Source organism: Nocardia sp. NPDC050713, assembly GCF_040654315.1.
In the GTDB taxonomy this organism is placed as follows: domain Bacteria; phylum Actinomycetota; class Actinomycetes; order Mycobacteriales; family Mycobacteriaceae; genus Nocardia.
The window spans coordinates 172125-229029 of the sequence record NZ_JBFAHS010000003.1; the positions used below are offsets into that span (position 1 = coordinate 172125).

The window sequence follows — 56905 nt, forward strand, 5'->3', positions numbered from 1 at the left end:
TAGGTGACGGCCTCGACGGTCACCCGTCCGACCCCCGCCCGGCCGAAGACCTCCTCGATCACCACGGTGCCGGTGAGCAGCCCGCTCACGGCCCATCCGGCCAGGGTCGCGGCCGGTATCAGCGAATGCCGCAGTCCGTGCCGTAGGCGCAGGCGAGTGGCGCCGATCCCCCGGGATCGGGCGGTGAGCGCGAACGGCTGCTCGAGCGCGCGTTCGATACCCTCCCGCATAACCTGCGCCAGTACCGCGGCGATCGGCAGGGCCAGGGTGACGGCGGGAAGTATCGAGCGCTGGAACTCGTTTCCCGCGGTCACCGGCAGCACCTTCAATGTGAAGGCGAAGACCCAGATCAAGATCAGACCGGTCCAGAAGGGCGGCGCCGAGGCCACCACGATCTCCGCGGTGGTGACAGATCGGCTGAACACATCGCGCCTGCCCGCGGTGAGGACGGCCAGCAGCGGCGCGAGCACGGCCGCGATGAGCAAGGCGAATCCGGCGAGCTGGGCACTGGTGCGCAATCGCTCCCCGAACAAGATGTCGGTCACCGGTTCGCCGCGCACATACGAATAGCCGAGGTCGCCGTGCAGCAGCCGCGCGAGATGGTGCCCGTACTGCGCGATCAGCGGGCGGTCCAGCCCCCAGTCCTGTTCGATCCGCGCGCGCAGGGTCGGGTCGCTGGATTCGCCCATGATCGCGGTGACCGGATCTCCCGGGGTGATATGCACCGCGAGGAAAGCCAGCGTGACCGCGGCCCACATCATCGCCACCGCGGACAGGATCACACCCGCGATGCGGCGAAACACGATGTGCCGGTAGGTATTCACGGCTCGGCTCCGTCCTCGATGGGCGCGCCGACCAGGCTGCCCCATTCGGTCCAGGAACCGTCGTAGACGCGGACCCGGTGATCGTCGAGCAGGTCGGTGAACACCAGCCAGCCGAGCGCGGCGCGATGCGACAGCCTGCAGTAGGCGATGACCTCCTCGGCCCGCTCGATGCCGAGTGCCGCGACGCGCTCGCGAATCTCGGCCACCGGCCGCAGCAGACCGTGCTCGTCGAGCAGATCCTGCACCGGAAGACTCAGCGCGCCCGGAATGTGCCCGGCCCGTTCGGCGCCGTGATCGATCGGTTCGGTGAGCGGCGCGACGCGCTGGCCCGAATACTCCTCCGGCGAGCGCAGATCCACGATCGCGATGGGTGATTCGATCGCGGCGCGCACCTCGTCGCGGCCGACGACGAGTTCGTCATGGCGGGGCGGAAGCTGGGGGAGCGGTGCGGCGACGGGCGCATGCGCCCCGGCGACGGCCGCCCGTGGATCGAACTCCGGATCGCTGTCGCGCCAGGCAGGCAAGCCGCCGTCCAAGTACCGCAGATCGCCGCCGACACCGACGGCCGCGGCCACCCAGATCGCGTAGGCGGCGAATTGGGTCGGCTCGCCCGCGAAGACCACCGTCGACGTCGCGTCCGCGCCCAGCGCGTGCAACCGGTCGGCGAGCACCCGCGCCGACGCGAACTCGCGGCGGGAACGATGCCAGAGCAGATCCTTCCAGTACACGGTGCGCGCATCGGCGATGGTGCTCTGGTCCGGCTCGAACCCCGGCGTGTTTGTCACCTCGATGACGACGACGCCCGGATCCGACAGACGGGACCGTAACCATCCGGCGTCGACGATGCGGCTCGTCACGACTCCCACAGCAGCCCTCCCGCTCGAATGCGCCGGGTCCGACGACCCGGCGGGGAAAACATAAAAGCGCCAACACGCTGCCGTGAACACAAAAAGTCACAGAGACTCGAATTATGTGTTCCGAGCGTCGGGATACATATCCTCGGCAGCGCGCTTCACCCGAACCGCCGAAAGGAGCCCGATGTCCGGCCAACGCGCCGCCCATCTCATATCCGCAGGCCGGCTACGTGACGATCCGCCGAAGCGGCTGGTGCTGCTCGACGTGCGGGTCGGCGCGGGCGGACCGGATCGGACCAGTTTCCGGCGCGGGCATCTGCCCGGTGCGCGGTTCGTCGACATCGACGCGGATCTGGCGGGCGCCGCCACCCGGTACTCCGGCGCCCGCCCACTCCCGGACACCGAAACCCTCACCGCCGCACTACGCCGCTGGGGCATCCATTCCGACAGCACGGTCGTGGTCTACGACGACTCCCGTGCGGTGCCCGCCGCCCGAGCCTGGTGGGTGCTGAGGTGGGCCGGACTGCCCGACGTCCGGATCCTGGACGGCGGGTTGCGAGCGTGGCGCGAAGCCGGGGGCGCCCTCGTTTCCGGCGCTGAACCGGCCGCACCGGGGACCGCGACGGCACAACCGGCCGGACTTCCCGTCATCGATACCGCCGCCCTGGCGGCCCTGCCCGAACGCGGCGTGCTCCTGGACGCCCGCCCGCGCGAACACTTTCGAGGCGACGGCGAGTTCGCCGGTCACATTCCCGCTGCCGTCAGCGCACCGGTATTCGACGACTTCGACGAGCGCGGCTTGCTGCGCGACGAGCACAGCCTGCGTACCCGCTATCGGGACCTCGGCCTCACCGCGGGAACGACCGCCGCGACGTACTGCGGCAGCGCCATGGCCGCGGCCCTGCAAGTCTTCGTCCTCGCCACCCTCGGCATCGAGATCGCCTTGTACCCGGGCGGTTTGTCGCAATGGGCCGGTGATCCGGCCCGCCCGCTCGTCCGTGGCGAATCCGCCACGCCGCGACCCATCCCGTCAGCCTGATCACCAGGAGACCGCAATGGCCGACCATCCACGACATGTCATCCTCAACGCCAACCTGATACCCGGCGGTGCGATCGGCAGCCCTTGGCGGCGCGCGGCGGAGCCCGCGGCGCATTTCGTCGGCATCGAGCACTATCTCGACGTGGCGCGCACCGCGGAGCGCGGCCTGCTCGACGCCGTGTTCCTCGCCGATTCGCCGGATCTCCAAGCCAAGGACTGGAATGCGCCGAGCAGGCTGCTCGATCCCTTCGTCGCCCAGGCCGTCATCGCCGCGCACACCAGCCATATCGGTCTGATCGTCACCGCGACGACGTCCTACAACGACCCCTACAATCTGGCCCGCTCATTCGCGGCACTGTCCGCCGTATCGGGCGGACGGGTGGGCTGGAACTACGTCGTCACCGGCGGCGATGCCGCGGCGCTCAACTACTCGATGGATCAGGCGCTGCCGAAATCCGAGCGGTACGCCCGCGCCGCCGAGTTCATCGATGTGGTTACCGCGCTGTGGGATTCGGCGCCCGCCGACGCGATCGCCGGGGACAAGGCGACCGGTCGTTACCTCGATCCGGCGATCGTGCGGCCGATCGATCACGACGGCAAGCTCTTTCGAGTAGCCGGACCGTTGAAAACACCGCCGTTGACCCATGGCAGGCCGGTGCTGATCCAAGCGGGCGCCTCGACGCACGGTGTGGAACTGGGAGCCAGGACCGCCGACGCGGTGTACTCCGCGCACGTCGATCCCGCGTCGGCGGCCCGGCGCCGCGCTGATCTCCGGTCGCGAGCCCAGGCAGCCGGGCGTCACCCCGACAGTGTGAAACTGCTTCCCGGCCTGATCATCGTGCTCGCCGACACCGAAGCCGCGGCCCGGCAACGGGAACGGGAACTCATCGACCTCATTCCCGACGATGTCCAGCTGGTCCAGCTGGCCGATCGGCTCGGTGTCGAACCCGACGTGCTCGAGCTCGACGCACCGTTCCCGTGGGACAAGATTCCCGACGAGAACGCCGACGCGGGCTCGCGCGGGCAGCGCGCGGTGCTGCTCGAATACGTCCGATCCAGCGGAGCCGATACCCGCGGCGCCGCGCGCCTGCTGGCTTCCGGCAGTGTGCACGCGAAGGTCGTCGGCGGACCCGATCAGGTGGCCGGGTTCATCGCGGACTGGTTCGAGTCCGGCGCCTGCGACGGATTCAATCTGATGATCGATGAATTGCCCGGCGGGCTGGCCGATTTCGTCGACCACGTCGTCCCGCTGCTGCGGCGGCGCGGCATCGTCCGCAGCGAGTACGAGACCGCCACGCTGAGAGGACATTACGGGCTGTGACCACTCCCTCGTTGTTCGTGCAGCTGCGCAGCGGCCCACCGGCCGCCGAGGTCTACCGGCGCACCATCGAGATCAGCGTGCGCGCCGAACAACTCGGCTACCACACGATCTGGTTCGCGACTCGCCATTTCGAGGCGCATCACGCCGCCCTGCCCTCGGTGTTCCCTTTCGTGGCCGCGGCCGCCCAGCACACCACCAGGATTCGGCTCGGCACCGGCGTGGTGGCGCTGCCGTTCGAGCATCCGGTGCGCTTGGCCGAGGATGCCGCGGTCACCGACGCGCTGAGCGGCGGACGACTCGAACTCGGCGTCGGCAAGGGGCTCGGGTTCGGGCATTCCGCCACCAGCTACGCCGGATTCGGCGTTCCCGACACCGACCGGGAATCGCTCTACGCCGATCGGGTAGCAGCTCTGCAACGCATACTCGCCGACGGCCGCGTCACCGATGACATCGCCCTCTACCCACCACCGGGAACACTGCGCTCCCGGATCTGGCAGTCCACCGGGAACATCGTTACCGCTCGCCGCGCGGGCGCCGCGGGCGACGGGCTGCTGCCGCACGGGAATTCGCAGGCACGCGCCGGTGGCAGCGTTGGCGAGCTCGTCGACGCCTACCTGGCCGAATGCCGAACCACTCCGAGGATCGGGTCGAGCGTGGCGGTGCTGCCCGCGGACAGCGAAGGCGACGCGCTTGCCTTGCTCGACACCGACATTCGCTCGAGCCCCGCCTTCTATCCGGAACTGCACGGCGAATCCGATCGGCGGCGGTTCTTGGCGGACAACCGGATTCGCTTCGGTACCGCCGGGCAGATCGTCGATCGGCTACGCGCCGACCCCGACCGTGTCGCCGCCTCCGATGTGTTGTTCTACATCCCGCTCGCGGTCGACCATCCCCGCTATCTCGACTGCCTGCACCGCGTCAGCGCCGAGATCGCCCCGCACCTGACCGCGCTGCCGACCTCGTGATCTCTCCCCGGCTCGAGCCGCTGTCGGTCCGGTGATCGCCCCGTCAGTCCAAGAACTCTCGGTTCGCGGCTCCAGCGGCTTCGGCGAGCAGCCGGGCGAGTTCGGCGATGGCGGCGGCGTCATCGGGCAACTGCGGCACCGCCACCCGCACCGCGCCCGGCCGGGGCGGGGTGACATGCGATTTCGCGCCCGACCCGACGACGATCCCGTGCCGCGCCAACCGGAGCAGCGCACCGTGCTCGTCGGCGACCTCCACCCAGACCACCAGGCTGTTGACGCCGGACCGTGCGGTGACGCCGTGCTCGCTCGAGGCCGACAGCAAGCTCGCCCGCCTGGCCGCATAGCGCCGGCGCGCGGTGTCGATCAACGCGGCCGTCTCGCGGTCGTCGATCAAGTGCGCCAACGCGTTCTGCAGGATTCGGCTGTTGGCGGCGATACCGTGCACCCGGGCGCGAATGGCTCGATCGACCAGCGCCGCGCTCCCGCCGATGACGCAGGTCCGGATATCCATTCCGTAGGCCTTGCAATAGCTGCGCACTCGGACGCTGCGCCCGGGAAAGAAACGCCCGAGCGACGGCGCCTGGGTGCGGGCCAGCGGCCCCACCGCGTCGTCCTCGACGATCCACGGCATCGACTTCGCCGCCGACAACACCTCGGCAAGTTCCGCCGCCCTTTCCTCTGACAGCGCCCCGCACGCGGCGTATCCGCCCTCCGGCTGGAGGACCACCACCGATGGTTCCCGCCGAAGCGCCGAGGCCAGCGAATCCGCAAGGGCCCCTTGCTCGTCGGATTCGATGCCGACCACCTCGTATCCGACGTCCGCCAGGGTGTCGAGAAAGCCCGGCATCACCGGCTCTTCGACCGCGACGAGCGAGCCCGCGGGCGCGGCGGCGTCCACGGCGAGAAACAGCCCCTCGGAACCGCCACCCGCCGCGACGAACGCCTCGGCCGCGAAAGGCCAGCCGTCGACCACCGCGTCGCGCAGCCGATCGGTGATGTAGTCGCGTCCGGGACGGTTGAGCCGATCGGTATGCAACCCGGCCAGCATCGCGGGCGCCAGATCCGGTTGCAGAGCGTAATCGGGACTGCCCGTCAGCAGATCCCGGTCCGCGAGCGCCCGGCCCGCGGGTATCTCGTGGCGTGCGGCCACCACCGTGCCACCGCGGCGGTTGGTGGCGATCAGGCCTTCCTTGCGCAACTCGCCCCAGGCGGCGACGACCGTGCGGGTGCTCAGCCCGCAATGCTGCGCGAGCTCCCTGATCGTCGGCAAGCGCGCACCCGCGGCGAGTGCGCCCTCACGGATCAGCTGGGCGGTCACCGCCCGCACCGACTCGGAGGTATGCGACGCGTTCGCCTCCAACGCCCGCACCAGCAGCGCAGAACCCGGCTCCGTCACTGACACTCCACTCGTCGTATTTCCTCAGTATGACGACTATATGTGTTCAGGTGAACGGTTTTGTTCCCGGTAGCTCGATATATGTATCCGCCTAGGTCGGATGGTCACCGTGCGGGCTGGTCTTCGGTCTTTCCCCGATCGCGGGTGACGAGGCCGGGCCCGGTGCAATCGTGTGGTCGCGTGGTCGAGCGTGGTTCTCGCAGGACGGCGGCGAGGATTGCGCAGCCGAGGGTGGCGGTCAGCAGGAGCAGGGTGATCGGCGCGGCGCCGAGGGCGGCGAGCAGGGCGAGCCCGGTGAGCAGAGCGAGTGCGTGTTGGGGGATGTGGTGGAGTGCCATGGGTGTTCGGTGATTCCGCTGCCGCGGTGTCGCTGGAGTATCGACTGCCGCAGGGTGCGGGTCTACGGGCGCGGTGCCGTGGTGCCAGCCGGGGACTCGATGGTGGTGGTGTCAGTAGGCGAGGGGGTATTCGTCTTCATCGGGTAGCGGGATGCGGACGGATTGCTCGATCCGGTCGGTGGTGTCGGCGGCGTCGAAGGCGGCGCGGACGCGTTCGGCGAGCGGATGCAGGGCGCGGGTGTCGAGGCCGATGTGGCGGTCGGCGTCGTGGACGAGGGTGCGCTGATCGGCGTAATCGGCGTCGTCGCGGGCGGGGATCGTGGTCATGGCCAACCTCCTGACGTCGTGTGCGCTCGGACAGAGTGGGACGGGCCCTGGTGATCGCTCCGGGCCCGTCCCGGTGAAGGAAGACGTGACTGTGCGAGAGGTTGGTCCGCGGTCGGCGGTGGCCGTGAGGTCCGGCCTTGCCACGGGTGTGGCGGTGCGCGAATTATCCAGTCGTACGGAGTGTTCGAATGCGCCTGGTCGCCGGAGGATCGACGACATCACCGCCGCGGACCTTTCGGTACTTTGCTATGTCATCACCTCGCTTTCACTGTTCGAGATGAACCGGATGGGTCTGGTCGGGCGCGGAGGGCCGCGTTGGGTCGCGCGCATTCTCGGCGGCGCCCGTCCGGTCAGCCTCGGTGCCCGCCGATCGCGGTCGAGGTCGGTCGGCCGCCGTGGCGCACGGGTGCGCAGCTTCGGCAACACCGGGACCGGTCGTGGCGCGAGTGCTTCGCGCAAGATGTCGTCTACCTCGGCGAACAGCGGTTCGAGGTCGGGGTCGAGTACCGACAGCCGCGTGTCGAGCGGTTCGCGGACGCCGAAGGCTTCCATGGGGTGCATGGCGCTACTCCGATTCGAAGCGAATCCGGTTCGGCGGGTCAGGCGTTGATCGGTCTCGCCGCTGGGTGAGCTGCTGTGCCGAACACCTGCTGCCCCAAGCGGTCCAGATCGAGGAAGGGATCGGTATGCGTCAGCATGATCGTCACCTCCAAACCTCCAACCAACTGTGTTCTCGGTAGTCGGCTGCGGATATCTATGTCAGCGAGTGCAGATTTTTTATAGCACTATCGAAAGTTCTATGCAAGAGACTACGATAGAAAATCTGAGAAGTATGAAGCAGTATCGAGGAGCAGGATGATTCGCCCACCTCAGCAGCCCGATCCCGCGCGCGCGGTGTACGCGATCTCGGTCGCCGCCGATCTGGCAGGCGTCGGTGTGCAGACACTGCGCCTCTACGAACGCCATGGGCTGATCACCCCGGCCCGCAGCGATGGCGGCACCCGCCGCTACAGCGGCGACGACCTCACCCGGCTGCACCGCATCGCCGCGTTGGTCGCCGAAGGCATCAACCTGGCGGGTATCGGCCGCATCCTCGACCTCGAAGACGCCAACGCCGAACTGCACGCGGACAATGACCGCCTGCGCACCGGCGCGCGCCGCGATCCCGGGCGATAACCACCCGGGCACCCGTCGGACGCTCTGATCGCACGACTGGACCTCTTCTTCGGCTCGCCGTGCGCAGCCACCACTCGGCCGACGCCGGACATCGCCGCTGTCCGAGACCCGTGGCGCGCCAACTCGAAACGCCCACCTCGGCTGAGCGACGGTTCTGATCAGCTGTGCGCCAATGGGTTCGCCCACGAGCACTCGGAGACGTAAAGTACCGCCGGGCGGGTGTTCAGCAGCCAGCACCTCGCCGCTCGTCAGCGACCCGCCGTGTGCGGTGTCGCGCGGGTCGGCGTGCCCAGTCGGACCTCATCCGGTCCGAATCGGGACGAAGCGAGGATGGCAATGACGGATACCGCGGCACCGGCCCGCGCCCCGAAGCAGGCTGCTACGGCCACCGAACAAGTCGAGCTGCGCCAACTACTGGCCGGATTGACGGCGGTGCGCGACGGCGATTTCGGCACCCAGTTGCCCACCGACGCCGACGGGCTGCTCGGCGAGATCGCGATGGTGTTCAACGGCATGGTGGACCAGCTCTCGCTGTTCACCTCCGAGGTCACCCGCGTCGCGCGCGAGGTCGGCACGGACGGGCGGCTCGGTGGACAGGCCGAAGTGCCTGGCGTGTCCGGCACCTGGAAGGACCTCACCGACTCGGTGAACGCCATGGCGGGCAACCTGACCAGCCAGGTGCGCGACATCGCCCAGGTCGCCACCGCCGTGGCGCAGGGCGACCTGTCGCAGAAGATCGACGTGGACGCGCGCGGGGAGATCCTCGAGCTGAAGAACACGGTCAACACGATGGTCGACCAGCTGTCCTCCTTCGCCGACGAAGTCACCCGCGTGGCAAGGGAAGTGGGCTCGGAGGGCCAGTTGGGCGGCCAGGCCGAGGTCCCCGGCGTCGGCGGCGTGTGGCGCGACCTCACCGACTCGGTGAACTTCATGGCGGGCAATCTGACCGACCAGGTCCGCAACATCGCGCAAGTGACCACCGCGGTGGCGCGCGGCGACCTGAGTCAGAAGATCACGGTGACCGCCCGCGGGGAGATCCTCGAGCTGAAGAACACCATCAACACGATGGTCGACCAGCTGTCGTCCTTCGCCGACGAGGTCACCCGCGTCTCCCGCGAGGTGGGCACCGAAGGCATCCTCGGCGGTCAGGCCGACGTCAAAGGCGTCTCCGGAACCTGGCGTGACCTCACCGACTCGGTGAACTTCATGGCGGGCAACCTGACCGCGCAGGTGCGTTCGATCGCTCAGGTCGCCACCGCGGTCGCGGGCGGCGACCTCACTCAGAAGATCCGGGTCGACGCGCGCGGGGAGATCCTCGAACTCAAGAACACCATCAACACGATGGTCGACCAGCTGTCGTCCTTCGCCGACGAGGTCACCCGCGTCTCCCGCGAGGTGGGCACCGAGGGACGGTTGGGTGGGCAGGCCGACGTCAAGGGCGTCTCCGGAACCTGGAAGGACCTCACCGAGTCGGTCAACGTCATGGCCGACAACCTCACCGCGCAGGTGCGTTCGATCGCTCAGGTCACCACCGCCGTCGCGGGCGGCGACCTGACCCAGAAGATCCGGGTCGACGCGCGTGGGGAGATCCTCGAGCTCAAGGAGACCATCAACACGATGGTCGATCAGCTCTCCTCGTTCGCCGACGAGGTCACCCGCGTCGCCCGCGAGGTCGGCACCGAGGGCAACCTCGGCGGCCAGGCGACGGTGCGCGGCGCGTCGGGCACCTGGAAGGACCTGACCGACAACGTCAACGTCATGGCCTCCAACCTGACCAACCAGGTGCGCTCGATCGCGCAGGTCGCCACGGCGGTGGCGCGCGGCGACCTGAGCCAGAAGATCACCGTGGAGGCCAAGGGCGAGGTCGCGGCGCTCGCCGGCGTGATCAACACGATGGTCGACACGCTGTCGGCGTTCGCCGACGAGGTCACCCGCGTCGCCCGCGAGGTCGGCACCGAGGGCATGCTCGGCGGTCAGGCTCGCGTGCCGAACGTGGCGGGCACGTGGAAGGACCTGACCGACAACGTCAACTCCATGGCGAACAACCTGACCAACCAGGTCCGCAACATCGCCCAGGTGACCACCGCGGTCGCCCAAGGCGATCTGACCCGCAAGATCGACGTGGACGCGCGCGGGGAGATCCTCGAGCTGAAGACCACGATCAACACGATGGTCGACCAGCTCTCGGCGTTCGCCGCCGAGGTCACCCGCGTCGCCCGCGAGGTCGGGTCGCAGGGCCGGTTGGGTGGACAGGCCGAGGTCGAGGGCGTCTCGGGCACCTGGAAGCGGCTGACCGAGAACGTCAACGAGCTCGCGGGCAACCTGACCCGCCAGGTGCGCGCCATCGCGGAGGTCACCAGCGCCGTCGCGGAGGGCGATCTGACCCGATCCATCACCGTCGAGGCGTCCGGCGAGGTCGCGGAGCTCAAGGACAACATCAACTCGATGGTGGAGTCGCTGCGTGAGACCACCAAGGCCAACCAGGACCAGGACTGGCTCAAGACCAACCTGGCTCGCATCTCCAGCCTCATGCAAGGCCAGCGCGATCTGCACGTGGTGGCCGAGTTGATCATGGACGAGCTCGCGCCGCTGGTCTCGGCGCAGTTCGGCGCGTTCTACCTGGCCGACGACACCGCCGAGCGGCCGGAGCTGCGATTGATCAGCTCCTACGGAAGCCCGGAGGAGCCGGGCGGGGAGACACGGTTCACCTTCGGTCAGTCGCTGGTCGGTCAGGCCGCGCGCAGCCGCCGCACGATCGCGGTCGACGACGTGCCAGGGGACTACGTCACCATCTCCTCCGGGCTGGGGCGGACGGCGCCGGTCAACCTGCTCGTCCTGCCGATCGGGGTGGAGGACCAAGTGCTCGGCGTCATCGAGCTGGCCTCACTGCACCGCTTCACCCGCATCCACCGGGACTTCCTCGACCAGCTGATGGAGACGGTCGGCGTCAACGTCAACACCATCATCGCCAACGCCCGCACCGACGAATTGCTCGTCGAATCCCAGCGCCTGACCACCGAACTGCAAGCCCGTTCGGAAGAGCTGCAGGTCCGTCAGGAAGAACTCCAGTCGTCCAACGCCGAGATGGAGGAGAAGGCGGCGCTGCTGGCCAGGCAGAACCGCGACATCGAGGCAAAGAACCTCGAGATCGAGCAGGCCAGGCAGGAGCTCGAGACCCACGCCCAGCAGCTCGCGCTCGCGTCGAAGTACAAGTCGGAGTTTCTGGCCAATATGAGCCACGAGCTGCGCACGCCGCTGAACAGCCTGCTGATCCTCGCTCAGCTGCTTGCCCAGAACCCGACCCGCAACCTCACGCCCAAGCAGGTCGAGTACGCGGGCATCATTCACTCGGCGGGTTCGGATCTGCTGCAGCTGATCAACGACATCCTCGATCTGTCCAAGGTCGAGGCGGGCAAGATGGACATCACGCCCGAGCGCGTGCCGCTGCGCAAACTGCTGGACTACGTCGAGGCCACCTTCCGGCCGATGACGACGCAGAAGAGTCTCGGGTTCCGCATCACCACCGCGCCCGGCCTGCCCCTCGATTTGGTCACCGACGATTCGCGGTTGCGGCAGGTGCTCGGCAATCTGTTGTCCAACGCGGTGAAGTTCACCGAGACCGGATCGGTCGAGTTGCGCATCGAGCCGTCGGAGGCGCGGGAACTGCCCGCCGCCGTGCGCAGGCACGGCCCGGCCCTCGCGTTCCGGGTGATCGACACCGGCATCGGCATCGCCGCGCACCAACTGGAGTCGATCTTCGGCGCGTTCCAGCAAGCCGACGGGACGACCAGCCGCAAGTACGGCGGCACCGGGCTCGGCCTGTCGATCAGCCGGGAGATCGCCTACCTGCTCGGCGGCGCGATCACCGCGGACAGCGCGCTCGACCAGGGCAGCACGTTCACCCTGTACCTCCCGGTCGCCCGCCCGGACTTCCAGGAGGCGCCCTACCACGACCGCGAGGACACGCGGCAAGACGACAGCCGCTCCGACTACACGCCGAGCGCCGCGACGCCGCAGCAGCAGCGCAGGCTGCTGGTCGTGGAGGAACGCCCGGAGGGCCTGCTGTCGCTGGTCGCGCAGACCGCGGTGGCCGACCTCGCCGCGGGCAACGATCCGCGCGGTCCCGTCCAGATCGTCAGCGCCAACGGCGTGGAGGAAGCGGCGGCGGCGATGGCCGCCGAGGCCTTCCACTGCGTGGTGCTGGAATTGGACATGCCCGACGGCGCCGCGCTGCTGTTCCTGGAGACGATGGACGGAGACGCCGCGCTGAGCAGCGTCCCGGTGCTCGCCCACAACCGCAGGCTCGACGCCGAGCAGGAACGCCTGCTGCACGAACGCATCTCGCGCCAACCGCTGGAGCTGCTGTCCAGCCTCGACGAACTGCGTGAGCGAATCGCGTTGCACGTCAGCGCGGAAGCGCCCGGCGACGTGCTGGCCCTCGTGCGCCGCGAGGAGACACCGGCCGCCGCGCCGCGGCAGCCGGTCGGCGAACTCGCCGGACGCACCGTGCTCATCGTCGACGACGACGCCCGTAACCTGTTCGCGCTCAGCAGCATTCTCGAACTGCACGGCATCGGCGTGCTGCACGCCGAGAACGGGCGCGAGGGCATCGACAAGCTGCTCGCCCACCCCGAGACGGATCTGATCCTGATGGACGTGATGATGCCGGAGATGGACGGCTACACCGCGACCGCGGCGATCCGCGAGATGCCGCAGTACGCGAACCTGCCGATCATCGCGGTGACGGCCAAGGCCATGCTCGGCGATCGGGACAAGAGCCTCGCGTCGGGCGCCAACGACTACGTCACCAAGCCCGTCGACGCGGACGCCTTGCTCGCCCGCATTCAGCACTGGCTGCGTGCCTGATGACCGAATCGGACATCAGCGACTCCGTGATCCAGGACGGTCGTCCGGCCGAGCAGCCCACCGTCACCCGCCTCGCTGCCACCGTGGAGCGGCTGCGCAAGGAGGTCCAGCGGGCCCACGCCACCGCCGACGGTCGGGCGCTGATCGAGATGGCCAAAGGCGTTCTGATCGAACGGCTTCGGTGCGGGCCCGCGCAGGCGGCGCGCCAGCTGGACACCCTGTCCGAACAGGCGGGCGTCACGACACTGGAACTGGCCGCCGACCTGGTCAACCAGGCGGCGCAGGACAAAGTCAGCGCGGCGGTGGGCCAGTTCCTGCTGAGCACCGCCACCCCGAGCGAGCCGACGGCGGCCGTGCGACTGCGCACCGCCGAGAGCGGGTTGCTCGCGGCGGGCGACACCCAGCGCGTGGCGGAGTCGGTGCTCGAGCACGCCGTCGCGCCGCTGGGCGCCACGGCCGTGGCGATCTGGGCTGCCGGGACCGACGCGTCGCTGACGCTGGTGGCTTTCGCCGGGATCGGCCCGCACGAGGCCCAGCGGTGGCGCTATGTGCCGCCCGGTCTGGCCACCCCGGCGCGGCAGGCGCTGGTGAACCGCGCCGCGCAGTGGATCGAGAACCTGAGCGAGGCCGGTCTGCCGTCGATCGGCCACCGCGGCGGCGGGCGGGCGGCGATCCCGGTGGGTGCGGGCGGCAAACTGCTCGGCGTGCTCGAGGTGTGCTGGCCGCAGCCGCTCGAGCCACAGCCGCCCCAGGTGCACCGGCAGCTGGAAGCGCTCGCCGAGTTGTGCGCGCACACTTTGGAATCGGACCTGGCCGCGGTGCACGCGTCGGACCGGCCCGACGTCGCGGATCTGGTGCGGCTGTCCGACGGCCTGTTCGACCCCGCGCTGGTGCTGCTGCCCCACCTCGACGACGACGGCGCGCTCGCCGATTTCCGCGTCCACCACGTCAACACCTGCTTCGTCGACCCGGCCGGTCGCGCCCGCGGCCTGATCAGGGGCACGTTGCTGCTCGAGTCGTACCCGATGGCCGCGAGCGAGGGACGGCTGTTCGAACGGATCGAGCACGTCTTCGCGACCGGCGAGACCTACCGAGCCGAGCGGGTGACGCTGACCGAACTGGTCGACCAGGTACCGCTGACGGTCTCGGCGGCGCTGAGTATCAGCAGGCACGGCGACGCCGTGCTGATGGTCTGGCGGGTGGAGGACGAGGCGGCGCGGCTGGCGGCGCTGTTGCAGCACGCCCAGCGTCTCGGCCGGGTCGGCGGGTTCGAGGAGAACGCGGCCACCGGCGAAATCACCTGGAGCGACCAGCTTTTCGCCCTGCACGGGCTGGCGCCGACGGCGGATCCCATCCCGCTGGCGCAGCTGCCAGGTCACGTCGACGAGGCCGACACCGAAGCGGTGCGACGGTTTCTGCGGACCCTGCTGCGCTATCGCCGTCCGGCTTCCACGGCGTTCCGCCTGATCCGGCCGGACGGTGTGATCCGGCACATCAGGATCATCGCCGAACCGGTGGCCGATGCGGCCGGGCACCTGCTCGCCATTCGCGGCGCCTACCAGGACATCTCGTCGCAACACTGGACCGAGATCGCGCTGTCGGCCACGCGCGATCGGCTCACGCACACCGAGGAGCACGCCGCCGAGCAGAGCCGCCTCGCACGGCAACTCCAGCAGGCGATCATGCCCGACGCGCAGCCGTCCACCGAGGCCTTCGGTCTGCGGATCGCGGTGCGCTACCAGCCGACCGAGCAAGACCACCTGGTCGGCGGCGATTGGTACGACGCGATCGTGTTGCCGTCCAAGAAGATTCTGGTCTCGGTCGGCGACATCACCGGCCACGGCATCGCGGCGGCCACCGGCATGGTGGTGCTGCGCAACGCTCTGCGCGGTCTCGCCGCCACGGGCGCCGGGCCGGGCCAGATGCTGACGTGGCTGAATCTGGTCGCTCACCACCTGACCGACAACATCTTCGCCACCGCCGTCTGCGGCCTCTACGACCCGCAGACACAGGTGCTGCGCTGGGCCCGCGCGGGACACCTCCCGCCGGTGCTCATCCGCGCGGGCCACGCCTCGACCCTGCCCACCATCAAGGGCATGATCCTCGGCGCGGTGGCGGAGGCGGTCTACGAGGAAGCCGAACTCCAGCTGGAACCGGACGACACCCTCCTGCTCTACACCGACGGTCTCATCGAGCGCCGCGACCGGTACTTGGACGACTGCGTGGAACGACTGCTCGCGATCTCGGCGGAGTTCACCGGAACCCTGGACGATCGTCTGGACCACCTGCTCGACGGCAGCGACGCCAACACCGACGACGACACCTGCGTGGTCGGTATCCACGTGAGCCATGGCGCCGGGCGCGACAGCGCCTGATCGTCCTGGGGTATGGGAATGTCTGCCGCCTGACCCACCCGGATACACTGTGCCGCTGGAAGGGTCGTCCTTCCGCTGGTCCTGGCTGCGACGGCCAGCAGGCGGCCGACGGTGTCGAAGGAGTCCGAAGGTGGATGCCCCACTCGCGGTGGGTGACTCCGATGGAGCGCTGTCCGGAACGACGGAGCTGGAAGTGAGCGCGCTACCGGATCGCCCCGGACTACGCGCTTCCGGCGAGATCACCGCGGTCACTTGCTCGTCCTGGGAAGACGCCTTGGCCGAGCTGGCCCGTTGCCACACGGATGTCTCCTATATCGAGCTGTCGGATGTGGCCTACATCGATGTATCCGGGGCGACGGTGCTCGCGGTGACCGCGATGCGCTTGCCCGCCGGGCGGGTGGTGGTGGAATCCCCACCGCCGTCGCTGCCGCGGGTACTGGAGATGTTCTGGCCGAACCTGAACCGAATCGAGGTGACGCCGCGATGAGCGCAGTGGCCGCAAGCGAGGCGTTCGAACATCCTGCCCTGTTCTACCGCACAGAACAGGAGTACACCCAGCAGACGGTGTCGTTCCTGCGGGAGGGCATGGCGGCGGGCGAGCCGATGGCAGTCGCGGTACCCGGCCCCAACCTGGAACTGATCAGGAACGGCTTGGGCGCGGACGCCGAGGGCATCTTGTTCCTGGACATGACCGAGGCCGGTCGCAATCCGGGGCGGATCATTCCCAAGGTGCTCAGGGGCTTCGCCGACGCGCACCCCGAAGGACGGGTGCGCATCATCGGCGAGCCGATCTGGGCCGGACGCAGCGCGGTGGAGTACCCCGCGTGCGCGCAGCACGAGGCGTTGATCAACGCGGCCTTCGAAGGCCGGGCGGTGACGATCCTGTGCCCTTACGACGAGGTCCGGCTGGACGCGGGTGTGCTGGCCGACGCCCGTATCACCCACCCCACCCTCATCAGCGACGGTCGCGAGGCGGCCAGCGATGTCTACGACTGGCAGGCGATCGTGGCCCGCTACAACCAGTCGCTGCCGACCGCGCCGGATGCCGCCGTCTTTCCCTTCGGCGTGGACGAGCTTCGGGCTGTCCGGCACTTCGCCGTCGAGCAGGCCGGGAGGCTGGGCTTGCGGGGCGAGCGGTTGCAGGATGCCGAGCTCGCGGTCGGCGAGCTGACGACCAACAGCGTGGTGCACGGCGGCGGCAGCGGGACCTGTGCGATCTGGGCCGAGCAAGGGCAGCTGGTGTGCGAGGTTCGTGATGGCGGGCGGCTGACCGATCCGCTGGCCGGTCGCAGGCCACCGCAGCCTGGACAGGTCGGCGGCCGGGGGCTGATTCTGGTCCACTACATGGCGGATCTGGTGCGCGTGCACACCGGTGGCGACGGCACGACGATTCGGTTCTATCTCGGTCTCTGACCCCGCGCCTTCCGATCTCATGCGCTGTGTTCGATCGAAATGCGTGACAACGCCGCGGTTCTGGGTACTGCCGCATCCGGCCGGGGGCTGCGGTGCACAGCGACGTGAACGAGCTCGGGACGGCTTGTCGATCGACGAAGGGGAACGCTGATGTCGCTGCTGCCGCTGTTGATGATCGTGGTCGGGCTACCGTTCGCGGCGGTCACCGCCGCGTACTCCGCCATCTTGCTCGCCTGCTGGTGGGAGCTGCGCAGCGCGCCGCATCCGGCGGCGGCGGTTCAGCCGAGTCGATAGGGACACCCTGCATCGCAGTCGTGTGCGGTCGTCAGGAGTCCGGTCCGGCGGGTATCTGCACGGCTATTTCGCCACCCAGTTCGTAGCCGCCACCGAGCTCCAGTCCGTCACCGCTCCAGAACCGTCCGGGGTCGTACCAGTTGGGGCTTCGGTGTTGCGACAGCAGTCCCATCGATTGGTAGGTCGCGGCCACGATCTCCGCGCAGTACGCGCTTTCCAGCTCCTTGGCGGCCGCTCGGTTCGATCGGCGTCGGGGGAGCCGCACTCGGCCGCGTAGCCAGCGTCCGGCGAGACCGGCGGTGGAAGGGAAGGGGGTTCCGTCGAGTCGGGCGATGGTGCGCAGCAAGCTGTCTTCCATCTCTTTGGTCGCCGGAAGGTTCAATTGGCGCAACCAGGCTTGCTGACCGTAGCGGTGCGCCCACACCAGTACCGCGTCGCGCAGGTTGTGCAACTGGACGCCGCGGTGCGCGACGCCGGTCCACATGTCGGGCAGTGATCGGCCCAGCTCGGCGTGCCAGATCAGCGCGGGCAGATCGTCGAGCACGACCGACATGCCGACATGGTTGACCGGGCTGTTCGTCGTCATGCGAATCGCACGGTCGGCTGCCGAATGGCCACGAAACAGCCAGATGTCACCGGTCCTGGTGATCTCGAGCGCTCGATCGAGACTGATGCTCGTCCCCGTCATGGACGTAGCCTATGCGGTATGCGGTGGTGGAAGGCAGTGGGTTTGGCGGGTGCGGCAGGTGTGGTCGCGACCGGTGTGGTGATCGTGCGCGCCGAGCGCCGTCGCCGTGCCTACACTCCGGACCAGGTCCGCGAACGACTGCACATGCGACTCGCGCAGGCGACCGCGGTCGAAACGGCTGCCGAAACCGCCGCGCCAGCACCTCGGGACGCCGTCGGCATCCGCGGGCGCATCCGCCGCTTGTTTCAGTCGAAATCCTGACGGGCGACCACGTCCTCGCCGAGGAACCCACCCGATTGGCGCCGCCACAGCTGCGCGTAGGTTCCTTGCGCGCAGAGCAACTCCTGGTGTGTCCCCTCCTCGACGACTCGCCCGTTGTCGAGCACCACCAGCCGGTCCATCCCGGCCACAGTGCTCAGCCGGTGCGCGACGACCAGTGCCGTCCGTCCTTCCATCAACTCCCAGAGCGTCTGCTGCACAAGCGATTCGCTTTCCGAGTCGAGTGCGCTGGTGGCCTCGTCCAGGAGCAGGATGGGCGCGTCCCGCAGGATGGCCCTAGCCAGCGCGACTCGTTGACGCTGGCCGCCGGACAGTTTCACGCCGCGCTCGCCGATGAGCGTTGCCATACCCTGCGGCAGCGCGTCCGCGAACTCGGTGACGTGCGCGGCCTTCGCGGCCCGCGTGATCTCCTCTTCCGTGGCGTCCGGGCGCGCGAACCGGATGTTCTCGCTCAGGGTCCGGTGAAACATGGCCGGATCCTGTGGCACGTAGGCGATCAGGCTGCGCAGATCCGCCTGCCGTAGCCGGGCGATGTCCTGCCCGCCGATGCGTATCGTTCCGGATTGAATGTCCATCAATCGCAGCAGCAATTGGGTGATGGTGGTCTTGCCACCCCCGGACCGTCCCACCAGGCCTACCTTGGCGCCGCTCGGCACGTGCAGATCCAGTCCGTGAAACAGCTGCCGCGCGCCACCGTGCGTGAAGTCCACACCCTCGAACCGCACGTCGAAGCCCTTGGGCCGCAGTGGTTCCGGATTTTCGATATCGAGTACCTTCGGTTCGTCGAGCAGCAGCTCGGTGAACTGCGCCGCCTCGGTGAGCACGGTCTCCAACCGTCGGTAGATCTGGTTGAACCGGAACATGATCCCGGTGGCGTTGAAGTAGTAGGTGAATGCCACAACAATGGCCTCCACCCCCGCGTTGCCGCGGCTGAGTCCCAACGCGATCAGCAGGCCGATCACATTGGTGAGTACCACCAGCGGCGCCACCAGCGTATCTATCCGCAGGTTCGCGTAATCCCAGGAGCGCACCGTTTTTCGCCGCGACGAGGCCACCCGCCGTCGATGCTCGGCCGCCTCCTGCGGTTCGGCGGCGAAGGCGCGCACCACCTGCATATTGGCCAGGCTGTCGGCCACATGCCCGGAAACCCGCGCGATGGCGGCCTCGCGGTCGTCGACGAGCTTCTGGCGGCGCTGGACCAACGGGATGATGACCAGCACGGTCACCACGATCATTCCCACCAGCACGGCGACCAGCACGGGGTTGTAGCGCCACAACACGATCGAGGCGAACACCAGCGGCACCAGTGCCGCCAGGACCTCGAAAGCGAGGGTGTCCACGAACTGTTCGAACCGAGCCGCGAAGCTGAGCGAGCGCTTCGTCAGCGAACCGGCGAAGTTGTTGTGGAAGAACGCCGCGTCCTTGGCGAGCAGCTCGTCCATGGCGACCACGTGCAGGTGCTCGATACCGTAGGCGTCGACTCGGTTGAGGCAGTGAATTCCGATGCGCCACAGCAGTTCCGCGAGCAGCAGGGTGCCACCGAAGGCGAGGATGTACGGAGCAAGGGCCCCGAAACTCGTATCGCCGGTCGCCGCGACCCGGCCGACAACCATGGCGACGATCAGCGGTGCGACGTACAGGTTGCAGATATTGCCGAGTGCCGGCCCCAGCAACGCCGGAATCGTTATGCCCTTACGAGAGGCCATTTCCCGGCCGTAGAAACGCAGAACCAGCTCGACCGCCGTCGCGCGTGAACTCATGCTCCCCCTCTGGTCTCGTATCGACGAGCGCTGCAGGTGAGTAATGATCCCGTGTCCAGGCGGGTTGTAGCCAGTGGATATCCGCCGAAGGCGAGCCTCCGACATCGCCGCCGACGGCGTCGAGGTGTTGCGCCGACTCACGCCGCGGTGACCGGCGTAGCCGATGCCGGTCGGAACAAGTGGGTTCTCGTCGGGTGTGGCCAACCGGCGATATTCTGGGAAGACGTCATCGAGAGGTGCGCAGTGGTGCATTCGACCTGGCTTGGATCGGATGGATCGGTGTAGGTCGATGGCCGGCGCCGATTCATTCGCGACGCAACGCGACGTGTCCGGTTCGGTCGTGGCGGAGCTGGCCGCGGCCGGGTTCGAGGACGCCGTGGAGATCGGTCGTGGCGGTTTCGGCGCGGTCTATCGGTGCAGGCAGGCCGCGCTCGACCGCGTGGTGGCGGTCAAGGTGCTCACGGCCGATCTCGACGAGGACAATCGGGCGCGGTTCTTCCGCGAGCAGCGGGCGGCGGGCAGGCTGACCGGACATCCCAACATCGTCGATGTCCTCCATGCCGACGCCACCGGCAACGGTCGCCCATTCCTCGTCATGCCGTATTACGCGCACGGTTCCCTGGACGCACGGATTCGCCACAACGGACCACTGGAGCTAGGGGAAGCGCTGCGGCTCGGGGTGAAGATGGCCGGGGCGCTCGAGACGGCGCATCGCTTCGGGATTCTGCACCGCGACGTCAAGCCCGCGAACATCCTTTTCACCGACTACGACGAGCCGACGCTGGTGGACTTCGGAATCGCCCATTTCGCGGGCGGGTTCGTCACCGGCACCGGAATCATCACGGGTACACCGGCTTTCACCGCTCCGGAAGTGATAGCGGGCGAGCCGGTGACGCCTGCCGCGGACGTCTACGGTCTCGGTGCGACATTGTTCGCCGCGATCACCGGCCATGCCGCATTCGAACGCCGAAGCGGCGAGCAGGTGGTGGCTCAATTCGTCAGGATCACCTCCGAGCCGGTGCCCGATCTGCGGGAGCACGGCATCGCGGAAGAGGTCAGCGCCATCATCGAAAGTGCCATGTGCCGCGACCCGGGCAACCGCCCGACCGCCGCGGAACTGGGTGAGCGACTCCGGACATCGCAAGCCCATCATGGTTTTTCGGTCGACGAGATGGCATTGCGCACGCCACCCGACACTGAGAACGACTCTCCGCGAGCCGAACTCGGAAAGCCTCCCTCGGCAATCGTCCGCCGAGTGTCCGCGACCTCGTCGCGTTCGGGCCGGTCGGGTAGGACTCCGTTGGAATTGACCAGTTTCGTGGATCGGCGCACGGAACTGGTCGAAGCGAGCAACGCGTTGTCGACCTCGCGGTTGGTGACGTTGACCGGGATCGGCGGGGTGGGCAAGACGCGGCTGGCGGTTCGGGTCGCCACCCTTGCCGAGGCCGAGTTCACCGACGGCACGACCTTCGTGGATATCGGCGAGGTGCGCGACGGGTCGCTGGTGTGGGGCATCGTGGCGGCGGCGCTGGGGTTGCAGGACCGGTCGGTGCGGCCGCTGCGCGAGGTACTCGTGGAATTCCTTGCCGATCGGGAATCGCTGCTCGTACTCGACAATTGCGAGCAATTGGTGGACGCGGTGGCCGAACTCGCCGACTCGCTGCTTCGGACGTGTCCCGGGTTGCGAATTCTGGCGACGAGTCGCGAGCCGATCGGTCTCGACGGAGAGGCGGTTCTGCCGATTCAGCCGCTGGCGGTCCCCGATCCCGATCGGCTGCCCGAGAACCTGTCGCGCGACGACGCGATGAGGTTGTTCGCCGAGCGTGCTGCCACGGTTGTCGCGGGGTTCGAGATCACCGAGGACAACAAGGTCACGATCGCTCGGATCTGTCGGCGGCTGGACGGTTTGCCGTTGCCGATCGAGCTGGCGACGGCGTGGCTGCGGGTGATGTCGCCGGAGCAGGTGTTGCGGCGGTTGACCGATCGGTTCGCGTTGCTGACTCGTGGGAGCCGCAGCGCCCCACCGCGGCAGCAGACGCTGCGCGTGTGTATCGACTGGAGCCATGACCTGTGCACACCGGCGGAACAACGGGTGTGGGCGCGGTTGTCGGTGTTCGCCGGAAGCTTCGGACTCGAGGCCGCGCAGTACGTCTGTGGTGATCCGGCGGAGGATCTCCTGGATACGGTGGCCTCCCTCGTCGACAAGTCGATCCTGACGAGGGAGGAAGCGGGGACCGAGGTGGGGTTCGGCATGCTCGATACCGTGCGCGACTACGGCCGCGAAAAGGCAAGAGAGACCGGCGAATACCTCGAGATCTGCCGCCGCCACCGCGACTGGTGCGAACGGCTGGCGCTGGATGCGAACGCGGGCTTTTCCAGTACCCGGGCACTCGAGTGGGTCGGCAGGCTGCGTCGGGAGCGACCGAACTTGCGGCAAGCGCTGGAATTCTCCGTGTCGGAGAGTCCTGACGTCGGCATTCGGATCGCCGCGGCTGTGTGGCCCTTCTGGTTTTCCCAAGGCTCGCTGGGCGAAGGGCGACGCTGGCTGGATCGCCTGCTGGCGCTGCGCACCGGAGAACTCACTACCGACCAAGCCGGGGCGTTCTACGCCGCCTGCCTGATGGCCGCGGTGCAGGGTGACCTTGCCGCGGCGGCCGGTTGGGTGCGCCAAGGGCGCGCACTGGTCGAGGAGACGACCGACCCAGGGACCCGCGCTCGCATCGACTTCGCCGAGGGAGTTCTCGCACTGTTCAGCGGGAATCCCTCGGCCGCACGCCCGCACCTCGAGAAGGCCGTCGAGGTGTCTGCGGAAGATGGGGACGTGCTCTTCCAGATCGACGCCCTGACGAACCTCGGGGCCGTCCACGATCTGGGCCACGACACCGAGAAGGCCGTCGAGTGCTACGAGCACGCGCTCGCGCTCACCGACGATCACGGTGAAGCGATGTACCGGCCTTATGTGCTGTGGTCGCTGGCGGTGGCATCGTGGCGGGGAGGAGACCTCGCGCGGGCGACCGGATTGCTCGCGGAGGCACTGCGGGTGAACCGGACGGTGAAAGACCGCACGAACGCGAGCATGTGCTTACGAGCATTGGCGTGGATTGCCACAGAAGAGCAGGAGGCCGAACGGGCGGTCGTGTTGATGGCGGCCGCCGAGCAGATCGGCCGGTCGGTGGGCACTTCGCCGATATGGCTCGCGGACCTGCTCCCAGCCCAAGCAGAGTGGGAGCGCCGAACCCGCCAGGCGATGAGCGAACAGGCATACGCCGCGGCCTGGGGGGAGGGCGCCGCGCTCGGTTTCGACGCCGCGATCGCCTATGCCTTGGGTGGATGCTCGTTGGACAGCTGAATGATGACTGTCCGAGTACGGGCGGCGGCAGCGCGATCGTGGCGAGGGCGCCACCGCCCGCCGCGCGAGAGTTCGGGTGGCCCGACCCCTCCGGACCACCCGCTCACCGAACCGGCCGGCGGCCACGGGGCCGAGGATGAGTGTGGCAGCGGCGATCGCGGACTTGATCTTCATGGGATGGGTTCCTTTCCCGCGCGGCATCTCCGCGCTGAGGACAGAAAACCAAGCCCTCCGTGAGATTTTCATGATGAACGTGCCAGCCGGTGAGGCGGGGTAGTCACTTGTCGAGTCGCTTTCGGTAAGCGCGCTGCTGGCATGCGCGTGAGCAGTAGAGGCGCGGTCGGCCGGAGGTAGGTCGCCGCACCGGCTTCCCGCACATCAGACAGGTTTCATCACGAATTTCATCACGATTGCGGGCGATGAGCATCTCGATACCGTCGAGCACGCGCGCGAGCCCGAACTCGAACGGGGCCTCTGGCTCGTCGTAGCCGCCCGCTTCCCACAGGGCCGTGAGCGTCGGGTAGCGGTCGAGGCGCTGGTAGAGCGTGTCGCGAGCGCCCCACCATTCCCGCTCGCTCACCCCGCTCTGTCGTTCCTGCCGTGCGGTCTCCACCAACGTCTGGGCCTCGGCGTCGACGAACCGGCCGACCAGATTCACCGCGGCGATCACTTCCGCGGGGCGCAGGCCGGATTCGGCGACCGCGCTCAGCATGCGTTCGTAGGAGGCGACGCCGTTGGGGCCGGGCAGGTGACGGCTGCCGCGCACCTCGGCCATCCAGGGGTGGCGCGTGCGCAGCTCCCATTCGCTGCGGGCGCACGACTCCAGTCGCGCCCGCCAGCCGTCTCCGGTGCCGACCGAGGGGTGGACTTCCCCGCGGACGGCATCGAGCATGAGGTCGACGAGCTGGTCGCGTCCGGGCACATGGCGGTAGAGCGACATCGTGGTGAAGCCGAGCCGCTCGGCTACCTTGCGCATCGACAGGCCCTCCAGACCCTCGGCGTCGGCCAGTTCGATGGCGGCGCGCACTATCCTTCCCAGGCTCAGCCCCCGGCGCGGCTCCAGTTCGCGCTCCCGCCACAGCAATTCGACCCCGTGGTCGGGATCCTCCGCTTTGTCGTCGATCATTGGCCTCCCGCCGTCTATGGTGTTATATCTTGTGTACACCATAAACGTACAGAAGGGTTGCTACATGCTGGAGTTCTATGTCGATCCGAATGGTGACGACTCCGGGCCGGGCACCGAGAGCCAGCCGTTCGCTACGGTCGGCCGGGTCGCGCAGGCCGCGGGAGACGACACCGGCACAATCGTCGCCCACCTCAGGGCGGGACGGCACATCCTGCGCGAACCCCTCGCGGTCACCAAGGGGGACATAGTCTTTCAGGCCTACGGTTACGGGACCGCCACGCAGGAGGAAGCCATGATCAGCGGCGGCCGACACATCACCGGCTGGCGTGTACGTGACGGGGTCTGGCTGGCCGATGTGGGCGAGCTGGACACTCGCCAGCTCTATGTCGACGGGCGCAGAGCCGAACGTGCCGCCATCGACACCCTCCCCGGCGCTGTGACCAGCACCGAAGCGGGTTACGTCACGGACGTCACGCTCAATTGGCAGAGCCCGGCCGACGTCGAGTTCGTCTACCGGGGCATCTACCCGTGGACCGAGGCCCGCTGCGCGGTGGCCGAAGCAGTCGTCAGCGAAGGTTCGACGACGATCGCCATGGCGCAGCCTGCTTTCGCCCGAGCCCACGACCTGTACAACTTCGCGTGGGAAGGACAGACTTCGCACGGCCCCGGCTTGCCCACCAGGGTGGAGAACGACCCTGTCTTCCTCACCGAACCGGGCACCTTCGTCCTGGACCGCTCGAGGCCCGGCCAGCACGTCCTGCACTACCTGCCACGTCCCGACGAAGAGCCTGAACGTACCGAGGTGATCGCTCCCGTTCTCGAGGTGCTGCTGCACGTCACGGGCGCGGCCGGCGTCGCTTTCCAGGGGCTGGTCTTCGCCGAGGCCACCTGGCTGCGTCCCCATGCCGAAGGCTTCCTGCACTATCACGGCGGCGGCTACTACGAAGGCGGCCCGGTCGACACGGTCACCATCGTGGAGGGACAGATGTGGGTGACGGTCCCGCGGGAATCCGCCATGATTCCTGCCTGCGTTCGTGTCGACGACAGCACCGACGTCCGTATCGAGGACTGCCGGTTCACCAGGTTGGGCGCCACCGGGCTCGGGCTCACCAACGGCGCGAACCTCACCGTGCGCGGTTGCGACTTCGACACCCTCGCGGCCTCCGGTATCACGGCCACCGGCAGCCGGGACGTACTGATCGAGGACAACCGCGTCCACCAGATCGGTCTGGACTACTCCGGTTCTCCTGGCATCGCGATCAGCGATACCCTCGACTGCACCGTCACGCGCAACCAGGTCACCGACGTGCCGCACTGCGGCATCGTGGCCGGACCCGCGCGCGGCACCCGCCTGCTGCACAACCTCGTCACGGACACTCTCACGACCTTGGCCGACGGCGGCGGCATTTACCTGGCCGGCCCCCAGGGCGACGGCCCCGGCAACGGCGCGCTCGTCCGCGGCAATGTCATCACGGACACCCGCACCCCGTACAACTTCGGCCTCTACACCGACTACGGCGCCTCCTGGGTGACCGTCGAGAACAACGTGGTCATGCGCGCCGACAACACCGCCGTCCTGCAAGTCGTGCCGCCGCTGGAGAACGTCGTCTACCGGGACAACTTCTGGGACGCCGATCCACAAGGCAGCGACGACGTGCCGGCGGGCGTCACCTACGAGGGCAACACCACGATCGCCGAACCACACCACCTGGACAACGCCACCCGCGCCATCCAAGCGCAAGCGGGCCTCGTTCGCCCCCGCTGAACACAGCGGTACACCGGAACTTCACCGGTGTACCGCTCGGCCCCAGACACGGATCGGAGACCGATCTCGGGCGCCGCCCCGGGTTCGGGGTATCCGCGGAGCGTCGACCGGACCTTTCGGGCGGCCGGGCGGAGGTCGGATGAACACCCCGCCCGGTCCGCATGTGAGTTGTACCAGGTCGGGGGCGTCGTGTCGGGGAGATCGGGGTGATCGGCGCCGCTCTCTAGAATGAGACGACCGTGTTCGTCCGCTTCCGGGAGCCGCCGTGACCATTCAGCCCGTTCGCCTGTTCGGCGATCCGATTCTGCGCGCCCGTGCGGCGGAGGTCACCGAATTCGATCGTGAGCTGCGCCAGCTGGTCGCCGACCTGACCGACACCATGCACGACGACGGCGGTGTCGGCATGGCCGCGCCGCAGATCGGCGTCGGGCTGCGGGTGTTCGTCTACGACACCGGCGACGCCGCGGGGCATCTGGTGAACCCGACCTACACGGTGGTCGGCGACGAGGAACAGGTCGGTCCCGAGGGCTGCCTGTCCATTCCCGGGCTGCGCTACGACACCCGTCGCGCACTGCGGGTGCGGGCGTCCGGTGTGAACATGCACGGCGAGCCCGTCGAGTTCGCCGCGGAGAAGCTGCTGGCGCGCTGCGTGCAGCACGAGACCGATCACCTCGACGGTGTGCTGTTCATCGACCGGCTCGACCCGGCGTCTCGCAAGGAGGCGATGCGCACCATTCGGGAATCCGACTGGTTCAACGCCGGCGTCACCGTGCGCGAGTCGCGCGGTGCGGGTCAGGCCGGACCGTTCGGACGGGGCCGCTGATGCGCGTCGTCTTCGCGGGGACTCCCGAACCCGCCGTGCCCTCGCTGCGCAAGCTCATCGAGTCGGAACGCCACGAGGTGGTCGCGGTGGTGACCCGGCCCGACGCGGTCGCCGGTCGCGGTCGCAAGGTGACGCGGTCGCCGATCGCCACGCTGGCCGACGAGCACAACATCCCGGTGCTCACCCCGCGCCGCCCCAGCGAACCCGAATTCATCGAGCAGCTCACCGAATTCGCGCCCGACTGCTGTCCGGTGGTGGCCTACGGCGCGCTGCTGCCGCAGCAAGTGCTCGACATTCCGCGCTTCGGCTGGATCAACCTGCACTTCTCGCTGCTGCCCGCGTGGCGTGGCGCGGCGCCGGTGCAGGCCGCCATCGACGCGGGTGACGAGATCACCGGCGCGTCCACCTTCCAGATCGAGGCGGGTCTGGACACCGGGCCCGTCTTCGGCGTGGTCACCGAGAAGATCGCGGTGACCGACACCGCGGGCACGCTGCTCGCCAAGCTCGCCGAAACCGGCGCCCACCTGCTCGCCACCACCTTGGACGGTGTGGAAGACGGCACCCTGCACGCCGTGCCGCAGCCCACCGACGGCGTCTCGTACGCGCCGAAAGTGGCCGCGGAGGACGGTCACATCCGCTGGGATCTGCCCGCGCTCGCGATCAGCAGGCGGATCCGCGCCGTCACCCCCGCGCCTGGCGCTTGGACGGAGGTGAACGGCACCCGCCTCAAGCTCGGCCCGGTCGAGATGGTGGAGGAGGTGCTGCCCGAACGCGTCATCGAGGTACGCAAGAACGGCGTCTTCGTCGGCACCGCGACCACCGCCGTGCGCCTGAATCAGGTGCAGCCGCAAGGCAAGCGGATGATGGCGGCCCTCGACTGGGCGCGCGGCGCCCGTCTGCAGCCCGGCGCGGTGGTCGAATGAGCCCCGTGGATCGGCCGCGCAAATCCGACGATGTCGACGGCGGGTGGGCCAAACGCGCCGCCCGCAAGCAGGAGGCTCGGCGCGACGCCGCGTCGGGGAAGTCGTCCGATCGTGACTCGGCGTCGGCCGGAAACCGCGGTGGGCAACGGAAGTCGGAGTCAGGCAAGCCCTACCGCTCCGATCGGGACGCGTCGGGCTATCGGGGACAAGCCGACCGTCGTTTCGAGGGCAAACCGCGGCGGACAGAGAAGCCGGGTGATCGCGCGGCGCGCGAATCCGGCTATGGCGCAGGTCGTTCCGAGGCAGGACGGACCGGCTATGGTCGCGCCGACCGGGCGCAGACGCCCGGTGGCAAGGGCGGTCGTGAACGAGCCTGGGACGACAAGCGGGCCGGACGGCCCGAGGGGCGTAGGTCTGGCGCGGACGACTTCGGTCGCCGCGGAACTTCGGAGACCGGCTCGTCGTACGGCGGCCGCCGCTCGAGCGACACCGGGGACCGTTCCAGCGGTGGATACCGGTCCGCCGCCGACGCCTCCGGACGGCGAGAAGTTGAGGCCGGGTCGGCGTCTTATGGCGATCGCAGGTCGGGCGAGCGCGGGTACAAGTCCGGTGCCGACGCCGCTGGTCGCCGTGGGGCCGAGGGCGGCTCGGCGTCTTATGGCGATCGCAGGTCGAGCGATCGCGGGTACAAGTCCGGTGCCGACGCCGCTGGTCGCCGTGGGGCCGAGGATGTCTCGGCGTCCTACGACGAGCGCCGGTCCGGCGGTGCCGAGCGCCGGGCAGACGCCTCCGGCCGCCAGCGGCCGGAGAAGGGCTCGGGGACGTACGGCAAGCGGCGAGCGGACGACGCGGGACGACCCGAGCGAGCCGGGCGGAGCGCGGCGAAACCCGTTGGGGCGGAGAAGGTTACTTCCGGCAAGCGCGCCCGGCGTGCCGGTTCCGTCGACCCCGCGCGCGAGGTCGCGCTCGAGGTGCTGCGCGCGGTCCGGGAGCGCGACGCGTACGCGAATCTCGTGCTGCCCGGCCTGCTTCGCGACCGGCGCGTCTCCGGACGGGACGCCGCGCTGGCGACAGAGCTGGCCTACGGCGCCTGCCGGACCCAGGGTCTGCTCGACGCGGTGATCGCGCACGGTGCGGGCCGGTTGGTCGAGGAGATCGACGGACCGCTGCTCGACGTGCTGCGGCTCGGCGTCTACCAGCTGCTGCGTACCCGCATCGGCGCGCACGCCGCGGTCGACACCTCGGTGGCGCTGGCCAGGGCCGAATTCGGCGCGGGCAAGTCCGGTTTCGTGAACGCCGTGCTGCGACGCGCGGGGGAGAAGACCGCCGAGGAATGGGTCGAGGCGCTGGCGCCGGAGGATCCGGTGGGACGGCTGGCCTTCGAGTACGCGCACCCGACGTGGATCGCTCAGGCGTTCGCCGACGCGCTCGGCGCCCGCGCGGGCGAGTTGGGCGACCTGCTCGCCGCCGACGACGATCGGCCGGTCGTGCACCTGGTCGCCCGGCCCGGCGAGATCACCGCCGAGGAACTGGCGCTGGTCACGGGCGGCGAAGAGGGTCGTTGGTCGCCCTACGCGGTCTACTTGGAGGGCGGTGATCCGGGCAAGCTGGAGCCGGTGCGCGAGGGCATGGCCGCGGTGCAGGACGAAGGCAGCCAGCTGGTCGCGCTGAGCCTGACCCGAGCCCCGCTGGAAGGCCCCGACGGTGGGCGCTGGCTCGATCTGTGCGCGGGTCCGGGCGGCAAGGCCGCGCTGCTCGGCGCGCTCGCGGCGATCGACCGCTTCCAGGTGGACGCCGTCGAACCCGCGGAACACCGCGCCGAACTGGTGCGCAAGGCCACCCGCGACCTGCCCGTGCGGGTGCACGTTGTCGACGGCCGCGACAGCGGACTCGAGCCCGGCTACGACCGCATCCTGGTCGACGCACCGTGCACCGGCCTCGGCGCACTGCGGCGCAGGCCGGAGGCCCGCTGGCGGCGCAGCCCCGCCGACGTGCGCGACCTGGTCGTGCTGCAACGCGAATTGCTCACCGCGGCATGGGATCTGCTCCGCCCCGGTGGCGTGGTGGTGTACTCGACGTGCTCGCCGCACCTGGCCGAGACTGTGTCGATCGTGGCCGACCACGTCCGCCGCACGGGTGCGGTCGAACTCGACACCCGCGACCTGCTCCCCGGCGTCACCGACGTCGGCGACGGCCCCGCCGCCCAGCTGTGGCCGCACCGCCACGGCACCGACGCCATGTTCATGGCGGCGCTGCGCAAACCGAGTTGAGTGTCGGCCGAGCCGGTTGAGCGCACTGCGGCAAACGCAGCCGCGCAACCGGCTCGGCGACGGTGACCGTCCCGCGGCGGAGCGGCAGCCCCGGGCCGAGCCGGGCGGACCTGTTCCATCCGTCCAATCCACCGACCCACGCACCCGCGCACACTGGTTCCATGACCCTGACGTGGCAAGACGTGGTGACGATCGCGACCGAACTCCCGGCGGTCGAGGAGTCGACCTGGTGGCGCAGCCCCGCGCTCAAAGTCGGCGGCAAGGGGTTCGCGCGGCTGCGGTCGGAGGCCGAGGGCGGGCTCGTGCTGCTGTGCGAGATGGTGGAGAAGGAGGCGTTGCTCGCCTCGGGCGATCCCGCCTTCTACACCACGCCGCACTACGACGGGTATCCGTACATCCTCATCGATCTCGACCGGGTCGCAGCGGATCAACTGCGCGAACTGATCGATGCCGCCTGGTGGCTCTCCGCACCCGCGAAGGTCCGCAAACAGCGCGCGGCGGGCTGAACCGTCAGTCCCGGCTCGACAGCTCCCGCAGGCGGGCAAGAGTCTTCGCCAGAATCCGGGAGACGTGCATCTGGGAGATGCCCATCTGCTTGGCGATCTGCGTCTGGGTCATGGATTCGAAGAACCGCATGGTGAGGATCCGGCGTTCGCGTTCCGGCAGTCCGGCGAGCAGCGGCCGGATGGCGACGTACTCCTCGACCCGGTCGAACTGGGACTCCTCCTCGCCGAGCGTGTCCAGCAGCGAGGCCTCGGTGTCACGGCCGAGCGCCGCCGCGTCGATCGAGCTGGGCTGGTACGCGTTGCCCGCGATGACGGCCTGGGTCACCTCGTCGGGATCCACGTCGAGCTCGGCGGCGATCTCCTTGGCGGTGGGGGAGCGGCCGAGGGTCTGCGAGAGGGTGTCGATGGCCGCGCCGATGCGCAGGTGGGTTTCCTTGACCCGGCGCGGCACTCGCATGGCCCAGGTGTTGTCGCGGAAGTAGCGGCGGACCTCGCCCATGATGGTCGGCACCGCGAACGAGAGGAAGTTCGATCCGCGCGAGATGTCGAAGCGGTCCACCGCGTGCACCAGCCCGACTCGCGCGACCTGGGTCAGGTCGTCGAACGGTTCGCCGCGGCCGCTGAACTTGCGCGCGATGTGGTCGGCGAGCGGGATGCAGCGGCTGATCAGCTCGGCGCGCGTCGCGGCGTGGTCGGCGGTGCCCGGCTCGCATCCGGCCAATCGCTCGAACAGCGCGTTCAGATCGTCGTAGCCGGTGACCGACCCCGCTTCGGCGACGGCCTCCGCGTCCTCGGCGGCGTCGGTGGGCTCGGATTCGGCGTTCTCATCACGTTCCTGGTCGAACACGGTGTCCTCGTCCGCCACTACGCCTTCCCCCGGACCCGACGGAACTCCACCGTCGTCGGATATCCGGAGACCGCCGAATCGTACGAATTCTGTGTCGCCTCCACCGCGTCGGTGAGCGTGCGCAGCACATGCCAGCCGAAGCTGCGCTGGTCGGGCATCCCTTCGGACCCGGCGACGCCGGTGACCTCCACCCGCAGTTCGGTCTCCCCGATGGTGAATCGGCAGTCCAGGCTGGTGCCGGGCGCGGCTAGCGCGATCAGGGTCGAGCACACCTCGTCGACGGCCAACCGGATGTCGGCCACTTCGTCGAGGGTGAAATCGCTGAGTAGGACGAGAGTTTCGGCGAGCCCGCGAACGATGGGCAGCTGTGTGACCGATGCGGCCACCCGAATCTCCACCGGGGTGCTGTAGAGCCCCTGTTCCGCCGAAATGTTGATCACTCTGCCCAGGCTACCCACTGGAGGCCGCCGACAATCACCGATTCCCTGGGGTACGGCATGTGATCCGGGCTCGGTACACTGCCGGGCTGTGTCCTCTCCGACGTTTTCCCGCCCTGGCCAGCCGATGATCGCACCGTCCATCCTGTCCGCCGACTTCGCTCATCTCGCGGACGAGGCCCGCCGGGTGGAAGGCTCGGACTGGCTGCACGTCGACGTGATGGACGCCCATTTCGTGCCGAATCTCACGCTGGGCCTTCCGGTGGTGGAGAGCCTGCTGAAGGCGACCGACATCCCGCTGGACTGCCACCTGATGATCGAGGATCCGGGCCGCTGGGCCCCGCCGTACGCGGAGGCGGGCGCGCACAACGTCACCTTCCACGCCGAGGCGACCGACGACCCGATCGCCGTGGCCCGGGACATCCGCGCCGCGGGCGCGAAGGCCGGTCTCTCGGTGAAGCCGAACACGCCGATCGAGCCGTACCTGGAGATTCTGCGGGAGTTCGACACCTTGCTGGTGATGAGCGTCGAGCCGGGCTTCGGCGGCCAGTCGTTCATCGCGCACGTGCTGGACAAGGCGCGCACGGTGCGCAGGCTGGTCGATGCCGGTGAACTGCGGCTGATCGTCGAGATCGACGGCGGCATCAACGCCGACACCATCGAGCAGGCGGCCGAGGCGGGCATCGACTGCTTCGTCGCGGGCTCCGCGGTCTACAACACCGCCGACCCCGGCGCCACGGTGCAGAAGTTGCGGCGGCAGGCGGCCGCTGTCTGGCACTGAGCCATCGGCGCGGCACCCGCATGGCGAGTGCCGCTGGGTCGGATTCGGTTACCGGGCGCGGGTTTTCGGGGCTCCGAGGGCTCGCGTCGCCTCGATGACGATGTTCAGCGGCGGCAGTGTGGTCGCGCTCTCCGGCGGGCGCACCCAGACGCGGTAGCCGGTGCGCTCGTCGTCGGGCGAGGGCAGCACCACCTGGCTTCCGGTGCAGGCGACCGTCGCGTAGAGCCGGAAGAGTTCGGCCGAGACGGCGACGGTGAGCGAATCGGGCCGGGCGGGACCGGTGATGAACGTCCAGCGTCTCGCGCGCGGGTGGTGGACGACCGGTGCGGCGATCTGCGCGCGGGTGAGCTCGAGTTGCACCTGTTCGCCGAGATCGGCGGGCATCGTGATGGCGCCGAAATGGGTGCCTATGTGCAGCAGGATGCGGCGTGACGTGGGATCGATCGATGCGGGCATGTGGAACTCGCGCCGGTACTGCACGCAGCGGACTTCCAGTGTCGAATCGAGAAACGTGGTCACGCGGCACCCCCATCTTTGACGAACTCGTGTTGTCCCACTGTGTTGTTCTGACTTCCTCGAGTGGTGGATTTCCCGGTGTCGAACTCCTCGGGGCGCTACCCGGACGAAGCGGGCGTCGGCCTTGTCGAAGTATTCGACGGCGAACTGCTCGGATCAGAAGTTGAACGGTAGGAATCAGCTACATAACAATATTGCTTCCGTTCCTGCCCCCGCGCAAGAAGTTGGTGTATCCGTGTTTCGAGCTGGGCATCAGGACTGGTTCGAGGTTACGCGGACGGGCCGGAAGCGACCGGGGGATACCCGGAAAGTCTGGCTGAACAATTGTCGTCGACGAGGAAACCGGAAAATTCCGGTATGACCGTACGGAATTGTTTGCGAATAATGCCGGCATGCGGTCGTCGGGTGGACCGGAAAAGTCCACCAGGATGTTTTCGCGGTGTGTCGCAGAATTACGGTTTCGGATGCTGGGAGCAGGTGTGCCTGCCCTGGTGTGGTTCTCTGCGTGAGTACCTGCCAACGGATAAGACCGGGTTGCCCGTGCGCCTGCTACGCACAGGAGCACCCGCCGGGAGACCAACTGCGTCGGGTTCGCGGCGACCGGGCGTCGTTACCCTGGGAGGGCGCCGGGCGCCGGGAATAGCGGCCGGGTCACGGCTGTTCCGCAACCGTACGTACACACGCGACAGGGAGTCACGCATGTTCACAGGCATCGTCGAGGAGCTGGGCGAGATCGTCGCCACCGAGCAGCTGGCCGACGCCGCGCGCCTGACCATCAGGGGCAAGCTCGTCACCTCGGATGCCGGACACGGCGATTCGATCGCCGTCAACGGCGTGTGCCTCACCGTGGTCGAGGTCGTCGACGGCGACTCCTTCACCGTCGACGTCATGCAGGAGACGCTGGACCGCTCCTCGATCGGCGGGCTCGGCGCGGGCTCGCGCGTCAATCTGGAACGAGCCGCCGCGCTGAACAGCCGTCTCGGCGGACATCTGGTGCAGGGCCACGTCGACGGCACGGGCACCGTCCTCTCGCGGACCCCCTCGGAGAACTGGGAGGTCGTGCGCGTCTCGCTGCCCGACTCGATCGCCCGCTACGTGGTGGAGAAGGGCTCGATCACCGTCGACGGCATCTCGCTGACCGTCTCGGGCCTGGGCATCGCCGACGAGCCCGCCGCCGACGGCAACCGCGATTGGTTCGAGGTGTCGCTCATCCCGACCACGCTGTCGATGACGAACCTGGGCGCGGCGACCGTGGGGACCACTGTGAACCTCGAGGTCGACGTCATCGCCAAGTACGTCGAACGACTGCAGCAGCGCGGCTGAGCCCACGCGTGCGGGTGCGCCGCCGGGGGCGCACGGGACAGGCCTTACTGTAGTGAGGCACCTAATTCGAGATGGAGCACAGCAGACGTGACCAGGTTCGACACCATCGAGCGCGCAGTCGCCGACATCGCGGCCGGTAAGGCCGTAGTCGTCGTCGACGACGAGGACCGCGAGAACGAGGGCGACCTCATCTTCGCCGCGGAAAAGGCCACCCCCGAGTTGGTCGCCTTCATGATCCGCTACACCTCCGGTTACATCTGTGTGCCGCTGACCGGTGACGACTGCGACCGCCTCGGCCTGCCGCCGATGTACGCGACCAACCAGGACAAGCACGGCACCGCCTACACCGTGTCCGTCGACGCCCGCGAGGGCATCACCACCGGCATCTCGGCCGCCGACCGCGCCACCACCATGCGCCTGCTCGCCGACGCCGACGCCAAGGCCGACGACCTGACCCGACCCGGTCACGTGGTGCCGTTGCGCGCCAAGGAAGGCGGCGTGCTGCGTCGTCCCGGCCACACCGAGGCCGCCGTCGACCTGTCCCGCATGGCCGGTCTGCGTCCCGCGGGCGTCATCTGCGAGATCGTCAGCCAGAAGGACGAGGGCCATATGGCCCGCACCGAGGAGCTGCGCGTCTTCGCCGACGAGCACGAGCTGGCGCTGATCTCCATCGCGGACATGATCGCCTGGCGGCGCAAGCACGAGAAGCAGGTGGTGCGGGTCGCCGAGGCGCGCATCCCCACCGCGCACGGCAATTTCACCGCCGTCGGCTATCAGAGCATCTACGACGAGGTCGAGCACGTCGCGCTGGTGCGCGGCGACATCAGCGACGGCGAGGACGTGCTGGTGCGAGTGCACTCGGAATGCCTGACCGGCGACGTGTTCGGCTCGCTGCGCTGCGACTGCGGCCCGCAGCTGGACGCCGCGCTGGAGATGGTGGACAAGGAAGGCCGCGGCGTCGTGCTGTACATGCGCGGTCACGAGGGCCGCGGCATCGGCCTGATGCACAAGCTGCAGGCCTACCAGCTGCAGGACTCCGGGCACGACACCGTCGACGCGAACCTGGAACTCGGCCTGCCCGCCGACGCCCGCGACTACGGCACCGGCGCGCAGATCCTGGTCGACCTGGGCATCCGGTCCATGCGCCTGCTCACCAACAACCCGGCCAAGCGCGTCGGCCTCGACGGCTACGGCCTGCGCATCACCGAGCGCGTCGCGATGCCGTTGCGTGCCAACGCCGAGAACCTGCGCTACCTGCGCACCAAGCGCGACCGCATGGGCCACGACCTGATCGGTCTCGACGAACTAGATCTCGGCGAGACGGCGCAGTGAACCACCACCTTCGGAAAGGCGGAACACGATGAGCGGCACCGGCGTACCCAGCTTCGAGCTGTCGGATGCCAAGGACCTGAAGCTCGGCATCGTCGCCTCGCGCTGGCACACCAAGATCTGCGACACGCTGGTGGCCAATGCCGAGCGGGTGGCGAAGCAGGCCGGTGTCCGCGACGTGACGGTGGTGCGGTGCGCGGGCGCCATGGAGCTGCCGGTGGTCGCCCAGGAACTGGCCCGCACCCACGACGCGGTGGTCGCGCTCGGCGTCGTGATCCGCGGCGGCACACCGCATTTCGAATACGTCTGCGACGCGGTGACCGCGGGCCTGACCCGGGTCTCGCTCGATGCCGCGACCCCGGTCGCCAACGGCGTGCTGACCACCAACACCGAGGAGCAGGCGCTGGATCGCGCCGGGCTGCCCGGTTCGGCCGAGGACAAGGGCGAGCAGGCCTGCGCGGCGGCGCTGGACGCCGCGCTCACCCTGCGCGCGCTGCGGCAGCCCGCGTAGTCATGCCGGTCGTCCGCATCTGGAGGAGAAACGACGCCGCGCCGTCGTCCGGCGCCGCGACCGAGGGCGACTGGGACTTCGAGGTGCGTCCGCGGCGGTCGGTGCTGACCGCGCGGATCGTCGCCGCCGTGATCGTGGCGATGTTCGCGGTGGGCGGCGTCTGGTTGCAAAGCGGCTCGACCGGCGTGAACTTCCGGCTCGCCGACCAGATCGCGATGGTCACCATCGGCGTGCTCATCGCGGGCGGAGTGCTGATGCTGACCCGGCCGCGGGTGCGAGTCGGGCACCGTGGCGTCTCGGTGCGCAACATCCTCGGCGACCACCTCTTCGGCTGGGAGCACATCCGCGGCGTGACCTTCCCGGACAAGAAGTCCTGGGCGCGACTGGAATTGGTCGACGACGACTACGTGCCACTGCTCGCGATCCGCTCCAACGACAAGGCCCACGCCGCCCGCGCGATGGATCGGCTGCGCGAACTCGGCGCGAAGTACGCGGGGGCGCAAGAGCCCGAGCGCGACTGATCTTCGCCGCCCGCTGGCGGTCCGGTTTCGAACTCAGCGAGTGTCGCCGAGGACCGCGCCCTCGCGCCGCGGGTCGGCGCCGCCGATCAGGCCGGATCCGTCGCGCTGCAGCGCGCTCAAACCGCTGGACTGGCGTGCGACGGAGACCTGGTGGCCGAGTTCTCGGAGCCGGAGGACGAGTGGGTCGTGGTCGCCGTTGTCGCTCGCGTCGATGGCGGGGTGCTCGCCGCCGACGCCGGTTGTCGGGGTGTTGCCCGCGCCGAACGAGACCGCCGAGACCGCCTGCTGTGGATCGAGACCCCAGTCCAGCATGCCGACCAGCGTCTTCACCACGAACTGGATGATCACCGAACCGCCCGGCGAACCGGTGACGTGGGTGAGCTCGCCGCGTGCGCCATCGGGCCCGCGATCGAACACCAGGGTGGGAGCCATCGAGCTGCGCGGGCGCTTGCCGGGCTGCACCCGATTCGCCACCGGCGTGCCGTCCGGGTCCATCGGGTCCGCGGCGAAGTCGGTGAGCTGGTTGTTCAGGACGAAGCCGTCGACGAGATGGAAGGAACCGAACGCGGACTCGACCGTGGTGGTCATCGCCGCGGCGTTGCCGTATTCGTCCACCACGGAGATGTGACTGGTGCCGTGCTCGGGCGGCTGCGGGCCGACCCCCACCGGAACCGGTCCGAAGTCGCCCGGTTTCGCGGTGCCCATGCTGCGGCCGGGATCGATCAGCGACGCGCGCTGCTTCAGGTAGTTCTTGTCGATCAAGGTCTGCGCCGAATTACCGGGCAATGGAACGAAATCGGTGTCGGCCACGTACTTGTTGCGGTCGGCATAGGCGAGCCGCTCGGCCTCCGAGATCAGATGCACCGCTTCGGCCCTTGGCTTGCCGCCGTTGCGATCGACGGATTCCGGCTTCAGCGCGGCCAGATCGAAGTTCTCCAGAATGCCGAGCGTGGCCGCGACCGTGCTGCCGCCCGAGGAGGGCGCGGGCATGCCGCAGATCTCGTGCCCGCGGTAGCCGCCGCACAGCGCGGTGCGTTTCTTGGGTTGGTAATTCGCCAGGTCCTGGGCGGTGAGCAGGCTCGGAGTGCGACCGCCGGACCCCGCGGTGGCGGCCTCGACGATATCCTCGGCGATGGCGCCGGTGTAGAAAGCGTCCGCGCCCTCGGACGCGATGGCGCCCAACGTCTTCGACATCGCCGGGTTGGTCAGCTTGGCGCCCGCGGGCTTCGGTGAACCGTCGGGATTCAGGAAGTACTGTTTCGCGGCCTCGTCCCTGGCCAGGTCCCGCGCCGATTCCGCGATCTGGCCCGCGAGCCGGGGGCTGATCGTGAAGCCTTCGTCGGCCATCGCCACGGCCGGATCGAACAGCTCGCGCCAGCCGGTCTTACCGTGCTCGCGGTGCGCGAGCTCCAGCAGCCGTAGCACACCGGGCACGCCGATCGAGCGGCCGCTGGCGCGCGCGTTCGGCTGCGGCTCGGTGCGGTCGGTGTCGCTGATCCAGCGCAGATAGTTCTCGGTGGCCGCGGCGGGCGCGACCTCGCGGCCGTCGTAGGCCTCGACCGACTTGGTGGCGCCGTCGTAGTACAGCAGGAACGCGCCGCCGCCGATGCCGGAGGCCTGCGGCTCGACAAGGCCGAGCACCAGCTGTGCGGTGACCAGCGCGTCGGCCGCGGTGCCGCCGTCGCGCAGCACTCGGCAGGCTGCCTCGGTGGCAAGGGGATTCGCGGTGGAGACCGCGTACGAGCCGGTGCGCACCGCGGTCATTCCGCTGCGATAGCCGGAGGCGATCTCGGGGTTGGTGCTGAGATTCTGGGTGGTCGCCGTGCCCGCCGCGGTCGGCGGCGCCGCGACGACCGGCGTGCCGTTGGGGGCGCTGGTGCATTCGGCGGTGGTCGTCTCCTCGGTGGTGGTACATCCGGTGAGAAGTCCGACCGTGAGCATCGTGGCCGCGGCGGCTCCGCTCCAGATGTGTCGCGCGCGCGTCATGGCCTGGACTGTAGCCCTCGGGGCCGACAGCGGTGCGGCTTTCGGGCGAGGCCGTCAGTTGCCGTGACGATCCGAACCGCGCACGCAGACGGTGAGATTCCGTTTTTCCCAGGTGCGCGCGGTCGCGCCGTTCTACCACCCGAACCCCGCCCGCGCTCGACCGGACCGTTCGCCTCGGCGTCGGTACGCTGGTGCGGGTGGATATCGAGGCCGTGCTGTTCGACTTCTCCGGGACGATCTTTCGATTGGAGGAGGACGAATCGTGGGGCGACGAGCTGGTCGGCGCCGACGGCGCGGATTTCGACGTCGAGGCCAAGGCCGAGATCCTGCGGCGAATGACGGCGCCGGTCGAGCAGTTCATGACCTTCGACGCCGCGGGCCAACACGCCTGGGACAACAGGGATTTGGACCCGGCGCTGCACCGGCACGCATACATGGAGGTGCTGCGCTCCTCCGGCGTGCCGACCGAGGAGCAGGCCGAACGGCTCTACGGCAGATTGATCGATCCGCTCGCCTGGACGCCGTACCCCGACACCGGACCCGTCCTGGAGTTCCTTGCGGCACAGGGTGTTCCGGTGGGAGTGGTGAGCAATATCGCGTTCGACGTGCGTCCGGCGTTCCGCACCAGAGGATGGGACCGGCTCGTCGGCGCGGTGGCGCTCTCGTTCGAGGTGGGCGTGATCAAACCCGAGCCGGGGATCTTCCTCGCCGCGTTGAACGAGCTCGGCGTCGACCCGGCGCGCGCCTTGATGGTCGGCGACAGCGCGCCCGCCGACGGCGGCGCGACCGCGCTCGGCTCGCGCTTCGCGCTCGTCGACCCGCTGCCGACCGAGGAGCGGCCCGACGCGCTCGTCGACGCGCTGCGGGCGCACGGGTTGGCCGTCCCGAGGTGAGCGCCGGTCCTGGTCGCGGAGTCGCGGCCAGGACGGACACCAACCTTGTCGCCCCGCCTCGATAGGCTGTTCGAGTGGCAGATCCATCGAGGTACCGCCCCGCCCCCGGTACGATCCCCGTCGAACCCGGCGTCTACAAGTTCCGGGACGCGCACAAGCGGGTCATCTACGTCGGCAAGGCCAAGAGCCTGCGCAGTCGGCTGAATTCCTATTTCGCCGACGTCGCCTCGCTGCACCCGCGCACCAAGCAGATGGTCACCACCGCCGCGAGCGTGGAGTGGACGGTCGTCTCCACCGAGGTGGAGGCGCTGCAGCTGGAATACAACTGGATCAAGGAATTCGATCCGCGGTTCAACGTGCGCTACCGGGACGACAAGTCCTACCCGGTGCTCGCGGTGACGTTGAACGAGGAGTACCCGCGCCTGTTCGTCTACCGCGGCGCTCGTAAGAAGGGCGTGCGGTACTTCGGCCCGTACGCGCACGCTTGGGCGATCCGCGAGACGCTGGACCTGCTGCTGCGGGTGTTCCCCGCGCGCACTTGCTCGAACGGAGTCTTCAAGCGGCACAACCAGATCGGCCGTCCGTGCCTGCTCGGCTACATCGACAAGTGCTCCGCGCCGTGCGTCGGCAGGGTCACCGCCGACGAGCACCGCCGCATCGTGGAGGACTTCTGCGACTTCCTCGCCGGGCGCACCGACCGGATGGTGCGCGAGCTGGAGCGGCGCATGCACGAGGCCGCCGAGGATCTGGACTTCGAGACCGCGGCCCGGCTGCGCGACGACGTGCAGGCGCTGCGCAGGGCACTGGAGAAGCAAGCGGTGGTGCTCGGCACCGGCACCGACGCCGACGTGATCGCCTTCGCCACCGACGAATTGGAGGTGGCGGTGCAGATCTTCCATGTCCGCGACGGCCGGGTGCGCGGTCAGCGCGGTTGGGTGGTGGACAAGGCGGGCGACGCCGTCGACACCGCGGAGCCCGGCGGCGAGCTGGCCGCGCTGGTCGAACAGTTCCTCACCCAGTTCTACGGCGAGCAGGTCTCCTATGCCGATCAGAGTCCCGACGAGCAGCCCGCGACCGTGGTCCCGCGCGAGGTGCTCGTCCCCGAGCTGCCCGCGGACCACGAGCAGATCCAGGAGTGGCTGAGCAAGCTGCGCGGTTCGGCGGTGCAGCTGCGCGTCCCGCAGCGTGGCGACAAGAAGGCGCTCGCCGAGACCGTGCAGCGCAACGCCATGGAAGCCCTCGCCCAGCACAAGCTGAAGCGCGCGGGCGACCTGACCTCGCGTTCGGCGGCGCTGCAGGACATCCAGGACGCGCTCGATCTGGACACCGCGCCGCTGCGCATCGAGTGCGTCGACATCAGCCACGTGCAGGGCACCGACGTGGTGGCCTCGCTGGTCGTCTTCGAGGACGGTCTGCCGCGCAAGTCCGAATACCGGCACTACGCGATCAAGGAGGCCGCGGGCGGTGGGCGTTCCGACGACGTCGGCAGCATCGCGGAGGTGACGAGGCGGCGGTTCTACCGGCTCCGCAAGGAGCGCGACGAGGCCGAGCGCGAGGAACTCGACGGCGCGACCGCCGTTCCTCTTCTCGGAACCGAGGGACCGGCTGGGAGCGAAGCCGGGGTTTCGCCGCTCGGCGGCTCGACGGTCGTCGTCGAAACCTCCGCGGTGGACCCGATGCCGTCCGACGACGCCGACGAGATCGAACTGACCTCGCGGCCAGGCATCGACCCGCGCACCGGACGCCCGCGCAAGTTCGCCTACCCGCCGAACCTGTACGTCGTCGACGGCGGCGCGCCGCAGGTCGCCGCCGCCGCCGAAGTGCTCGACGAACTCGGCATCACCGATGTCGCGGTGATCGGCCTCGCCAAACGTCTGGAGGAGGTGTGGGTGCCCGGCGAACCCGATCCGGTGATCATGCCGCGCAACAGCGAGGCGCTGTTCCTGCTGCAACGGGTCCGCGACGAGGCGCACCGTTTCGCCATCACCTTCCATCGCAGCAAACGCTCGCGGCGGATGACGGCCTCGGCGCTGGATTCGGTGCGCGGGCTCGGCGCGGCGCGCCGGACCGCGCTGGTCACTCATTTCGGTTCGGTGGCCAAGTTGAAGGAGGCGACGGTGGAGCAGATCACCGAGGTACCCGGCATCGGCGTGGCCACCGCGAAAGCCGTGCTCGCCGCGCTGCGGGAGGAGTGAGTGATCCCGAAATCTCCGGCTCCGGTCCGACCTGCATATATCCTCGGTAGCGTTTCCACATGTTCGTGAACCGTCCTCGTGCACCACGGAGGGTGAGCGCGCGTGCCCGATACCGAATCCGGTGCGGGATGATCGAGAGGCACCTAGACACGGATTCCGGTAGGACATGACACGCGTCGAATCGAACAACAGTGCGGGCGGCCAGCGCGCGGGCAACCAGCTGCGCCAGCAGGTCGAGGTCGTCATCGTGACCGGTCTGTCCGGCGCGGGCCGCGGTACCGCCGCGCGGGTGCTGGAGGATCTCGGCTGGTACGTCGCCGACAACCTGCCGCCCGAGCTGATCGGCAGACTCGTCGAACTCGGCGCTTCCGCCGAGCCGCCGATCCGGCGCCTCGCGCTGGTCATGGACGTGCGCAGCAGATTCTTCACCGGCGATCTCTCGGTCGTCACCGAACAGCTGCGCGCGCTCGGCGTGCGGACCAGGGTGCTCTTCCTCGAGGCCTCCGACGACGTGCTGATCCGCCGCTTCGGCTTCGCCCGCCGCCGCCACCCGCTGCAGAGCGAGAGCGCCGACGGCACGCTGTCCGCGGGCATCGCCGCCGAACGGGTGCGCCTCTCGGCCGTGAAGACGGCTGCCGACCTGGTGATCGACACCACCGAGTTGTCCATTCACCAGCTGCACCGCAAGCTGGAGGAGGCATACGGCGGCGGCGCGCCCGCCGCGCTGCAGCTGACCGTGCAGTCCTTCGGCTTCAAGTACGGGGTTCCGTTGGACGCCGACATGGTGTTGGATGTGCGTTTTCTACCCAATCCACATTGGATACCGGAACTGCGGGAACACACGGGACAGGAGACGGTGGTCAGCGAGTACGTGCTGTCGCGCCCCGGGGCGACCGACTACCTGCACACCTGCCGCCACCTCGTCGACCTGACGACCAACGGTTACCGCCAAGAGGGGAAGCGATACATGACGGTGGCAGTGGGCTGCACGGGGGGCAAGCACCGCAGCGTGGCGATCGCCGAGGCGCTGGGCGAACTCATCGGGCCGGAGTCCGACGGCTCCGCCGACGTCGTGCGGGTCGTGCACCGGGATCTGGGGCGCGAATGACCGGGTGGGAATCGAATCCCGCCATCGTCGCACTGGGTGGTGGGCACGGGCTGTACGCGACGCTGACGGCGGTGCGGCGGCTGACCAGGAAGATCTGCGCGGTGGTGACCGTCGCCGACGACGGCGGGTCCTCGGGTCGGCTGCGCGCCGAGCTGGGGGTGCTGCCGCCGGGGGATCTGCGTATGGCGCTGGCCGCTCTGGCCGCGGACCCCGAAGGCGTGTGGACGCAGACCGTTCAGCATCGTTTCGGCGGCACCGGCGCGCTGGCGGGTCATTCGGTCGGCAACCTCGTGCTCGCGGGACTGACCGAGGTGCTCGGCGATCCCGTCGCGGCGCTGGACGAGGTGGCCAAGATGTTGCGCGCCAGCGGCCGGGTGCTCCCGATGTCGCCGATCGCGCTCGACATCGAGGCCGACGTCTCCGGCTTGGAAGCGGACCCGCGGGTCAGCCGCTGCATTCGCGGCCAGGTCGCGGTCGCCACGACGCCGGGCAAGGTGCGGCGCGTCCGGCTCATTCCGTCCGATCCGCCCGCCAGTCCGGAGGCGACCTCGGCCATCGAACACGCCGACGTGGTGGTGCTCGGGCCCGGCTCGTGGTTCACCAGTGTGATTCCGCACGTCCTCGTGCCGGAACTGCGCGACGCGCTGGTCTACACCAGGGCGCGGAAGGTGCTGGTGCTCAACCTGGCCGCCGAACCGGGGGAAACGGCCGGTTTCTCCGCCGAGCGCCATCTGCATGTATTGTCCCAGCACGCACCGGAATTCGTTGTCGACGAGGTGTTGGTCGATTCCGGCTCGGTGCCGGAGGGCCGGGAACGCGAACATGTGGCCAGGGCTGCCGAACAGTTGCGGGCGCGAGTAACCTTCTCCGATGTCGCCGAAGCGGGAACGGACCGGCATCACCCCGGAAAGCTTGCCGCCGCCCTGGATCAGCTGATCCGGCAACCTCGGCCGCAAATGGCAGGGCTTCGAGTCGAGGGACGGCACATGGGCGCGGATGTGCGGTCCGGGTTGGGTGGAAAGGAGCGCGTCTCGTGGCGATGACAGCCGAAGTGAAAGACGAGCTGAGCAGGCTCACGGTGTCCCAGGTGAGTTCCCGCAAGGCGGAACTCTCCGCCCTGTTGCGTTTCGCGGGTGGCCTGCACATCGTCGGGGGCCGGGTGATCGTCGAGGCCGAGGTGGACATGGGATCCATCGCTCGACGGCTACGCCGGGAGATCTTCGAGCTGTACGGCTACGGCTCCGACGTGCACGTGCTCGGCGCGGGCGGTCTGCGCAAGACCTCCCGCTACGTCGTGCGGGTGTCCAAGGAGGGCGAGGCGCTGGCCAGGCAGACCGGCCTGCTCGACGTGCGCGGCCGCCCGGTGCGCGGACTGCCCGCCCAGGTGGTCGGCGGCAGCATCGCCGACGCCGAAGCCGCTTGGCGCGGAGCGTTTCTCGCGCACGGCTCGCTCACCGAGCCCGGTCGCTCGTCCGCGCTCGAGGTCAGCTGCCCCGGACCGGAGGCGGCGCTCGCGTTGGTCGGCGCGGCCCGCAGGCTCGGCATCACCGCCAAGGCGCGCGAGGTGCGCGGCACCGATCGCGTCGTGGTGCGCGACGGCGAGGCCATCGGCGCGCTGCTGACCAGGATGGGCGCCCAGGACACCCGGCTCACCTGGGAGGAACGCCGGATGCGCCGCGAGGTGCGCGCCACCGCCAACCGGCTGGCCAACTTCGACGACGCCAACCTGCGCCGCTCGGCGCGGGCCGCCGTCGCCGCGGCCGCCCGGGTGGAGCGCGCGCTGGAGATCCTCGGCGACGAGGTGCCCGATCACCTGGCCGCGGCGGGCAAGCTGCGCGTGGAGCACCGCCAGGCGTCGCTGGAGGAACTCGGTCAGCTCGCCGATCCGCCGATGACGAAAGACGCTGTGGCAGGCCGGATTCGGCGCCTGCTCTCGATGGCGGACCGGCGCGCCAAGGAACTCGGCGTCCCCGACACCGAATCCGCCGTAACCGCCGAGCTTCTCGACGAGGCTTGACAGCTCTGGACTCACCGCACGCCCCGCACGCCGATATCCGGCGCTCGGGGCGTGTTGTGTGTTATCAGGTAGCCGTGGGTCTTCGGGCCGGTGCGGAGTTCACGCGCCGGGATCGCGAAGCATTGCCCAGGTGGTGGGGCCGCCGTCCGGCAGGTCCACGGTCGCGGTGACGCGGAAGCCCAGCCGCTCGTAGAAGCCGACGTTGCGTTTTTCGGAGGTCTCCAAGAATGCGGGCACACCCGCGCGCTCGGCGGCCTCCAGACCGGGCCGGATCACCGCGCCGCCGAGCCCGCGGCCCTGACCGTCTGGGTCGACGCCGACGGTGCCGAGGAACCAGACCGGTTCGACCGGGCGGTGTGGCGCGAGCGCGGCCTCGGCCGCCGCGTAAGCCGCCGCGCGATCACCAGCCAGCTCGGCGAACCGCGGCGCGAGGTCGACGAAGACCAGCCCCGCGTCGGTGGCAGGGGTGGTCCAGACGGCGACAGCGGCACCCTCGTCGGCAACCCAGACCTGGCCGTGCGGCAGTCCATCCGGCCGCGCCACGCGGGATGCGCCAGCGATTTTTCGGTCGTCCCGGCCGCGGCTCGCGTCGTGCCGGACCCGCGGGCGCCATCGGCGTGCACGCGGGCGGTGTGATGGGTGAAAAACCTTGGGGCGCTTCGCTTCCGCGACACGCGGGATTCTGTCGAGGGGGATTGTCGCCGTCCGGGGCCCGCGATGGCGGCGCGAACGGCCGTTCGCGCCTGCCGCGACATGGCGTCCACCTGGGCGGGTGGGCGCCGGATCGTGACCGGTCACGGCCCTCGGACGGTCCTCACCATGCGAGGTGCGTGTCGGAGAGGTGACCGCAGGGCACTAGTGTGAATAAGGCATCGGAATGAATCCGCTTGAAAGCTGAGGAGCGATAACGTGACAGTCCGGGTAGGCATCAACGGCTTCGGTCGTATCGGACGTAATTTCTTCCGGGCGGTGGAGGCGCAGAAGGCGCTCGGCACCACCGATATCGAGATCGTCGCGGTCAACGACCTCACCGACAACGCGACCCTGGCCACGCTGCTGAAGTACGACTCGATCCTCGGCCGTCTGCCGCAGGATGTCTCGCTGGACGGCGAGGACACCATCGTGGTCGGCGACCAGCGGATCAAGGCCCTGGCCATCAAGGAAGGCCCGGCGGCCCTGCCCTGGGGCGACCTGGGCGTCGACGTGGTCGTCGAGTCCACCGGCATCTTCACCGACGCCACCAAGGCCAAGGGCCACCTGGCGGCGGGCGCCAAGAAGGTCATCATCTCCGCCCCGGCCAAGGGTGAGGACCTGACCGTGGTCATGGGTGTCAACGACAGCCAGTACGACGGCAGCCAGAACATCATCTCCAACGCGTCCTGCACCACCAACTGCCTCGGCCCGCTGGCCAAGGTGCTCAACGACGAGTTCGGCATCGAGCGTGGCCTGATGACCACGATCCACGCCTACACCCAGGACCAGAACCTGCAGGACGGCCCGCACAGCGACCTGCGCCGCGCCCGCGCCGCCGCGCTGAACATCGTGCCCACCGGCACCGGCGCCGCCAAGGCCATCGGCCTGGTGCTGCCCGAACTGCAGGGCAAGCTGGACGGCTACGCGCTGCGCGTTCCGGTCCCGACCGGCTCGGTCACCGACCTGACCGCGACCCTGAGCAAGTCGGCCACCATCGACGAGATCAACGCCGCGTACAAGGCCGCCGCCGAGGGCCCGCTGAAGGGCATCCTGAAGTACAACACCGACCCGATCGTGTCCAGCGACATCGTCACCGACCCGCACTCGTCGATCTACGACGCGCCGCTGACCAAGGTCATCGACGACCAGGTGAAGGTCGTGTCCTGGTACGACAACGAGTGGGGCTACTCCAACCGCCTCGCCGACCTCATCGGCCTCGTCGGCAAGTCCCTCTGATCGGCATGGCAGTCAAGACGCTTCAAGATCTGCTCACCGAGGGTGTCGAGGGCCGGGGCGTGCTGGTGCGCTCCGACCTGAACGTTCCCCTGGACGAGAACGGCGAGATCACCGACCCCGGCCGCATCATCGCCTCGGTGCCGACCATCGAGGCGCTGGTCCAGGCCGGCGCCAAGGTCGTCGTCACCGCGCACCTGGGCCGTCCGAAGGGCGAGCCGGACCCGAAGTTCTCGCTGGCTCCGGTCGCCGCGAAGCTGGCCGAGCTGCTCGGCCGCAACGTCCAGCTGGCCGGTGACGTGGTGGGCTACGACGCGCTCTCGCGCTCGGAGGGCCTCACCGACGGCGACGTGCTGCTGCTGGAGAACGTGCGCTTCGACGCCCGCGAGACCAGCAAGGACGACGCCGAGCGTGGCAAACTCGCCGCGGCGCTCGTCGAGCTGGTCGGCGACGACGGCGCGTTCGTCTCCGACGGCTTCGGCGTCGTGCACCGCAAGCAGGCCTCGGTCTACGACGTAGCCAAGCTGCTCCCGCACTACGCGGGCACGCTGGTCGCGGCCGAGGTGGACGTGCTGGCCAAGCTGACGGAGAACCCCGAGCGGCCGTACGCGGTCGTGCTCGGCGGCTCGAAGGTCTCCGACAAGCTCGCGGTCATCGAGGCGCTGGCTCCGAAGGTCGACACCCTGGTGATCGGCGGCGGCATGTGCTTCACCTTCCTTGCCGCACAGGGCCTTTCGGTGGGCTCCTCGCTGCTGCAGGAAGAGATGATCGACACCTGCAAGGAGCTGCTCGAGCGCTTCGGCGACGTCATCCACCTGCCGCGCGACATCGTGGTGGCGGACAAGTTCGCGGCCGACGCCGACTCCAAGATCGTGCCCGCCAACGAGATCCCCGAAAGCTGGATGGGCCTGGACGTGGGCCCGGAGTCGGTCGACCGGTTCGCGGCGCTGCTCACCGAGGCGAAGACGGTGTTCTGGAACGGCCCGATGGGCGTGTTCGAGTTCGCGAACTTCGCCGCGGGCACCCGCGGGGTCGCCGAGGCCATCGTCACGGCGACCGGCAAGGGTGCGTTCACCGTGGTCGGCGGCGGCGACTCGGCCGCGGCCGTGCGCGCGCTCGGCCTGCCCGAGGACGGTTTCTCGCACATCTCCACCGGCGGCGGCGCGTCGCTGGAGTACCTGGAGGGCAAGGAACTCCCCGGCATCAGTGTGTTGGAGGACTGATCCATGGCACGTAAACCGCTCATCGCGGGCAACTGGAAGATGAACCTCAACCACCTCGAGGCCATCGCCCTGGTGCAGAAGATCGCCTTCGCGCTGCCGGAGAAGTACTTCGCCAAGGTCGACGTGGCGGTCATCCCGCCGTTCACCGACATCCGCAGCGTGCAGACCCTCGTCGAGGGCGACAAGCTGCTGATCACCTACGGTGCGCAGGACGTCTCCGTGTACGACTCGGGCGCCTACACCGGTGAGATCAGCGGTGGCATGCTGGCCAAGCTCGGCTGCACCTTCGCGGTGGTCGGGCACTCGGAGCGGCGGCAGTACCACAACGAGGACGACGCCACCGTGCTCGCCAAGGCCAAGCAGGCGCTGAAGCACGGCATCACGCCGATCGTGTGCATCGGCGAGGGCCTGAATGTCCGTGAGGCGGGCACGCACGTCGAGTACAACCTCGAGCAGCTGCGCGGTTCGCTGAAAGGCCTGACGGCCGAGGAGATCTCGAAGGTCGTCATCGCCTACGAGCCGGTCTGGGCCATCGGCACCGGCAAGGTCGCCACCCCCGCCGACGCGCAGGAGGTGTGCGGCGCCATCCGTGCCGAGCTCGGCGAGCTGGCCTCGCCCGAGGTCGCCATGGAGGTGCGGGTGCTCTACGGCGGTTCGGTCAATGCCAAGAATGTCGGCGAGCTGGTCGCTCAGTCCGACATCGACGGTGCGCTGGTCGGCGGCGCGTCGCTGAAGGGTGACGAGTTCGCCACGCTGTCGGCGATCGCCGCGGGTGGTCCGCTGCCCTGAGTCGGTCGACGGCGTCGCGCTGACGCCGCAGGAACGGCCCGGTATCGCGCGTGCGATACCGGGCCGCTTCGTTTCCTCGGGCGTGTGTTTCGTTCTGGGCGTAACCGCGCGCCGGGCAATGGCACGGCGCCGTGTGTGATGATGGGCCGACTCCGATCACCAAGGCCGACAAGGATTTCCGTGCGCTCCACTCTTTCCCGTGCCCTGAGTTCCCTCGCGTTGGTCGCCGTCGCCGCGCTCGGCGCCGGGTGTTCCGACGATACGACCAGCACCGCGGTGTCGCCGACGACGTCCGCGGCGAGCGTCGACCCGAACACCCAGGATCCGGGCCATCGCAGGCTGAACCAGCTGGTCGGCGAATGGCGCGGGGACAAGTCGACCTACGTCGCGGGCGGCACGCCGGACAAGCCGCTCCAGACCGAGATCGTCTCCCGCTGGCAGTGGATCGCCGAGACCGGCGACAACTGATTTCGTGAGGACGTCGGGCACACCAAACCCCCGGGAGCCCAACCGGAGGATTACCGACGCGACAACTGATCTCGCACGGGCCGGGTAACTCACCGGGTACGCCCAGAACCCGAGCGGCACCCCACCGCCGGCCCGGCACGAAACTTCCGGGGCTCTCACGACCGGCCTTGAACGCGGAGAGGCGGAACAGCAGCGTCACGCCGATGATGATGACCTACAAGGGCGCCAAGGACAGCGGCGGCAGCGACACCGAGATCACCGTCCTCGGCGAGTTCACCGACCCGGGCGTGCTCGGCGAACGCTTCGTCGGCAAGACGATTCCGATGCGCACCACGATCCGGCTGGAATCGGCGGACCGGGTCGTGATGGAGCTCTACTTCACCCCGCCGGGCGAGGCGGAGATGATCGCGGACCGGGTGGTTCTCACCAGGAAGTGACTACCGGGCCGTCAGGGTCAGGCCGTGTCCGTTCGCGTTGCGCAGGGTGAGCACGTCGGCGTCGATGGTGGCCGTGGTCTGCCCGTCGAGCACGCGCAGCACCGCGGCCTCGACCTCCATCACCTCGGGCGGACACATCATCTTGGTGGTGGCCACCTGAAAGGTGACCTTCGCGGCGTCGTGGCTCGGCTCGACTGTCGCCGTGCCGGTCAGCCGGTTGCAGCCCGCGGAACCGGAGACCGCGCCGTCCTCGGCGATGACCAGCGTCGGCTTCGCGTCGATGATGGCTTGGGACTGTATCTGCGCGTCCGGCGTGATCAGCCCGTTCACCACCCACGCGGTGCCGCGCAACGGTTTGTCCGGCTGCGCGACCTTCTTGTCCAGCAGCGTGACGGTTTGCTCGTTGTTCTTCAATGTCAGCGTGTCACCGTCGAGCTGCCAGGTCGGCGCGGAGCTCAGCAGGGTGTCCACCCACTGATCCGCGTCCGCGAGGTCGCCGGGACAGCCGATCAGCGTGCTCGCCAGTTCGTCCACCCGCAGCACGTGCTCGTCCAGCGTCACCGCTCCCGAGATGGTGTTGCACCCCGCGTACGCGATCACGGTGCCGTCGGTGAATTGCAGGCTGAGCGGCCCGCCACCTGGAATCGGCGCGCCTTCCACCTCGGTCGACAGGAAGGTCCGCCCCATCGGCGTCGCCTCCGGCTCACTCGGCCCGCTCTCGTCCCCATTCCCGCACGCGGCGACACCGAACGCGAGCAGCAACACCGGAACCAAGCGCACGAGTGAGGACGGCATGCGCGCGATGCTACCGAGATCCCGTCCCGCACCGCGTCAACCGACCTCGGCCGGTCGACCCTTCGCCGGTCGTCCGCGACACGCGGTTTGCTCGGTTTCGCACGGCCGCTTCCGAAATCGACTTCGGCTTTTCCGGCGGGATGGGCACAATGCCGGGGACCGGGTGAAGTGATCGCCGAGAAGCCCGAAGTGGACGATGTGGGGAGGGTGTGGGTGCGGGTCTGGACGTTGCAGGCGCCGGAAGTCGTTGCGGCGCTGCGGGACCGGGGGCGGTATCGAGCGTCGTGGGAGCGGGTGGTCGTGAATTGGCGGCCCGCCTACCGCGCCATGGTCGGGCAGATGGAGCGCAGCGGGATCGCGTGCGGTGACGCGCCGCCGGTGTGGTGCTGGCCGGGGCGGGCGCTGCGCCGCGGGCGAGTGCGCATGACCGCGGACCTGCTGCTGGGCGACGATCAATGGGCGCACGGCGTGTGCCTGCTGCGGTTGACGGTTCCACCCTCGGCGGCGCTCGCGACGTCCTACGCCCGCTGGAACGACTACCTGGGGGAGACAATGGCCCTGCTCGCGGCGGCGGGACGATCGGACGGTCCTGCGTTCGGACCCGACGAGGCAGCGATGGATTGGCGCGGCGTCGCGGTCGACGCGTGGGACGCCACGCAGATAGTTCTGCCGGAGCTGCGCAGCGAATGGCTGGTCGGCGTCCGCCACTATCCACCGGGTGCCGACACCGCCGCGCGCATCGCCGCCGACCCGGAACTCCGTGCGCTCGCGGCGGTCGACGACGGTGCGCGACCGCGGCGAGAAGCGATCCGCCGGTGGCGAGGGCGGCGGTATATTCGACAAGCTCGATGCTCGTAGTTCGACCAGAAGATCGGAAACCGATTCGGACAGCTACGAAGGGAGAGTTGCCATGGCCGACGCCACTCAGGTATTCGCCGAGATCGATCTCGATGATGACGGCTACATTTCCGTCGACGAACTCAAGAAATATCTCGATCGCACCCGTTCGGTCAGCGATGCCGCCGGCTCCAGGTACTTCGGGTTGCTCGACAAGGACAAGGACGACCAGATCAGCTTCGAGGAATTCGAGAAGTCCTACCTGGCCGGACGTTAGTTTCGCGGCGCGTCGCCAGCCGTCGCGGGAAGCATCACTGCTTCTGCCGCTGTCGATCGCGCACAAGCTCGCGGCCCCGCAGCCCCGGAACCCGCATGGTCCGGGGCTGCGCTGTGCCGTAGGAGGGCTGCGCACGCGGCGATATGCTCTTCGGAGTGACCACCGCCGACGCGACGACCCCGCTTTCCACGTGGGCGCCGCTGCGGTCGCCGATCTATCGAGCGCTGTGGATCGCGCAGTTGGTGTCCAATCTCGGCACCTGGATGCAGACCGTCGGCGCGCAGTGGATCCTGGTCGACGAGCCGAACGCGGCGACGCTGGTGTCGTTCGTCCAAACCGCGATCACGCTGCCGGTCATGCTGCTGTCCATACCCTCCGGCGTGCTCGCCGACCTGGTCGACCGCCGCCGTCTGCTGCTGGGCGCCCAGTCCACGATGGCGTTGCTGGCCACGCTGCTGGCGGTCTCCACCGCGACCGGCCACACTACGCCCGCGGTGCTGCTCACCCTGCTGTTCCTGCTCGGCTGCGGACAGGCGCTCACCGCGCCAGCGTGGCAGGCGATCCAGCCGGAACTCGTACCGCGCGAACAGATTCCCTCCGTCGCGGCACTGGGCAGCATGAACATCAACATCGGCCGCGCGGTGGGACCCGCGGTCGCGGGCGTGCTGGTCTCGCTGTCCGGGCCGACGCTGGTGTTCGCGCTCAACGCGGTGTCCTTCGCCGGGATCGTCGCGGTGCTGACCGTGTGGCGCAGGCCGGTCACCGACCGGAAGCTGCCCACCGAGCGACCGCTGGCGGCTCTCCAGGCGGGCACCAGGTTCATCCGCGCCGCGCCCGCGATCCGGCGGGTGCTGCTGCGCTCGATCCTGTTCATCGCCCCTGCCAGCGCGCTGTGGGCGCTGCTTCCGGTGATCGCGCGCGACTCGCTGGGCCTGTCCTCCTCCGGCTACGGCCTGATGCTCGGCGCGCTCGGCGTCGGCGCCGTGCTCGGCGCTTTCGGTCTGTCGCGGATCCGCGCGCTGCTGACACCCACGCAGCGGCTGACCGCGGCCGCCGTGCTGTTCGGCATCGCGTCGGCGGGCGCGGCCCTGCTGCACCACGTGGCGGTGGTACTGGTGCTGCTGGTCGGCGCGGGTCTGGCCTGGCTGCTGGCCATGTCGACGATGAACTCCACCATGCAGCTGCTGCTGCCCGCCTGGGTCCGCGCCCGCGGCCTCTCGGTCTACATGCTGGTCTTCATGGGCGGGCAAGCCATCGGTTCGCTGCTCTGGGGGCTGGTCGCCGGTGCGCTCGCCCCCGTCACCGCGCTGCTCATCGCCGCGGCGCTACTGGCCGCCAGCGCGGTGAGCAGCGTGTGGCTGCCGATCCGGCACAACGCCGAGGAACTCGATCTCACCCCGTCGGCGTTCTGGCCGGAGCCGCAGCTGGTGGTGGAACCGGAGCCGGACGACGGACCCGTGCTGGTGCTGCGCGGCTACGACGTGCCGGAGGAGAAGGTCGAGGAATTCCTCGGCGCGATGGCGTTCGTCGGCCGCTCACGCCAGCGCACGGGCGCGATGGAATGGCGGCTGTATCGCGACGTCGGCGTGGTCGATCGGTACGTCGAGGCGTTCGTGGTGCGTTCCTGGGCCGAGCACATGCAGCAGCATCAGGTGCGGCTCACCGCCCAAGATCGGATTCGCGAGCACGCGGTGGCGGAGTTCGACGCGGGCGAGGAACAGATCACCCACCTGGTCGCGATGGACCGTCCGTAACGAAGCCCGGCATCGAGGCCGAGCCGATCGCCGTCGAGCCCCATTAGGCGGGGGATCCGCGCACCCCATAGGATGGTCGCCATGCGGATGTTCCTGGATATCCTCCTGATCATCACCAGCCTGCTGCTGGTGCTGCTGGTGCTGCTGCACCGCGCCAAGGGTGGAGGCCTGTCCAGCCTGTTCGGCGGCGGCGTGCAATCGAGCCTGTCCGGCTCCACCGTCGTCGAGAAGAACCTCGACCGCGTCACGATCTTCACCGGCCTCATCTGGGTCATCGCCATCCTCGGCATCGGCCTGGAGATCAAGTTCGCCTGAGCGGGCAACGGTTCGGTCACCGGGCCTGCCGCGAACGTCGGCGCGCGATCACCTGACCCAGCCGAGTCTCAGCGCGCAACTGCGGAAGCTGGAGAGATCCCTCGGCGTGCAACTGGTGAAGCCGACACCGGCCGGACGCACCGGCCCGCACCTAGCCGCGCTGAGCGACGGGACACTCGACGTCGGCCTGGTGTACGGCCACTCGCACACCGCCGCGTTCCGCTATCGCCCACTGCTGCAACGCATCCGCTGGTGACCGCGCCCATCGCCGTCTTGGCCGCGACCCAGTACTTCACGACGAGCAACACGCCGTTCCCGCGGAAGTGACCTCGGCACTGCGGCGCGTCGTGGCGCGCCGCTCACCGCGCGTCACGACCAGCGCCGGGGCGATGGCCAGGCCGAGCACGGCCGTGAGCGACGGGAGTAGCGCGCACCGCGCCGCAGCGGCCTGTCCTGCGGCTCGACCGGGACGGATATCCAGGCGCAGCGCGAGCAGGATCGCCGCGAGCGCGGCCGCGCCGAGCCTACTGCCCTGCCAGGGACAGCACTGGCCGCGCCGCGAGCATTGCGCCTCGACCATGCCCGGCCGCAGCGGCGGGGAGACAACGGTCAGTCGTTGCGCGGCACCCGTCCGTCGATGTCGGTGAAGCCGTACTGGTCGGCGAGATCGGCCACCCGCCAGGCAAGTCCGGTGCGTGCGCGCCGCCGCGGATCGGCGGCCAGCGCGACGACGGCGCGGCCGGGGAAGCGCGGCGTCTCCGCCGCGCCGAGGTCGAAGGTGCCCTCGCCGGGCAGGGTGACCAGGCGGCGTCCCTCGGCATCCGCGGGTACCAGCTGCAGAAGTTCGGTGTTTACGATCCCCGGCCACAGCGAGACCACGGTGACCCCGGTGTCGGCGAGATCGTGGGCCATGTCGGCGGTGAGCCGGTCCAGTGCGGTCTTGGCCACGCCGTAGACCGCGTTGTGCATATAACGCCGGGACCCCGGTGACGAGACGTTGACGACGAGCCCGCTCGACCCGATCAGCAGCGGCGCGGCGTAGAAGCTTGCGGCGTAATGGGATCGGACTCCCACGTCGAAGGTCTCGTCCCAGGCGCTCGGCGGCACCTCCCAGAACGGCTTGCCGAGCCAGCGGGCGGCGGCGGGGGAGTTGTAGACGTTGTTCACCAGCACGTCGAGGCGGCCGTGTTCGGCGCGCACCCGTTCGAACAGGCGCTGCACGGCGTCGTCGTCGCGGTGATCGCAGACGAAGGGGACGCCGTGCCCGCCGAACGCGTCGATCTCGGCCGCGGTGTCGTGCACGGTGCCGGGTAGTCGGCCCGCCGTCGCCGATCGCCCGGTGATGTACACCGTCGCGCCCGCCGCGCCCAGTTCCAGCGCGATGCCCTTGCCGATGCCCCGGCTCGCACCGGTGACGACCGCGACCCGGCCGTGCAGTTCTCGTGGTATTCCGCTCACGACTCTCGGACATTACCGTTACTCGTAGAACGCGTTCTAGATTTGGAGGCGAGAGTGGAGCTGACGCATCGGTTCGTGACCACCAACGGCATCCGGATGCACGTTGCCGAACAGGGCAGCGGCGATCCCGTGGTGTTCTGTCACGGTTTCCCGCACACCTGGTTCGTCTGGCATCGGCAGCTCGCCGCGGTCGCCGCCGCCGGGTACCACGCCATCGCCCCTGACCTGCGCGGATACGGCCGGACCGAGGCTTCCGAGGATCCGGCGGAGTACACGAATCGCGCCGTCATCGGCGATCTGCTCGGCCTGCTGGACGACATCGGCGCCGAGCGCGCGGTGTTCGTCGGGCTGGATTTCGGCGCCGCGCTGGTATGGGAACTGGCGTTGCGCGCACCCGAGCGCGTGGCGGGCGTGATCGTGCTGAACAACCCCTACGCGCCGCGCCCGCCGCGAGCGCCCTCCGAGCTCTGGGCCAAGGCGGCCGCGCGCCACTTCCTGCACCTGGACTACTTCCAGCGGCCCGGTGTCGCCGACGCCGAACTGGCGGCTCGCCCGCGCGAATTCCTCGCCCGCGTCTACTACTCGCTCAGCGCCGACTACCACTACCTCGACACCTGGCGTTTCCCCGCCGAGGGCACCGGCTACCTCGACGTGCTTCCCGAAGCTCCGGCGCTGCCGTGGCGCTGGCTGTCCGAAGACGAGTTCGCCACGCTCGCGGCCGATTTCGAGCGCACGGGTTTCACCGGCGGCCTCAATTGGTACCGCAACCTGGACCGGAACTGGGCGCTCACGGCCGACTACGCGGACGCTCGGGTGAGCGTGCCCGCCTACTTCCTCTACGGTGAGCGCGATCCGGATATGGAGGGCTTCAGCGGGCGCGATCCGCTGGGGACCTTGCGCGCGTACGTGCCGGACCTGCGCGCGGTGACCAAGATTCCCGACGCCGGGCACCTCGTCCAGCTCGAGCATGGCGACGAAGTGAACGCGCTGATCACCGCGCACCTGGCCGACCTGGCGTCGACCGCCGCCGACGTCCCGGCCTGACACCCGACGTCATCACGGCAGTCTCGGGACGCGACTCGCGACGACCCGAGTGCGGACGGCGGCGAGCACTGTGATCACCAGGACCGTCATGAGTTCCAAGAGGTTCCAGGCGAGCGGGTCGGCGGTGGGTTCGACGGGTTGCGGATCCGCCGCTTTCGGCGGTCGTGCGGGGAGGGGCGGCGGACCGGGCTCCGGTGTGAAAGCCTGCGCCGGAATGGGTTCTGGCGCGGGTTGGGGTGCCGGAACGGGCAGCGGCGGCTCGAGTCGCAGCGGAATGCCGGGCGCGGGCGGCGTCATCGGGAGCAGCAGGAGGCAGGTGAGCAGCGCGCTGCCGCCGAGTGCCGACCCCGCGGCGCTACCGAGGGCCGAACCGCTGGAACCCGGTCCGACGAGGCCGCTGCCCGTGGCGCTGCCGAGCGCCGAGCCGGAGCCGAGGAGACC

The 56905-nt window shown here is 69.1% G+C and carries 52 protein-coding genes and 2 pseudogenes (2 of these 54 only partly in view); 37 read left to right on the forward strand and 17 right to left on the reverse strand.

Going from position 1 to position 56905, the window contains the following annotated elements; genetic code table 11:
• Positions 1-824, reverse strand: partial view of an ABC transporter permease gene (locus AB0H49_RS07280; protein WP_357248312.1) — the 5' portion only. It extends 124 nt beyond the left edge of the window; the window shows 824 of its 948 coding nt (coding positions 1-824); it begins with the start codon at positions 822-824; the stop codon falls past the left edge of the window.
• Positions 821-1690 (reverse strand): rhodanese-like domain-containing protein, encoded by an 870-nt coding sequence (locus tag AB0H49_RS07285; RefSeq protein WP_357248315.1) that lies wholly within the window; start codon positions 1688-1690, stop codon positions 821-823. The genes AB0H49_RS07280 and AB0H49_RS07285 overlap by 4 nt, the downstream gene beginning before the upstream one ends.
• Positions 1691-1862: 172 nt before the next feature.
• Between AB0H49_RS07285 and AB0H49_RS07290 the strand changes: the two genes are divergently transcribed.
• Genes AB0H49_RS07290 through AB0H49_RS07300 form a run of 3 tightly spaced genes read left to right on the forward strand, consistent with a single transcriptional unit; the run spans position 1863 to position 5003 of the window.
• Positions 1863-2717, forward strand: a complete 855-nt coding sequence (locus tag AB0H49_RS07290) for a rhodanese-like domain-containing protein (protein WP_357248318.1) — start codon at positions 1863-1865, stop codon at positions 2715-2717.
• Between the two features lie 16 nt (positions 2718-2733).
• Entirely contained in the window at positions 2734-4038 is a 1305-nt protein-coding gene (locus AB0H49_RS07295; RefSeq protein ID WP_357248321.1) for an NtaA/DmoA family FMN-dependent monooxygenase, read from the forward strand.
• Complete coding sequence (locus tag AB0H49_RS07300) at positions 4035-5003, forward strand: LLM class flavin-dependent oxidoreductase (protein ID WP_357248324.1); 969 nt, start codon at positions 4035-4037, stop codon at positions 5001-5003. Before AB0H49_RS07295 ends, AB0H49_RS07300 begins: the two co-directional genes overlap by 4 nt.
• 43 nt (positions 5004-5046) lie before the next feature.
• Here the strand turns inward: AB0H49_RS07300 and AB0H49_RS07305 are convergent, their stop codons facing one another.
• The 3 genes from AB0H49_RS07305 to AB0H49_RS07315 all read right to left on the reverse strand — a co-directional run bounded on the left by AB0H49_RS07305 (position 5047) and on the right by AB0H49_RS07315 (position 7064).
• Complete coding sequence (locus AB0H49_RS07305; protein ID WP_357248327.1) at positions 5047-6399, reverse strand: aminotransferase class I/II-fold pyridoxal phosphate-dependent enzyme; 1353 nt, start codon at positions 6397-6399, stop codon at positions 5047-5049.
• Positions 6400-6503: 104 nt separating this feature from the next.
• Positions 6504-6737 (reverse strand): hypothetical protein, encoded by a 234-nt coding sequence (locus AB0H49_RS07310; RefSeq protein ID WP_357248330.1) that lies wholly within the window; start codon positions 6735-6737, stop codon positions 6504-6506.
• A gap of 111 nt (positions 6738-6848) precedes the next feature.
• Positions 6849-7064 (reverse strand): hypothetical protein, encoded by a 216-nt coding sequence (locus tag AB0H49_RS07315; protein ID WP_354999798.1) that lies wholly within the window; start codon positions 7062-7064, stop codon positions 6849-6851.
• 855 nt (positions 7065-7919) lie between these two features.
• Here AB0H49_RS07315 and AB0H49_RS07320 point away from each other — a divergent pair.
• The 6 genes from AB0H49_RS07320 (at position 7920) to AB0H49_RS07345 (ending at position 17188) form a co-directional block, all read left to right on the forward strand.
• Positions 7920-8240, forward strand: a complete 321-nt coding sequence (locus AB0H49_RS07320) for a helix-turn-helix transcriptional regulator (RefSeq protein ID WP_354999800.1) — start codon at positions 7920-7922, stop codon at positions 8238-8240.
• A gap of 336 nt (positions 8241-8576) precedes the next feature.
• Positions 8577-13106: a HAMP domain-containing protein gene (locus AB0H49_RS07325; RefSeq protein ID WP_357248335.1), complete on the forward strand. Its 4530-nt coding sequence runs from the start codon at positions 8577-8579 to the stop codon at positions 13104-13106.
• Positions 13106-15481: a SpoIIE family protein phosphatase gene (locus tag AB0H49_RS07330; protein WP_357248338.1), complete on the forward strand. Its 2376-nt coding sequence runs from the start codon at positions 13106-13108 to the stop codon at positions 15479-15481. The genes AB0H49_RS07325 and AB0H49_RS07330 overlap by 1 nt, the downstream gene beginning before the upstream one ends.
• Before the next feature lie 130 nt (positions 15482-15611).
• Entirely contained in the window at positions 15612-15968 is a 357-nt protein-coding gene (locus AB0H49_RS07335; RefSeq protein ID WP_357248341.1) for an STAS domain-containing protein, read from the forward strand.
• Positions 15965-16894 carry a sensor histidine kinase gene (locus AB0H49_RS07340; protein ID WP_354999804.1) on the forward strand — a complete coding sequence of 310 codons (930 nt, stop codon included), beginning with the start codon at positions 15965-15967 and terminating at the stop codon, positions 16892-16894. The genes AB0H49_RS07335 and AB0H49_RS07340 overlap by 4 nt, the downstream gene beginning before the upstream one ends.
• Positions 16895-17044: 150 nt before the next feature.
• Positions 17045-17188: a hypothetical protein gene (locus tag AB0H49_RS07345; RefSeq protein WP_354999805.1), complete on the forward strand. Its 144-nt coding sequence runs from the start codon at positions 17045-17047 to the stop codon at positions 17186-17188.
• A gap of 31 nt (positions 17189-17219) precedes the next feature.
• Here the strand turns inward: AB0H49_RS07345 and AB0H49_RS07350 are convergent, their stop codons facing one another.
• Positions 17220-17876: a hypothetical protein gene (locus tag AB0H49_RS07350; protein WP_357248345.1), complete on the reverse strand. Its 657-nt coding sequence runs from the start codon at positions 17874-17876 to the stop codon at positions 17220-17222.
• An 18-nt stretch (positions 17877-17894) separates the two neighbouring features.
• On the opposite strand from AB0H49_RS07350, the gene AB0H49_RS07355 reads away from it, so the two are divergent.
• Complete coding sequence (locus AB0H49_RS07355; RefSeq protein WP_354999807.1) at positions 17895-18137, forward strand: hypothetical protein; 243 nt, start codon at positions 17895-17897, stop codon at positions 18135-18137.
• On the opposite strand, the gene AB0H49_RS07360 is transcribed toward AB0H49_RS07355, so the two are convergent.
• Complete coding sequence (locus AB0H49_RS07360) at positions 18122-19915, reverse strand: ABC transporter ATP-binding protein (protein ID WP_357248348.1); 1794 nt, start codon at positions 19913-19915, stop codon at positions 18122-18124. The two genes, AB0H49_RS07355 and AB0H49_RS07360, sit on opposite strands and share 16 nt — an antisense overlap.
• Before the next feature lie 289 nt (positions 19916-20204).
• Here AB0H49_RS07360 and AB0H49_RS07365 point away from each other — a divergent pair, with 289 nt between their 5' ends.
• Entirely contained in the window at positions 20205-23264 is a 3060-nt protein-coding gene (locus tag AB0H49_RS07365; RefSeq protein WP_357248351.1) for a protein kinase, read from the forward strand.
• Between the two features lie 277 nt (positions 23265-23541).
• Here the strand turns inward: AB0H49_RS07365 and AB0H49_RS07370 are convergent, their stop codons facing one another.
• Entirely contained in the window at positions 23542-24390 is an 849-nt protein-coding gene (locus AB0H49_RS07370) for a TetR/AcrR family transcriptional regulator (RefSeq protein WP_357248354.1), read from the reverse strand.
• A gap of 64 nt (positions 24391-24454) precedes the next feature.
• On the opposite strand from AB0H49_RS07370, the gene AB0H49_RS07375 reads away from it, so the two are divergent.
• The 5 genes and pseudogenes from AB0H49_RS07375 (at position 24455) to AB0H49_RS07395 (ending at position 30677) form a co-directional block, all read left to right on the forward strand.
• The gene (locus AB0H49_RS07375; RefSeq protein ID WP_357248356.1) at positions 24455-26155 is read left to right on the forward strand and encodes a right-handed parallel beta-helix repeat-containing protein; all 1701 of its coding nucleotides are present in this window, start codon (positions 24455-24457) and stop codon (positions 26153-26155) included.
• Positions 26156-26420: 265 nt separating this feature from the next.
• The gene (gene def, locus AB0H49_RS07380) at positions 26421-26978 is read left to right on the forward strand and encodes a peptide deformylase (RefSeq protein WP_355002236.1); all 558 of its coding nucleotides are present in this window, start codon (positions 26421-26423) and stop codon (positions 26976-26978) included.
• Positions 26978-27901 (forward strand): methionyl-tRNA formyltransferase, encoded by a 924-nt coding sequence (gene fmt / locus AB0H49_RS07385; RefSeq protein WP_357248360.1) that lies wholly within the window; start codon positions 26978-26980, stop codon positions 27899-27901. Before def ends, fmt begins: the two co-directional genes overlap by 1 nt.
• A 944-nt stretch (positions 27902-28845) precedes the next feature.
• Positions 28846-30171 (forward strand): annotated as a pseudogene (locus tag AB0H49_RS07390) (transcription antitermination factor NusB); the annotation flags it as partial.
• Between the two features lie 161 nt (positions 30172-30332).
• The gene (locus AB0H49_RS07395) at positions 30333-30677 is read left to right on the forward strand and encodes an MmcQ/YjbR family DNA-binding protein (protein ID WP_357248363.1); all 345 of its coding nucleotides are present in this window, start codon (positions 30333-30335) and stop codon (positions 30675-30677) included.
• 4 nt (positions 30678-30681) lie between these two features.
• Here the strand turns inward: AB0H49_RS07395 and AB0H49_RS07400 are convergent, their stop codons facing one another.
• Complete coding sequence (locus AB0H49_RS07400; RefSeq protein WP_355002239.1) at positions 30682-31542, reverse strand: RNA polymerase sigma factor SigF; 861 nt, start codon at positions 31540-31542, stop codon at positions 30682-30684.
• Complete coding sequence (locus tag AB0H49_RS07405) at positions 31542-31964, reverse strand: anti-sigma factor (protein ID WP_355002240.1); 423 nt, start codon at positions 31962-31964, stop codon at positions 31542-31544. Before AB0H49_RS07405 ends, AB0H49_RS07400 begins: the two co-directional genes overlap by 1 nt.
• A 124-nt stretch (positions 31965-32088) precedes the next feature.
• Here AB0H49_RS07405 and rpe point away from each other — a divergent pair, with 124 nt between their 5' ends.
• Positions 32089-32742 (forward strand): ribulose-phosphate 3-epimerase, encoded by a 654-nt coding sequence (gene rpe / locus AB0H49_RS07410; protein ID WP_141809930.1) that lies wholly within the window; start codon positions 32089-32091, stop codon positions 32740-32742.
• A 48-nt stretch (positions 32743-32790) separates the two neighbouring features.
• Here rpe and AB0H49_RS07415 read toward each other — a convergent pair whose 3' ends face one another.
• Positions 32791-33261: a hypothetical protein gene (locus AB0H49_RS07415; protein WP_355002241.1), complete on the reverse strand. Its 471-nt coding sequence runs from the start codon at positions 33259-33261 to the stop codon at positions 32791-32793.
• Between the two features lie 696 nt (positions 33262-33957).
• Between AB0H49_RS07415 and AB0H49_RS07420 the strand changes: the two genes are divergently transcribed.
• The 4 genes from AB0H49_RS07420 (at position 33958) to AB0H49_RS07435 (ending at position 36942) form a co-directional block, all read left to right on the forward strand.
• Positions 33958-34581 carry a riboflavin synthase gene (locus AB0H49_RS07420; RefSeq protein WP_355002242.1) on the forward strand — a complete coding sequence of 208 codons (624 nt, stop codon included), beginning with the start codon at positions 33958-33960 and terminating at the stop codon, positions 34579-34581.
• 87 nt (positions 34582-34668) lie between these two features.
• Positions 34669-35913: a bifunctional 3,4-dihydroxy-2-butanone-4-phosphate synthase/GTP cyclohydrolase II gene (locus AB0H49_RS07425; protein ID WP_355002243.1), complete on the forward strand. Its 1245-nt coding sequence runs from the start codon at positions 34669-34671 to the stop codon at positions 35911-35913.
• A gap of 28 nt (positions 35914-35941) precedes the next feature.
• On the forward strand, positions 35942-36421 hold the full coding sequence (gene ribH, locus AB0H49_RS07430) for a 6,7-dimethyl-8-ribityllumazine synthase (RefSeq protein ID WP_355002244.1): 480 nt from the start codon (positions 35942-35944) through the stop codon (positions 36419-36421).
• A gap of 2 nt (positions 36422-36423) precedes the next feature.
• Positions 36424-36942, forward strand: coding sequence for a PH domain-containing protein (locus AB0H49_RS07435; RefSeq protein WP_357248368.1), 519 nt, complete (start codon positions 36424-36426; stop codon positions 36940-36942).
• A 33-nt stretch (positions 36943-36975) separates the two neighbouring features.
• On the opposite strand, the gene ggt is transcribed toward AB0H49_RS07435, so the two are convergent.
• A complete protein-coding gene (gene ggt, locus AB0H49_RS07440; RefSeq protein WP_357248371.1) occupies positions 36976-38928 on the reverse strand; it encodes a gamma-glutamyltransferase in 1953 nt (650 codons plus the stop codon).
• A 197-nt stretch (positions 38929-39125) separates the two neighbouring features.
• On the opposite strand from ggt, the gene AB0H49_RS07445 reads away from it, so the two are divergent.
• The 5 genes from AB0H49_RS07445 to whiA all read left to right on the forward strand — a co-directional run bounded on the left by AB0H49_RS07445 (position 39126) and on the right by whiA (position 45141).
• A complete protein-coding gene (locus AB0H49_RS07445) occupies positions 39126-39821 on the forward strand; it encodes an HAD family hydrolase (protein WP_357248374.1) in 696 nt (231 codons plus the stop codon).
• 74 nt (positions 39822-39895) lie between these two features.
• Positions 39896-42016 (forward strand): excinuclease ABC subunit UvrC, encoded by a 2121-nt coding sequence (uvrC, locus tag AB0H49_RS07450; protein ID WP_357248377.1) that lies wholly within the window; start codon positions 39896-39898, stop codon positions 42014-42016.
• A 166-nt stretch (positions 42017-42182) separates the two neighbouring features.
• Complete coding sequence (gene rapZ / locus AB0H49_RS07455; protein ID WP_246124077.1) at positions 42183-43124, forward strand: RNase adapter RapZ; 942 nt, start codon at positions 42183-42185, stop codon at positions 43122-43124.
• A complete protein-coding gene (gene yvcK / locus AB0H49_RS07460) occupies positions 43121-44167 on the forward strand; it encodes a uridine diphosphate-N-acetylglucosamine-binding protein YvcK (RefSeq protein WP_355002249.1) in 1047 nt (348 codons plus the stop codon). The genes rapZ and yvcK overlap by 4 nt, the downstream gene beginning before the upstream one ends.
• Positions 44164-45141 (forward strand): DNA-binding protein WhiA, encoded by a 978-nt coding sequence (gene whiA, locus AB0H49_RS07465; protein WP_355002653.1) that lies wholly within the window; start codon positions 44164-44166, stop codon positions 45139-45141. The genes yvcK and whiA overlap by 4 nt, the downstream gene beginning before the upstream one ends.
• A gap of 99 nt (positions 45142-45240) precedes the next feature.
• On the opposite strand, the gene AB0H49_RS07470 is transcribed toward whiA, so the two are convergent.
• On the reverse strand, positions 45241-45684 hold the full coding sequence (locus AB0H49_RS07470) for a GNAT family N-acetyltransferase (RefSeq protein WP_357248381.1): 444 nt from the start codon (positions 45682-45684) through the stop codon (positions 45241-45243).
• Between the two features lie 366 nt (positions 45685-46050).
• Here AB0H49_RS07470 and gap point away from each other — a divergent pair, with 366 nt between their 5' ends.
• The 5 genes from gap (at position 46051) to AB0H49_RS07495 (ending at position 49984) form a co-directional block, all read left to right on the forward strand.
• Entirely contained in the window at positions 46051-47070 is a 1020-nt protein-coding gene (gap, locus tag AB0H49_RS07475) for a type I glyceraldehyde-3-phosphate dehydrogenase (RefSeq protein ID WP_163815989.1), read from the forward strand.
• Positions 47071-47075: 5 nt separating this feature from the next.
• A complete protein-coding gene (locus tag AB0H49_RS07480) occupies positions 47076-48290 on the forward strand; it encodes a phosphoglycerate kinase (RefSeq protein ID WP_357248384.1) in 1215 nt (404 codons plus the stop codon).
• 3 nt (positions 48291-48293) lie between these two features.
• Positions 48294-49079, forward strand: coding sequence for a triose-phosphate isomerase (gene tpiA / locus AB0H49_RS07485; protein ID WP_357248387.1), 786 nt, complete (start codon positions 48294-48296; stop codon positions 49077-49079).
• Between the two features lie 180 nt (positions 49080-49259).
• The gene (locus AB0H49_RS07490) at positions 49260-49547 is read left to right on the forward strand and encodes a hypothetical protein (RefSeq protein ID WP_357248390.1); all 288 of its coding nucleotides are present in this window, start codon (positions 49260-49262) and stop codon (positions 49545-49547) included.
• Between the two features lie 203 nt (positions 49548-49750).
• On the forward strand, positions 49751-49984 hold the full coding sequence (locus AB0H49_RS07495; RefSeq protein ID WP_357248393.1) for a hypothetical protein: 234 nt from the start codon (positions 49751-49753) through the stop codon (positions 49982-49984).
• Here the strand turns inward: AB0H49_RS07495 and AB0H49_RS07500 are convergent, their stop codons facing one another.
• Positions 49985-50779 (reverse strand): META domain-containing protein, encoded by a 795-nt coding sequence (locus AB0H49_RS07500; RefSeq protein WP_357248396.1) that lies wholly within the window; start codon positions 50777-50779, stop codon positions 49985-49987.
• A gap of 189 nt (positions 50780-50968) precedes the next feature.
• Here AB0H49_RS07500 and AB0H49_RS07505 point away from each other — a divergent pair, with 189 nt between their 5' ends.
• The 5 genes and pseudogenes from AB0H49_RS07505 to AB0H49_RS07525 form a co-directional block, all read left to right on the forward strand.
• Positions 50969-51637 (forward strand): hypothetical protein, encoded by a 669-nt coding sequence (locus AB0H49_RS07505; protein WP_357248399.1) that lies wholly within the window; start codon positions 50969-50971, stop codon positions 51635-51637.
• Positions 51638-51689: 52 nt separating this feature from the next.
• Positions 51690-51893, forward strand: coding sequence for an EF-hand domain-containing protein (locus tag AB0H49_RS07510; RefSeq protein WP_355002257.1), 204 nt, complete (start codon positions 51690-51692; stop codon positions 51891-51893).
• Between the two features lie 143 nt (positions 51894-52036).
• Complete coding sequence (locus tag AB0H49_RS07515; protein ID WP_355002258.1) at positions 52037-53647, forward strand: MFS transporter; 1611 nt, start codon at positions 52037-52039, stop codon at positions 53645-53647.
• An 81-nt stretch (positions 53648-53728) separates the two neighbouring features.
• Positions 53729-53962, forward strand: a complete 234-nt coding sequence (gene secG / locus AB0H49_RS07520) for a preprotein translocase subunit SecG (protein ID WP_355002259.1) — start codon at positions 53729-53731, stop codon at positions 53960-53962.
• A 22-nt stretch (positions 53963-53984) separates the two neighbouring features.
• Positions 53985-54200: pseudogene (locus AB0H49_RS07525) on the forward strand (LysR family transcriptional regulator); the annotation flags it as partial.
• 54 nt (positions 54201-54254) lie between these two features.
• Here the strand turns inward: AB0H49_RS07525 and AB0H49_RS07530 are convergent.
• Both AB0H49_RS07530 and AB0H49_RS07535 read right to left on the reverse strand, forming a co-directional pair.
• A complete protein-coding gene (locus tag AB0H49_RS07530) occupies positions 54255-54542 on the reverse strand; it encodes a hypothetical protein (protein ID WP_357248404.1) in 288 nt (95 codons plus the stop codon).
• Between the two features lie 29 nt (positions 54543-54571).
• The gene (locus AB0H49_RS07535) at positions 54572-55420 is read right to left on the reverse strand and encodes an SDR family NAD(P)-dependent oxidoreductase (RefSeq protein ID WP_357248407.1); all 849 of its coding nucleotides are present in this window, start codon (positions 55418-55420) and stop codon (positions 54572-54574) included.
• A gap of 54 nt (positions 55421-55474) precedes the next feature.
• On the opposite strand from AB0H49_RS07535, the gene AB0H49_RS07540 reads away from it, so the two are divergent.
• Positions 55475-56464, forward strand: a complete 990-nt coding sequence (locus AB0H49_RS07540) for an alpha/beta hydrolase (protein ID WP_357248410.1) — start codon at positions 55475-55477, stop codon at positions 56462-56464.
• Between the two features lie 12 nt (positions 56465-56476).
• Here AB0H49_RS07540 and AB0H49_RS07545 read toward each other — a convergent pair whose 3' ends face one another.
• Positions 56477-56905, reverse strand: partial view of a hypothetical protein gene (locus AB0H49_RS07545; RefSeq protein WP_357248413.1) — the 3' portion only. The gene runs 447 nt beyond the window's last position; the window shows 429 of its 876 coding nt (coding positions 448-876); the start codon falls outside the window, past its right edge — the gene reads right to left on this strand; it ends in the stop codon at positions 56477-56479.

What these genes read in the sequence shown, in the direction of transcription:
- AB0H49_RS07290 (WP_357248318.1), top strand. Translation starts at nt 1,863, where the DNA reads ATGTCCGGCCAACGCGCCGCCCATCTCATATCCGCAGGCCGGCTACGT.
- AB0H49_RS07295 (WP_357248321.1), top strand. Translation starts at nt 2,734, where the DNA reads ATGGCCGACCATCCACGACATGTCATCCTCAACGCCAACCTGATACCC.
- AB0H49_RS07310 (WP_357248330.1), bottom strand. Translation starts at nt 6,737, where the DNA reads ATGGCACTCCACCACATCCCCCAACACGCACTCGCTCTGCTCACCGGG.
- AB0H49_RS07315 (WP_354999798.1), bottom strand. Translation starts at nt 7,064, where the DNA reads ATGACCACGATCCCCGCCCGCGACGACGCCGATTACGCCGATCAGCGC.
- AB0H49_RS07320 (WP_354999800.1), top strand. Translation starts at nt 7,920, where the DNA reads ATGATTCGCCCACCTCAGCAGCCCGATCCCGCGCGCGCGGTGTACGCG.
- AB0H49_RS07325 (WP_357248335.1), top strand. Translation starts at nt 8,577, where the DNA reads ATGACGGATACCGCGGCACCGGCCCGCGCCCCGAAGCAGGCTGCTACG.
- AB0H49_RS07330 (WP_357248338.1), top strand. Translation starts at nt 13,106, where the DNA reads ATGACCGAATCGGACATCAGCGACTCCGTGATCCAGGACGGTCGTCCG.
- AB0H49_RS07340 (WP_354999804.1), top strand. Translation starts at nt 15,965, where the DNA reads ATGAGCGCAGTGGCCGCAAGCGAGGCGTTCGAACATCCTGCCCTGTTC.
- AB0H49_RS07345 (WP_354999805.1), top strand. Translation starts at nt 17,045, where the DNA reads ATGTCGCTGCTGCCGCTGTTGATGATCGTGGTCGGGCTACCGTTCGCG.
- AB0H49_RS07350 (WP_357248345.1), bottom strand. Translation starts at nt 17,876, where the DNA reads ATGACGGGGACGAGCATCAGTCTCGATCGAGCGCTCGAGATCACCAGG.
- AB0H49_RS07355 (WP_354999807.1), top strand. Translation starts at nt 17,895, where the DNA reads ATGCGGTGGTGGAAGGCAGTGGGTTTGGCGGGTGCGGCAGGTGTGGTC.
- AB0H49_RS07360 (WP_357248348.1), bottom strand. Translation starts at nt 19,915, where the DNA reads ATGAGTTCACGCGCGACGGCGGTCGAGCTGGTTCTGCGTTTCTACGGC.
- AB0H49_RS07365 (WP_357248351.1), top strand. Translation starts at nt 20,205, where the DNA reads ATGGCCGGCGCCGATTCATTCGCGACGCAACGCGACGTGTCCGGTTCG.
- AB0H49_RS07370 (WP_357248354.1), bottom strand. Translation starts at nt 24,390, where the DNA reads ATGATCGACGACAAAGCGGAGGATCCCGACCACGGGGTCGAATTGCTG.
- AB0H49_RS07375 (WP_357248356.1), top strand. Translation starts at nt 24,455, where the DNA reads ATGCTGGAGTTCTATGTCGATCCGAATGGTGACGACTCCGGGCCGGGC.
- fmt (WP_357248360.1), top strand. Translation starts at nt 26,978, where the DNA reads ATGCGCGTCGTCTTCGCGGGGACTCCCGAACCCGCCGTGCCCTCGCTG.
- AB0H49_RS07395 (WP_357248363.1), top strand. Translation starts at nt 30,333, where the DNA reads ATGACCCTGACGTGGCAAGACGTGGTGACGATCGCGACCGAACTCCCG.
- rpe (WP_141809930.1), top strand. Translation starts at nt 32,089, where the DNA reads ATGATCGCACCGTCCATCCTGTCCGCCGACTTCGCTCATCTCGCGGAC.
- AB0H49_RS07420 (WP_355002242.1), top strand. Translation starts at nt 33,958, where the DNA reads ATGTTCACAGGCATCGTCGAGGAGCTGGGCGAGATCGTCGCCACCGAG.
- ribH (WP_355002244.1), top strand. Translation starts at nt 35,942, where the DNA reads ATGAGCGGCACCGGCGTACCCAGCTTCGAGCTGTCGGATGCCAAGGAC.
- AB0H49_RS07435 (WP_357248368.1), top strand. Translation starts at nt 36,424, where the DNA reads ATGCCGGTCGTCCGCATCTGGAGGAGAAACGACGCCGCGCCGTCGTCC.
- ggt (WP_357248371.1), bottom strand. Translation starts at nt 38,928, where the DNA reads ATGACGCGCGCGCGACACATCTGGAGCGGAGCCGCCGCGGCCACGATG.
- rapZ (WP_246124077.1), top strand. Translation starts at nt 42,183, where the DNA reads ATGACACGCGTCGAATCGAACAACAGTGCGGGCGGCCAGCGCGCGGGC.
- yvcK (WP_355002249.1), top strand. Translation starts at nt 43,121, where the DNA reads ATGACCGGGTGGGAATCGAATCCCGCCATCGTCGCACTGGGTGGTGGG.
- whiA (WP_355002653.1), top strand. Translation starts at nt 44,164, where the DNA reads ATGACAGCCGAAGTGAAAGACGAGCTGAGCAGGCTCACGGTGTCCCAG.
- AB0H49_RS07480 (WP_357248384.1), top strand. Translation starts at nt 47,076, where the DNA reads ATGGCAGTCAAGACGCTTCAAGATCTGCTCACCGAGGGTGTCGAGGGC.
- tpiA (WP_357248387.1), top strand. Translation starts at nt 48,294, where the DNA reads ATGGCACGTAAACCGCTCATCGCGGGCAACTGGAAGATGAACCTCAAC.
- AB0H49_RS07495 (WP_357248393.1), top strand. Translation starts at nt 49,751, where the DNA reads ATGATGATGACCTACAAGGGCGCCAAGGACAGCGGCGGCAGCGACACC.
- AB0H49_RS07500 (WP_357248396.1), bottom strand. Translation starts at nt 50,779, where the DNA reads ATGCCGTCCTCACTCGTGCGCTTGGTTCCGGTGTTGCTGCTCGCGTTC.
- AB0H49_RS07510 (WP_355002257.1), top strand. Translation starts at nt 51,690, where the DNA reads ATGGCCGACGCCACTCAGGTATTCGCCGAGATCGATCTCGATGATGAC.
- AB0H49_RS07515 (WP_355002258.1), top strand. Translation starts at nt 52,037, where the DNA reads ATGCTCTTCGGAGTGACCACCGCCGACGCGACGACCCCGCTTTCCACG.
- secG (WP_355002259.1), top strand. Translation starts at nt 53,729, where the DNA reads ATGCGGATGTTCCTGGATATCCTCCTGATCATCACCAGCCTGCTGCTG.
- AB0H49_RS07530 (WP_357248404.1), bottom strand. Translation starts at nt 54,542, where the DNA reads ATGGTCGAGGCGCAATGCTCGCGGCGCGGCCAGTGCTGTCCCTGGCAG.